This window comes from Corynebacterium bouchesdurhonense, from assembly GCF_900078305.2.
GTDB classification, from domain to species: Bacteria; Actinomycetota; Actinomycetes; order Mycobacteriales; family Mycobacteriaceae; genus Corynebacterium; species Corynebacterium bouchesdurhonense.
Genome location: NZ_LT546028.1, coordinates 1094018 through 1150424, shown reverse-complemented (window position 1 = coordinate 1150424; position 56407 = coordinate 1094018). Strand labels below are relative to the sequence as shown.

The following is a 56407-nucleotide window of genomic DNA, read 5'->3' as shown; positions in this document are numbered from 1 at the left end:
CGATGTCGCGGATCTCGCGACGCTCGTAGAAGCGGGTGCCGCCCACCACCTTGTACGGGATACCGGAGCGGATAAAGATGTCCTCCATCGCGCGCGACGCGTTGTTGGTGCGGTACATGATGGCCATGTCGGAGTAGGGCACGCCCGCGTCCGCCAGCTCGTCGATCTCGGAGGCGATGAAGCGGGCCTCGTCGTGCTCGTTGTCCGCCACATAACCCACGATTTTCTCGCCTGTGCCGTGGTCCGTCCACAGCTTCTTGGGCCGGCGGTCCGCGTTTTGGGCGATCACGGCGTTCGCGGCGCTCAGGATGTTCTGCGTGGAGCGGTAGTTCTGCTCCAGCACGATGGTGGTGGCCGTGGGGTAGTCGCGCTCGAACTCCTCGATGTTGCGGATCGTGGCGCCGCGGAACGCGTAGATGGACTGGTCCGAGTCACCCACCACGGCGAGCTCCGGCGCGTCCGGGCCGTCCCCCACCAGGGTGTGGATCAGCTCGTACTGGGCGTGGTTGGTGTCCTGGTACTCGTCCACCAGCACGTGGCGGAAGCGGCGACGGTAGTAATCCGTCACCTCCGGATGCTCCTTGAAAATGCGCACCACTTCCCCGATCAGGTCGTCGAAATCGAGGGAGTTGGCCTGCCGCAGGCGCCGCTGGTAGTCGGCGTACACCTTTGCCACGGTGGTCTCGAACGGGTTGTGGGTGCGCTCCGCCTGGGCCAGCGCCTCCTGTGGGCCCACCAGCTCGTTCTTCAGGTTGGAGATCGCGTTGGCCAGGGTACGCGGGGTGAACTTCTTCAGGTCCAGGTTGTGGTCCTTGGCAATCATCCCGAGCAGACGCCGGGAATCGTCCGCGTCATAGATGGTGAAGTTGGTGTTCAGCCCCGGCACCAGCTGCGCCTGCTGGCGCAGGATGCGCACGCACACGGAGTGGAACGTGGCCACCCACATCCGCTCAGCCTGCGGCCCCACCAGCGCCGCCACGCGCTCTCGCATCTCTGCGGCGGCCTTGTTGGTGAAGGTGATGGCGAGGATCTGCCACGGCGCCACCCCGCGGTCCTGCAGCAGGTGGGCGATGCGGCGGGTGAGCACCGCGGTCTTGCCGGAGCCGGCGCCCGCCACGATCAGCAGCGGGCTACCCTCGTGCACCACGGCCGCCTGCTGCTGCGGATTCAAACCCAGGGTCAGATCAGTCATGGCCGTAACTGTACTAACGCTTCCCACACGCTCCCGCGCGAGTGTTCGAACTGGCATAATCTTCTGCCATGAGCGAGCTCGAAATCCGCATCCCCTCCGGCACCGACGACCCGCTTTCCGACGCGGAGATTCAGGCCTACCGCAAGGAGATCGACCGGCTCGACCGCACCATCTTGGACGCGGTGAAGCGGCGCACCGAAATTTCCCGGGCTATCGGCAAGACACGCATGGGCTCCGGCGGCACCAAGCTGGTCCACACGCGCGAGGTGGCCATTATCAACCAGTTCCGCGACGAACTGGGCGAGGAAGGCCCGGCCTTGGCGCAGATCCTGCTCCGCCTCGGCCGCGGCAAGCTGGGGTAGCCCCGCCCTGCTCCACCCAGCCCCGCCTAGCCCCAGCACGCGCTGTGGCCGACGCGCCAGGCGCGATTTGGCTACCGTTGTTTGAGATGACACTGACGCCGCCCGGGAGGCAGATATGACCGACATCACGTCCACGGAGAGCTGGGGCAACCTCGAGAAACTCCACGCGGAGAAGTCCCGCACAACGCTGCGCGACCTGTTCCACGCGGACCCGGAGCGCGCCCAGCGCTACGCCTTCGACGCCGCGGGGTTGCACGTGGACTTGTCCAAGAATTTGGTGGACGGGGACGTCGTCAAGCAATTGCTCCTCCTCGCGCGGGACGCGCAGCTGCGCGAGCGCATCGACGCGATGTTCGACGGCGAGCACATCAACAACACCGAGGACCGGGCGGTGCTGCACACCGCCCTGCGGATCCCCGCCGAGGAGGACCTCGAAGCGGACGGCCAGGATGTGGCCGCGGACGTCCACGACGTGCTCGGCCGCATGCGCGACTTCGCCACCGCGCTGCGATCCGGCGAGTGGCTCGGCCACACCGGGCACACCATCAAGAAGGTGGTCAACATCGGCATCGGCGGCTCGGATTTGGGTCCAGCGATGGCCACTCGCGCGCTTCGCAGCTTTGCGACGGCAGGTATCAGCGCCGAATTCGTCTCCAACATCGACCCGGCCGACATCGCGGCCGTGCTCGAGCGCTCAAACGCGGAGGAGACGCTGTTCATCGTGGCCTCCAAGACCTTTACGACGCAGGAGACGCTGACCAACGCCCACACGGCGAAGCGCTGGCTGCTGGAGCAGTTCGGCGGTGACGAGGCCGCGGTGGCGAAGCACTTCGTGGCGGTGTCCACCAACGAGGAGAAGGTGGCCGAGTTCGGCATCGACACCAAGAACATGTTCGAGTTCTGGGACTGGGTCGGCGGACGCTACTCCATGGACTCCGCCATCGGGTTGTCCCTGATGGCCGTGATCGGCCCGCAGGACTTCATGCGCCTGCTCGAGGGGTTCCACGCGATGGACGAGCACTTCCGCACAGCCCCCTTCGAGGAGAACGTGCCCGTGCTCATGGGGTTGCTCAACGTTTGGTACCGCAACTTCCACGGGGCGCAGACGCACGCGGTGCTGCCGTACTCGCAGGACCTCGCCCGGTTCCCCGCGTACTTGCAGCAGCTGACCATGGAATCCAACGGCAAGTCCGTGCGCCGTGGCGGCGAACGGGTGATCTACGACACGGGCGAGGTCTTCTGGGGCGAGCCGGGCACCAACGGCCAGCACGCCTTCTTCCAGCTCATCCACCAAGGCACCACCCTGGTGCCAGCAGACTTCATCGGCTTCGCCTCCCCGGCGGAGGATTTCCCGGGAGCCGACGGTACGGGCTCTATGCACGACCTGCTCATGGGCAACTTCTTCGCGCAGACGAAGGTGCTGGCCTTTGGCAAGACCCAACAGGAGATTGAGGCGGAGGGGGTTTCGCACGAGCTAGCCCCCCACAAGGTCATGCCGGGCAACCGCCCCACCACCACGATCCTGGCCGAGCGGCTCGACCCGCGCACGCTCGGCGCACTGATCGCGCTCTACGAGCACATCGTGTTCACCGAGGGGGCGATTTGGGACATCAACTCCTTCGACCAGTGGGGCGTTGAGCTGGGTAAGCAGCAAGCCAACGACCTCGCCGCCGCCGTGCAGGGCGAGGAGGAGCCGGACACCGGCGACGCATCCACCGACGCCCTGATTGCTTGGTACCGGGAGCACCGCTAATGGGAGACGCAGTATCGGCCGATTCGTACACCCCGCGCCAGCGCACCACCTATCGGCGTCGCCTCGAGGACGAGCTGGAGCGCTTCGACCGCCACCTGCAGGAAGCGGAGTTCATCGACCACGGGACGATCGGGCTCGAGCTCGAGCTGAACCTGGTGGACGACAACATGCAGCCGCACCCCAACAACCAGGCGGTGCTGGAGCGACTCGGGGACGAGTATCAGGCGGAGATCGGCTCGTACAACGTGGAGCTCAACCACCCACCGCTCGGCATCGAGGGCGACGGCCTGCACCGGCTCGCCCAGGGCGTGGAAGAACGGCTGCGTACTGTCCAAGAGGCGGCGGAGGCGGCCGGTTCCACGGTGGCGATGGTGGGGACGCTGCCTACCATGAACTCCCCGTTCCTCGACGGTCCGGACTGGATGACGCAGGAGAACCGCTACGCGGGCCTGAACAACTCCATCCTGGAATCGCGCGGCGAGCTGGTCAAGATCGACCTGCGGCGCGAGGAGAAGTATGTCCACTACTTTGAGACGATCGCCCCAGAGTCCACCTGCACCTCGATGCAGCTACACCTCCAGGTGGCCCCCAACCGGTTCGCGGACGCGTGGAACGCCTCGCAGGCCATCGCCGGCGTGCAGGTGGCGCTCTCCGCCAACTCGCCGCTGTTCATGGGCACGAAGGTGTGGCACGAATCGCGCATCCCGGTGTTCAAGCAGTCAATCGACACCCGCACCCAGGAGCTGATCCACCAAGGCGTGCGGCCCCGCGTGTGGTTCGGCGAGCGCTGGATCACCAATGTCTTCGACCTGTTCGAGGAGAACGTGCGGTACTTCTCCCCCATCCTGCCGGAGGGCCGCGCCGCCGCGGGCCAGCCGTTCATGAACGGGGAGAACCCGGGCCTGCACTACCTCAACCTGCATAACGGGACGATCTGGCGCTGGAACCGCCCGATCTACGATCCGAACGGGCAGCTGAGCCACATCCGGGTGGAGAACCGGCTGCTGCCCGCCGGGCCGACCGTGGCAGACATCGTGGCCGACGCGGCGTTCTACTACGGCTTGGTCAAGGCGCTCAGCGAGCAGACCCGCCCTGTGTGGTCGCGCATGCCGTTTGAGACCGCGCTGAACAACTTCCACGCGGCAGCCAAGCACGGCATCACCGCGCGCCTGGAGTGGCCGACCCTCGGATCGATCGCGGCAACGGACCTGGTGGAGAACCACCTGCTGGACCTGGCGCACAGCGGTCTGCGCATGCTCGAGGTGGACCCGGCCTGCGCCGACGAGTACCTCGGCATCATCGAAGGGCGCGTGCGCGCGAAGCAGAACGGCGCGACGTGGCAGCTCGCCGCGCTCGACCAGGTCGCGCCCAACTCCAAGCCGGCAACCAGCGAGCGGGCCGAGGCACTCACCCGTGTGCTCCGGCAGTACCTGGCAAACCAGGCCACCGGCACGCCGGTGCATGCTTGGCCGCTCGAGGTCCAGTAGGGCAATATTGGCCTAATGCAAGGCATCATCGACTGGATCGTCAACCTGATGGAGACGCTCGGCGCCCCCGGCGTCGGCATCGCCATCCTGCTGGAGAACTTGTTCCCACCGATCCCCTCCGAGGTGGTGCTCCCGCTGGCCGGGTTCACCGTGGCGCAGGGCAGCCTGAACATGGTCTCGGTGTTCATCTGGTCAGTGCTCGGCTCCGTGGTGGGCGCGTATGTGCTCTACGGCATCGGCGCGTGGCTGGGGCTTGAGCGGTTGCGCAGGATCGCGGACTGGATGTGGCTGGTGAAGGCTTCGGATGTGGACGCCGCCATGAACTTCTTCAACAAGTACGGCCGCCCCTCCATCTTCTTCGGCCGCCTCATCCCCGGCGTGCGCTCGCTGATCTCCATCCCCGCCGGCCTGGACCGGATGAACCTCCTGGTCTTCGGTTTGTGGACGACCCTCGGCTCCGGCATCTGGAACGCCATCCTGATCTACCTGGGCTACGTGCTCGGCGCGAATTGGGAGAAGGCCACAGGCTACGTGGATGCCTACTCCAAGGTGATTTACGTGGTGCTGCTCCTAGTCATCCTCGGGTTCCTCGCGTTCTTCATCCGCCGCGCGGTGCGGGAGAGGAACGAGGCGAAGTAGATCGGCTGGGGGCTGGCGTTCGGAAGCTCGCGGGGTGTATTACAAAGTGGTACATTCAGGTTTATGGCCAGAAACACTTCAGTGACGTTGGGCGACCACTACCACCAGTTCGTTTCCGATCAGATAGCAAGCGGCAGGTTTGAAACAGCCAGCGAAGTCATGCGAGCAGGTCTCCGCTTGCTCGAGGAACGCGACCAGAAAATGGCAGCGCTCAACGCAGCCTTGAAGGCCGGAGAGGAAAGCGGCTTTAGGGAATTCGACGTCCACGAGTTCCTCAACCGGGCGAAAGGCAACCGTGACCGTCTGGATCAGTGAGCTCGCGGAGCGCGACCTCCTCGAGATCTGGCAATACACGGCCGCGGAATGGAGCGAGCAACAAGCTGACGTGTACGTCGAAGCGTTTGCAGCTCAATTTTCGCTTCTCGCCGCCCAGCCGGGTGCGGGACACTCGATAGATGAGGTCCGCCCTGACTACCGGCGGTCGAGGCAAGGCAGCCACCTCATCTTCTACCGCCCAAAACGCGATGGCATCGAAGTCATTCGCATCCTCCACGAAAAGATGGATCCCACCCTTCACCTCTAATCCATCAAGGCGCGGGCTGGCATTTCGGGCACCACCAGATCACCCGCTCCAGGTCCCCCTCCCCGCCCAGGAATCCCTTCTTGATCAGCGTCCCGCAGCGCCGGCACGGTTTGTTGTTGCGGCCGAACACGTAGCTCGTCTCCCCCGCCCGTTTCACCCCGGTGGTCACCCGCACCGGCTCGTCCTTGTTGGCCCACATCAGGCGGCGCGCAAGGAGCACATGCTTATCGACGTCCACCTCACCCACCCTCTCCCGCGGATGCGTACCGGCCAAAAAGTTGATCTCCGCACGGTACTCGTTGCCGATGCCCGCCAGGTTGCGCTGGTCTAACAGCGCGCGGCCGATCTCCAGATCGGGGTGGGCCTTGATCCGCCGCACCGCCTCGTTCGCATCAAAATCCGGGTCTAGGAGATCCGGGCCGAGGTATCCCATTTCCACCTCGTACTCCCTGGCCGGAAAAACGCGGACGACGCCCAGCCAGAAGCCGACGAGCTCGATGGGATCACGCGGTGCGTCGTCAAGCAAAAGCACCACACGTGCAGCATGTCCGGGCTTCTTCCACCTCGTGCCCGCGCGGTGCATGGACCACGTGCCCTCCATTTTGAGGTGGGTGTGCAGGATTTGCGGTTCGTGGCCGGGCGCGGCGAACTCCATGAAAAGGTGCTTGCCGTAGGGCCAGACGCGCTCGCAGGTCATGCCGGTGAAGTCCACTGTGGCGTAGCGCGGCACCTGGATGGATGTGCGAAGGACTTCCCGGCCGGCCATCCACTGCAGGCGTTTGGAGAGCTGGTAAACGGAATCACCTTCGGGCATGTGTTCGAGGGTACTCACCCGGACTCCCTTGAACCACCCAGCCGTGAGACAGCCGTTGTAATTGCGAAATCGCTGTCGAACGAACAGACCGGGGCGCCGGGCGCATTACGCTCGGTTTAGTGATATCATCACTGCTATCAAACGGTGAGACGTAGGGAGTGCCTAGTGACTGCCATTACTATCCGCGGACTCGATGCAGCTGTGAAACAGAGACTCGCTGCCCAGGCCAAACGAAATGGCCGGTCGATGGAGGCCGAGGCTCGTCACCTTATCGACGAAGGGACAAAGCCATCAAACCTAGGCTTAGCCCTATACGAGGGTTCCCGTGAATTTGGCGGAGCAGACCTTGAAATTCCCGCTCGAGATGGTCATGCCCGGGTGGCGGAGCTCGCGTGATCATCCTCGACACCAACGTCATCTCGGAGCTGGTGAAACCGCAGCCCAACGAGGATGTAGTCAAATGGGTGGGCAGTTTGAACGAAGTGGTGGGTACCACCGCCGTGAATGCAGCTGAATTGCGTGCTGGTCTACGACTCATGCCCATGGGACGGCGACGCGCGCAGCTCGAACGCCTAATTTTCGGTCATTTGGAGTCTTTCGATCAAACGGGTTCTATTCTGGCCTTCGATCAGCTTGCAGCGACTGACTATGCCGAGGTTATCTTCGCCCGCATGACAGCGGGATACCCAATTTCGGCGCAAGACGCCATGATTGCTGCAATTTGTCGGGCGAGGGGATGCACTCTCGCCACACGAAACGTCAAGAACTTCGAAGGCACCGGCGTAATCGTTGTGAACCCGTGGGTTGCCTAGCCGTCACAGCCCGAGGAGGGCGACGGGGATGACGGCGACGCCGTCGGAGCGTCGATAAGCATGCTGCCCTGAGGAGAGGACCGCGAGGTCTGTCACCTTTCCCTTCATCTGATCCTTAAACCAGTGGAGGTGGCGTACATCGCGGTCGTCGATCGCGCCGGAAAGCTTGACCTCGATACCCACGAGTGCACCGCGCTGGCCCTCTACCACCAGGTCGACCTCGTGGTCGCCGTTCTGGGTGCGGAGGTGGAACACGCGGGCCTCGCATGCCTGAGCCAAGGTTCGCACCCCCAGCGTGGCCAGCGACTCGAAAAGCCAGAGCTGGGAAAGGTGGTCCCGGTAGCGGATCGTGCTTTACCATTCGCAGAGTTTCTGTTTCCCACTTCAAACCGCGCGAACCCCGGCCAGCCGCCAGAATCAACGCCCTAGGAACTGAATGCACCTCGCCATGCGCAGGGCAACTGGCCACGGTGCCAGCCTTACCAACACCCCCGGCCCCTTCACCGCCAGTTTTCAACTATCAGCTGCGGAATCTGGGAGAATTCATCCACATTTGCCGTGACCAGAATCAGGTCGTGTTGCACAGCTTGCGCCGCAATCCAGAGATCGTTTGGTCCAATCATTTCACCGCGACGTCGCAAATCATCACGGATCGTGGCGTACGTCTCCACCGTGGCCTCGTCCATTCCCAACCTAGGCCACCCCAACAGCAGCGTTTCCACAGACTTCAGCGCTCGCGCTGGATCCGATGAGTATCTCGCACCGGTGAGCAACTCGCCGAGAACCACCACTGAAACACAGACCTGGCTTCGAGTGCAATCCGCCGCCCGTTGGAGAAGATCCGCATTCGCGCCCCGCTCAAGGTCGATCCACACATTGGTGTCGAAGAGGTACTTCACTGCGGTAACTCGCTGTTATTGGCGATTACATCTATCGGGTCAAGGTCGAGCTCCTCAACATCCCTGATGAGACCCCCTTCGATCCCCTCAGAGGCCTGGAATGCGCGCAGCCTTTCCACTGCGTCGCCGATTGTCTCCTCCACAGGGCGCAGGAGCAACCCTTCGGGAACCGACTCGATGGTGACATTGTCTACCTGCAGCCGCATCGACACGGGGATGCGAACAGCCTGGCTGTTCCCAGATTTGAAGATGGTCGTTTTCAACCGCTTAGGCATCGAATCCTCCTTCGCTGACACGCCCGCTAGTGCGGAGTGGTTTCGAATATATCCCGAGAGATATACAGTAAAAAAGGTTCAGTCGTCGAAGCTCAGGCCCTCCGGCGACTCCGGCTCTAATTCCCCCAACGCCTCGGCCACGCTGCAACCCCTCCGCTTCGGCGGCGCCGACGCCTTTCCACAGACTGCTAAGCCAGTTACACTGCCGTCATGACCACAGCTCATATCCCGCAGTCGCTCCTTGCCCGGAGCTCACGCGCTTTGCGGCGAGCAGTCGCGAACGCCGATGCTGCTGAGACTGCGGTTTCACTCGATCGCGAGGATGCACAGGCGGTGTTGGAGCTGCTCGACTCACTGCAGACGGACGCTCAGCGCAAGTGGGAGATTGCTTGCGAGATGTCTGCGCTGTGTGACGAGATGGGTCAAGACAACTAGTGGCTGCGGTCGTGTTTATCGATGCCAACATCCTCTTTTCCCGCATTTTGCGGGATTTTTTCGTTTACGCAGATCACACAACCGCAATTGAAGTTCGTTGGAGTCCAGGGGTCATCGATGAGATGTCTCAGGCTTTGCAACGTGAGTTGGGCTGGTGCTGCCGGTAAAAGGGCAGCTGCTGCATTGCGCGAGTTGCTTGAAGTCCAGCCTTAGTCGTCGAAGCTCAAGCCCTCGGGCGGCTCCGGTTCCGGCTCCAGCTCCCCCAGCGCCTCGGCCACGCTCCTGCCCCTCCGCTTCGGGGGTGCCGAGGCCTTCCCGCCGATGCGCACACCCTTGTGGCTCACGGTCGCGCCGTACTCCTTCAGCCCGAACGCGGGAGCACCATTGAGCTTCTCGACGCCCAAGGGTTGCATCCGCCCCTCCCTCACCGCCTGCGTCAGGGCATCAATGACCAGCGGCATCGGGTCGCCCACCCCCTCGGGGAAGGTGTCGAAGAACGTGGTCATGGTCTTGCCTCCGCGGGTGATGTGGGCGGCAAGGAGGCCGTCGATAAGCACGACCATTGCCCCCGCGGAGCGGGTCGGGCCTTGCTCCGGCCATGGCAGCGCCGCGCCGTATGGGTTCGCGGGATCGGTGGCGGCGAGCACGTATACGTTCGGGTTCTTCGCGCCCGAGGGCCAGCCGACCAGGTCGTCCGAATCCTGGTGGCCGCGCAGGCGGTCGATCGTCGCGGGCGTGGAAAACTGCGACGCACCGAGTCCCTCCACCAGGTATCCGCGCATTGCCTTGCCGGATTCCTCGAACCCGGACAGCGTCTTATACGCCAGCGCGAACCCGCCCAGGATGTCTTCCGCCACCACGGAGCCGCGGGTGACCACACCGTAGCGGTCGAGCAGCGACTCCCCCAACGCCACCGAACGCCGCGTCGCATCGCTGTCCGGGGTCGGCGTGAGCGACCAGCGGCCGATCATGTCGGGTGGGGTGAGCGTGGCAAAGCTTGTGCGGCCCGAGCGCACTCTGCTTCTCGACGGCCTCCGCTTCGCCCGATGTGCCGTCTTCCCGCCAGCCAACCGTGCTCGAATCGGGGCGAAAGAATCGGGTGAGAGGAACCCGGCCTCGACCAGGTCCCACATCGCCTCGCGCAGTTCGTCGGTAGTTGTCGTGGGTTCAAGCAGGTCCTGGAACAGGAATCCACCGCCGCGGCGCACTTTCTCCATCACCTGCGCTTGCGTCAGCGAAAGCAGCGGCTCGTCCACCTGCGGCATGAGCTGGGCGGCGTAGTCGGCGGGCAGCAGCATGATCCACGGGTCGCGCGCACCCGCCTTGCCAGCGCCGACGATGACGATCTCGCCGGATGCCGTGAGCTCGTCCAGCATCGCCGGCGAGTAGTCCCCCACCCTCGCGGGCAGGATGTGGGACTCCCAGGCAGAAGCAGGCAGCCGCACCCCGGCCAGCTGCTCCAGCACCGAGTACACGCCGTCGGCCCCGCGCAGCGCGGGCACCACACCCACCGGGGCGACGTTGGACCACGCCGGCAGGAACCGCCCGTACGCCGACTGCGACACCGGCCGGGTCTGCGCCCGCGCCGCAGCCAGGGAGCGGGTTCGGATGATGCGCAGCACCTCGGCGGCGACGTACTCCTCCTCCTCCTCCACGCCCTGGCGGTAGCGCCCGGGGATCACTTTGTCCTTATCTATTAAGGGCTGCAGCGCAGAATGCGCGGCGCCCACCGCCAACCCGAACGCATCGGCCAAGTCGCGCAACGTGAACGGCCCGCGGGTGCGCACCCACCTGCCCACGAGCTGGGCCAGGGCGTCTTGGATGGTGTCCACCTGGGCAGCTACTCCGGGTGGGACGGGGACCCCGAGGCCGTCGCGAAGCAACGGCGCGTCGAGGGTCTGGGCGATGTGCTCGCGCCCGCCGATGCGCACCCGCATGACGCGCCCATGCAGGGACTGCTCGAGCGAGTTCAGGGGGACGGTGGTGTAGAGCGCGAGCTCGTCGACAGGCACTGGCCCCACGATGCGCAAGGTATCCGCGAACTGCTCTGAAGTCTCGGCACGGCCGACGCGGCGAAGCGACGCGTCGACCTCCGCGATAATGTCCGCGTCCAGCAGTTCGCGCAGCTCAACGGTGCCGAGCAGCTTGGCCAGCAGCGACGGGTCCAAAGACAGCGCGGCGGCGCGCTTCTCCGCGAGCGGCGTGTCACCTTCGTACATGAACGCGCCGGTGTAGTTGAACAGCAGCGAGGACGCGAAGGGGCTCGGCTGCTCCGTGGTCACCTCGGCGATGCGCACCCGGCGCGTGTTCACATCGCGCATGACCTCCTGCAGCGCGGGCAGGTCGTAGACGTCCTGGAGGCACTCGCGGACCGTCTCCAAGATGATGGGGAATGACGGGTAGTTCCGGGCGACGTCCAACAGCTGCTCCGCGCGTTGGCGCTGCTGCCACAGCGGCGCGCGCTTGCCGGGGTTACGGCGCGGCAGCAGCAGCGCGCGGGCGGCGCACTCGCGGAAGCGGGAGGCAAACAGCGCCGAGTTGCCCACCTGCTCTGTCACAATGTCCGCGATCTCGTCCGCGTCGAACTGGAACAGGCTGCCGTCGGGCTCCTTCTCCCCCTGCGGCAGGCGCAGCACGATGCCGTCGTCGCCCGCCACCGCCTGCGCGTCCATACCGGTCTCCTGCGCCACGCGCCAGCCCGTCGCCAACGCCCACGCGGCGTTGACACCCTTGCCAAACGGCGTGTGCAGCACCACCCGCCAATCCCCTATTTCGTCGGTGAAACGCTCGAGCACCAGCGTCGTCTCGTCCGGCAGGATGCCGGTCGCCTCCTCCTGCTCCTCGAGGTAGCGCAGTAGGTTGTTGCGCGCCCGCTCATCCAGGCTCGGGTCGATGGAGCTTTTTGCTTCTCGACGGAACCTTCCCAACGCCTTCCCCAACTCATACGGCCGCCCCAGTGCGTCGCCGGTCCAGAATGGCAGCCTGCCGGTGTGCCCCGGCGCGGGAGACACTTGAACCTGGTCGCGCGTGATGTTCTCAATGCGCCAACTCGAGGCGCCGAGCGTGAACACGTCGCCGACGCGGGACTCGTAGACCATCTCCTCGTCCAGCTCACCGACGCGCCTGGGCACGCCGCCCTCCGCGTCGGAGCCCACCAGGAACACACCGAACATGCCGCGGTCCGGGATCGTGCCGGCGTTGGTCACCGCCACGCGCTGGGCGCCGGGGCGAGCCTTCAAGGTGGTGCCCTCGAGGATCGCGCGGGGGCGCAGCTCGGCGAAGTCAGTGGACGGGTACACGCCCACCACCAGGTCGATCACCGAGTCGAAGACCTCCCGGGCCAGATCGCGGTAGGGCCAGGCGCGCCGCACCGTGTCGTACCACTCGTCCACGTCGAGGTCCTCGAAGGCGATGGCCGCCACCGTCTGTTGAGCCAGCACGTCGAGCGGGCTGCGCGGCGGGTGTACCTCCTCGATCAATCCCTCGCGCATGCGCGGCACAGTCACCGCCGTCTGCACCAAGTCGGAGCGGTGCTTGGGGTAGAAGGTGCCCTCGGACACCGCGCCCACCGAGTGCCCGGCGCGGCCCACACGCTGCAGGCCGGAAGCAACGGACGGCGGGGATTCCACCTGAATCACCAGGTCCACCGCGCCCATGTCAATGCCCAGCTCGAGGGAGCTGGTGGCGATCACGGCGCGGAGCGATCCCTCTTTGAGCATCGTCTCGGTCTGGAGGCGCTCCTCCTTGGACACCGAGCCGTGGTGGGCGCGCGCGATCACGGGCGCGGCGTGGCCCGCGGTGTCCACGGACTTCATCAGCTGCGCGGGCGGGCGCCGGGTGGGCGGGCTGAGCGCCTCCGGGTCGTGCTCGGCCGCCCACAGCTCGTTGAGCTGGCTGGTCAAGCGCTCGGCGGTGCGCCGGGAGTTGACAAAGACGATGGTGGAGCGGTGCTGCATCACCTCGCGGTAGACGGCCTGCTCAATGTGGGGCCAGATGGAGTTCTTGGCCCCTGGTGGGAGTGGGGTTTCGGGGGTGTTGGGGCGGGCGTCGTCAAGCAAAAGCCCATCGTCGAGCACTGCCTCCCCGATGGTGGAGGCGTCCTCGGGCACGGGGAGGTCGCTCATGTCATCCACCGGCACGCTGACGGTGAGCTCCCAGCGCTTCTCTGCGGGAGGGTTGATGATGGTGGTGCGGGGCCCGAGGAAATTGGCCACCGTCTCGAGCGGGCGGACCGTGGCGGAAAGGCCGATACGTTGGAAGGTGCCCGCAAACCGTTGCAGCCGCTCCAGCGAGAGCGCTAGGTGAACGCCGCGCTTGGTGCCAGCGAGGGCGTGGATCTCATCCACAATCACTGTGTCCACTGTCTTGAGCACCGCCGCAGCCTTGGACGTGAGCATGAGGTAGAGCGACTCGGGCGTGGTGATCAGGATGTCCGGGGGCTTGCGCAGCTGTCGGTTGCGCTCCGCCTGGGGTGTGTCGCCGGAGCGCACGCCGACCGAGATGTCCGGCATGTCCCGGCCCATGCGCTGCGCTACGCGGGCGATCCCGTTGAGCGGCGCGCGGAGGTTGTTCTCCACGTCCACGCCGAGGGCCTTCAGCGGGGATATGTAGAGCACGCGCACACCGCCGTGCGTGGACCGCTTCGCACCGTCGATAGGCAGCGCCTGCTGGCCGGCGCGCTCAACCAGGGAGTTCAGCGACCAGAGGAAAGCTGCGAGCGTCTTGCCAGAGCCGGTTGGCGCCACCACCAGCGTGCTCTCGCCCGCGGAGATGGAGCGCCACGCCTGGTCCTGCACCGCCGTGGGGGCGGAAAAGACTTCCTCGAACCACGTCGCCACCTGCGGGTGGAAGCGGTCGAGGACGTTGTCAGACATGGCGAAGATCCTACCGTGGCGGGGTTGAGTCGAAGCCTCGAGGAAGCTTGCCACTCAACATGCCACTTAACATGCCATATGTGGGAAGTTAAGTGGCATGCTGCCGTTTTGGGTGGCTCCGGGCAGGCATACCCCGCCAACGTAAAGCCCAGCCACGAAGTTCCGCATACCGGCTAAACTCGGAGCCTATGAGCGCTCAGTATTCAGACTCCAGGCTGACCAACCTCATCGCGCAGGGCACAGGGGAAATTCTGAAGGGAATCCGCGGGGTGGGCCTGCTGCGCGGGCGCGAGCTGGGCGAGGCGGGCGATGATCTGGCGCAGAACTGGATCGCGCGCGTGCTGGAGCAGCATCGCCCAGGTGACGGGTTCCTTTCCGAGGAGGCGGCGGACGACCTGGCCCGGTTGGACAATGACCGCGTATGGATCGTGGATCCGCTCGACGGCACCAAGGAGTTCGCCACCGGCCGCCAGGACTGGGCGGTGCACGTGGCGCTGGTGGAGAACGGGGTGCCCACCCACGCCGCGGTGGGGCTGCCGGACTTGGGCGTGGTGTTCAAGTCTTCCGACGTGCGCCACGTGGCGGGCCCCATGTCCGGCAAGGTGGCCATGAGCCGTAACCGCCCGCCCGTTGTGGCCGGGTACGTGGCCGGTGAGCTCGGGCTCGAGACGGTCCAGGTCGGCTCCGCTGGCGCCAAGGCGATGCACGTGCTGCTGGGGGATTATGACGCGTACATCCACGCCGGCGGCCAGTACGAGTGGGACCAGGCGGCACCGGTGGGTGTGTCCCTGGCGGCGGGCCTGCACTGTTCGCGGCTGGACGGCTCTCAGCTGCGCTACAACAACCCGGACACCTATGTCCCTGACCTGCTGATCTGCCGCCCCGAGCTGGCTGACGATATCCTTGCTGCCTGCGCGAAATTCGCGGAAGCAAACGGCGGCTTTGAAGGAGTGGCGAGCGAGTGACCCAACCGGTGGCAGTACCAACCCCGTACGAGGACCTGCTCAGGGACGTTCTCGAGCACGGCGCCGACAAAGGCGACCGCACCGGCACCGGCACGCGCAGCGTGTTCGGCCGCCAGCTACGCTACAACCTGGCGGATTCCTTCCCCCTCCTCACCACCAAGAACGTGTACTTCAAGGCAGTGGTGGGAGAGCTGCTCTGGTTCCTGCGCGGCAAGTCCAACGTGCGCTGGCTGCAGGAGAACGGCATCCGTATCTGGAACGAGTGGGCGGACGCCGACGGCGAACTCGGCCCGGTCTACGGCGTGCAGTGGCGCTCGTGGCCCACGCCGGACGGGCAGCACATTGACCAGATCGCGCGAGCCCTGGAGGAGCTGCAGGCCAACCCGGATTCGCGCCGCAACCTCGTCTCAGCGTGGAACGTGGCGGAGCTGGACAAGATGGCGCTCATGCCGTGCCACCTGCTCTTCCAGCTCTACGTGGCGGACGGGAAGCTGTCCATGCAGGTATACCAGCGCTCGGCGGACATGTTCCTCGGCGTGCCGTTCAACATCGCCTCCTACGCGCTGCTCACGCACATGTTTGCCCAGCAGGCGGGCCTGGAGGTGGGCGAGCTGATCTGGACGGGCGGTGACTGCCACATCTACAACAACCACGTGGACCAGGTCCGCGAGCAGCTCTCCCGTGCGCCTCGCCCCTACCCGCAGCTTAAGCTGCGCAAGGCCGACTCGATCTTCAGCTACACCTTCGACGACATCGCGGTGACGGGGTATGACCCGCACCCCACCATTAAGGCACAGGTGTCGGTGTAATGGCGAGGCTCGGCGCCATCTGGGCGCAGTCGCTCGACGGCGTGATCGGGGACGGCGAGTCCATGCCGTGGCACCTGCCGGAGGACCTCCGCCACTTCAAGGAAGTCACCATGGGCCACCCCATCATCATGGGCCGCAACACCTGGCAGTCCCTGCCCAAGCGCCCACTGCCGGGCCGCGCCAACCACGTCCTGTCCTCCCGCGAGCCCGGCGAGTGGTCCGACGGCGCGTACGTCTCCCCCGACCTGCCCGACTTGGAGGCGGACGCGTGGATCATCGGCGGTGGCCAGCTCTACGAGTCCACCATCGACGAGGGTGTCTCTTTTACACATCTGGCGCCGCCGACCGATCTACGCGGGTGGGAGGGGGGGGGGGGGGGGGCGGGGGATAGAAAAAGAGCGAAAGAGGCAGGGGAACGTAGAACGATGCTACGTCGCGGGTAGTGTCACAAACTTTATTTTGTCCTATGGGTGTCGAAACGGTCCAGGATTGGGCCTCGTAAGATCTTCGGAATCGTCAGATTGGTACAGGGGCCCGCCCCCGCCATCGGCGCGGACTTCGAGCTGGTCGCGGACGGTGACTGGCTGGCGTCGACAAGCGGGCTGCGCTACAAGTTCCAACGATTCGAAAGGCTTTGAAAGGCTCTGCCATGACCACCCCCGAGACCTCCTCGCACGTGACCATCTTCGCCGCCGACTGGTGCCCGTTCTGCCGCAAGCTGCGCGAGCGCCTCGACCGCACCGAAACCCCGTACGACCTCGTGGACGTTGAGGCCGACGGCATGGAAGATGTCAACGCCTGGATCGAGTCCGTCAACGGCGGCAACCGCATCGTGCCCACCGTGCTTTACTCCGACGGCACCCACGAGACCAACCCCGAAGCTTCCGCCGTCCGCGCGAAGCTCCGCGAGCTCACCGGGGGCGAGTAGGATTTCGGCGCCCGTATCGCCCTGCGGTACCCTAGCGCCATTGCCCTAGTAGCTCAGTGGATAGAGCACGGCTCTCCTAAAGCCGGTGTCGGAGGTTCGATTCCTCTCTGGGGCACCATTGTCTGCGGGAATTTCGGTTAACTTTTCCGTTCAATTCAGGAAACTCCTTCCAGGTTAAACCCGGTTTTCAAAATTGGGTAACTTTTGGAGAGTGAAGCGTCCTGGTTTTCGTTCCGCTTATTGAACGCCCAACGGCTGGGCGTGTGATTGTCGATAGTAGGCGTCTTCCATCTCTTGTGGGGTGATGTATCCCAATGACTCGTGCAGGCGGTGGTTGTTCCACCAGTACACCCAGCGAAGGGTCGCGATTTCGACTTCCCCAACCGACGTCCACGGCCGGTGGGGATAGATCAGCTCGGTCTTGTAGAGACCGTTGACCGTTTCCGCCAACGCGTTGTCGTAGGAATCGCCGACGGTGCCAACGGACGGATCGATCCCAGCTTGAGCGAGTGCCTCACCGTAGCGGATGGACACGTACTGCGAGCCGCGATCGCTGTGGTGTACTAGTCCTTCAGCGCGAAGATCACCTGCGTGATACAGAGCGTGCTCAAAAGCCTCAAGAGGCAGCTCATCGGTGCGCATGCTCGCCCTGGTGGCAACCCCGACAATCTTGCGGGAGTACACATCGGTGATGAACGCGGTGTACGCAAACCCCGACAGGGTACGCACGTAGGTGATGTCAGCGACCCACAGCCGGTACGGCGCTGACGCGGTGAAGTCACGATTGACCAGATCAGGACGACGATCCGGGACATCAGCCCGAAGCGTTGTGATCGGAGTGCGGCCCCTTCTGCGGCCTTGGATGCCGGCGAGTTTCATCAACTGTGCCGTCTGATCACGACCGATGTCCCAGCCAGCGCGCTGCATGGCCTTCCACATCTTGCGTACCCCGTACACGCTGAAGTTGTCCTCGAAGACTCTCACCAATTCGGGGATAAGCAGCGCGTCTGACAAGCTCCTGGCCGACGGGGCTCGTGTGTGAGCGCTCTTCGAAATGTAGCCCACTGGCGCTCTTTGAAAAGTAGCCCAGTGTGGTCTTGGGTTATTGTGCCTGATGTGGTTGCGGGGCGGGGGTTGTTGCGGGGATTTCCCTGCCTTTGATGCGGTGGCTGGTGCCGCGGTGTTGGAAGATTTTGGCGTGGTGGACAATACGGTCAACCATCGCGGTGGCGACAGTGACGTCGCCGAAGCATTGCGCCCATTGGGAAAATGCCAGGTTGGACGTGACAATGATGGAGCCGTGTTCGTACCGGCGGGACACGAGTTGGAAGAACAGGTTCGCGGCGTCGGCCTCAACTGGGATGTAGCCGAGTTCGTCGATGATGAGCAGGTGGTAGCCGCTTAAGCGTTTCAAGGTTGGTTCCAACCTGCCCATCGCGTGTGCTTCGGTCAGCGTGTTGACCCACCCGGCGGCGGTGTCGAACAAGACCCGGTAGCCTTGCTGGGCTGCGGTGACGCCGAGTGCTGTGGCGAGGTGTGTTTTACCGGTGCCGGGCGGGCCGAGGAGGACGACGTTTTCGGCGGTGGCGACCCACGCGCCCGTTTCAAGACGGGCGATCTCTGCCCGGTCGATTGCGGGTTGGGCGGTGAAGTCGAAGTCGGCGATGGTTTTTATCGAGGGGAAGCCGGCGCGTTTGACGCGTTGGGTGGCGCCGGATTCTGCTCTGGCGGTGGCTTCGACAGACAGCACTGCGGCGAGGTATTCCTCGTGTGTCCAGGATTCGGCGCGGGCTTGTTCCGCGATGGTTGCGTGGATGCTGGCGATGCGGGGTGCTTTGAGCTGCCTGGCGTAGCGGTTAATTGTTGCGGTGGTGTCGTGTGCTGGGGTGCGGGTCATGCCGTGGTCCTTTTCGCAGGGCTTGAGGTGATGCGGTCATAGACGGTGAGGTCGGCGGCGGCGATGTCGAAGCTGGGTTTCGGTGCAGGCGTGGTTGCGCGCTGCTGGCGCATTGCTTTGGCCGCGGCCTGGTGGGCGGGGTCGGTGATTGTGCGGCCTTTCGCCCAGATTCTTTGGTGGGAGGCGATTGTTTCCCCGCCCGGGCCGGTCACGATGACCTGGTGCAAGGTGGTGTGCACCGTGACGAGTCGGTCGACGTAGGCGGGGTCGACGCTGTAGTGGTTGGTGTCGACGGTGACGTAGTAGTTACGCGGCAGCCGCACTGCGGGGCGGGTGCCGAAGGTCGGTGTGTATGGCGGTAGCGGCCGCATCCCGGCCCGATCTGTGGCGAAGGCTTCAGCTGGTGAAGTCTTCAACACCGCGTGTGTTCTCACGTTGGCAACGGTGGTGGACCAGTCGTCGAGCTGGGCTTGCACATCCTTCGGACTGGTGAAGCGCCGTGCCGGGAAGAACGAGGTTTTCATGTACCCGTTGGTGCGCTCAACGATGCCTTTGGATTCCGGGTCCCTGGGTGGGGTTTGCACGATCTTGCAGCCCAACGCGCCGGCGAACGCGATCACCGGTTCGCACAGTCTGGCTCTGCCGATGCCGGATTCGCGGTCCCACACCAGTCGGGTGGGAACCCCTGTGAAGGTGTGCTCGAGGAGATCCCACATCCCGGCCAGAAGGTCGTCGGTGGTGCGCGACGGCAAGATCCGCGCCCCGGCGAAACGGGAATGGGAAGCAACCATCACCAACACCGGCAGCTTGCGAAACGCTCCGGTGTCATCGGGCAGCCCGCCCGGAGCGAACGTCAGGTCGCACTGGATCTCATGTCCCGGCAGGTGGTCCAGCGTGTCGACCGGATCTGGTGGAAGGTATTCCGGGCGTATTTTGGCTACGTTTTTGCGGAACCATGATTCTGACCCTTCCCAACCGACGCGCTGAGCGATGACTTTCGCGTTCAACCGGGGCGACTCGGCCAACAGGGCGCGCACCGCCGGCTCATAAGCGTCGAAACTCGTTGACCTGGCCGGGCGTGGAGAGTACTTCGGGGGAGAGTCAGACGTCAGAGCGCGTTCAACGGTTTTCTTCGCGCAGCCGACTTCCTCAGCGATCTTCCTGATTGATAGTCCCTGCCCACGCAGGAACCGAATTTGAGCCCATTGATCCAAAGAAATCACCCATCCAATCTTTTTCGGATGGGCTACATTTCGAGGAGCGTTTTGGGCTACTTTTCAACGAGCGCTGACATCGTGTTTTCGCTGCTCGGTAGCCGCGAGAGGTGATAAACCCACATTCTGTCTGCCTTAACGTGCGACAGATGGCCTCGACCCCGAAGCGATCGCGATACGTGTCGATGTATTCGATCATCTTCTGGTGGGACGGTCGAGTTCCGCTGCGAAAAAAGCTGACGCGGTCTTTAAGATCTCGTTCGCCCTGCGCAACTCTTTGTTCTCCTGCCGCAGACGCTTCAGTTCGTCGTCAACCGACTCGCCAGTGCTCCGCTGAACATCGGGGGACGCTTTGACAGGTTTCAACCAGTTGTTGAGCGTGTGCGCCGAGACGCCGAGCTTCTCGCCGATCTCCTCCGCCGCCGCCCACTTCGAACACCCCTCAAGCTCAACGAGCTCCTCGGCTAACCTCACCGCCTTGTCCTTGAACTCGTCACTGAACTTCCTAGGCATGATCCAATCCTCCTCTAGAAACGATCGGAACTAAACCCAGGACGCCTCAATCCGTGACGGCCACCGCGTGGTCAACAAAGCCTGCTATATGGCGGTTGGTGTCGACATGGACGGCATCAAGCACATCCTGGGATTGTGGATCGCCGACAATGAAGGCGCTGCATTCTGGGCATCGGTGTGCGCGGATCTGGCCAACCGCGGTGTCCAGGACGTGTTCATTGTGTGCTGCGACGGGCTCAAAGGCTTGCCGGAAGCCGTGGAGGCAACCTGGCCGAATTCCATGGTGCAGACCTGCATTGTGCACCTGATTCGGGCTGCGAACCGGTGGGTGTCGTATCAGGACCGCAAAGGTGTCTCCCGGGCGCTGCGTGAGGTCTACACGGCCGCAAACGAGGACACCGCCCGTGCCGCCTTGGATGCGTTCGAAGCCAGTGAACTGGGCCGGAAATACCCGCAGTCGGTCAAAGTCTGGCGCGACGCTTGGGAGCGGTTCGTGCCGTTTCTGCAGTTTCCGCCGGCGGCACGCCGGGTGCTCTACACCACCAATTCAATCGAGTCGCTGAATGCTGAACTGCGTAAAGCTACCCGCAACAGGGGCCAATTCCCGAACGATACCGCGGCGCAGAAAACGCTGTGGCTGATGATCTGCAACATCGAACAAGCGTGCCGCCCAGCGGGCGAAGAAAGCAAAGCGCGACATTGAATGCAACGGCTATATTGAAGGAGCGAAAGCCACCGGGTGGAAACAAGCCATCAACCAACTAGTCGTGGCTTACCCCGACCGATTCGCGGACTACTTGTAAACCACCCCCCGCACACAAACAATCGGACACCCTCTGCCCGGTATGCGCCTGCTCGCGCGCGCAAGCCGCACACTTGGCGAATACCTAGGCCGCGCCGGATGGCCGCCCTCGGACCGCGACGCTGCGGGTGGCGAGGGAGCGGACCAGGGTCAGACCGAGGAGAGCGCCCTTGCCTTGATCTGGTCGAACTCCTGCTGGGTAATCGCTCCCGAGTCGAGAAGGGCCTTCGCCGAGGCGATCTCATCGGTCGGGCTCGATCCGGCGGAGCCGCCGGCGACGGACTTGATGTACTCATCCTGCCGCTGCTGGAGCTCCTGGCGCGCCTCGACCGCGCGGTCGGTCATCCCCCGACCTCGAACAAGCAGGTACGCGAGCATTCCGATGAACGGCAGCGCGACGATGAACACCACCCACAGCGCCTTCGCGAAGCCGCCGAGGTCCTTGCTGCGGAAGAGATCTCCGAAGATCCACCACAGGGACATGAACCATGCGAAGAAGATGAAGAACTCGAACATGGCGAGTAGGAATGAGCCGTTGTCGTCGAACATCTGCTGACTGCCTCCTGACTGGATGGACGCTGGCCGAGCGGTCCACGCGGACCCCAGCGCACGACGGTTAGGAACAAGGACGTGCCCGGGCCGTCACCGAACCACGTTAGCAGCTCTTCCTCACCAAGCGTGGTAGCCGGGTTGCGACGCGCTGACCGGGTTGGGCTGGTGAAGACGGGCCTGGGACTCCACGATTCGTAGCGACCAAGCAACGGATCGGGAGGAGTCCCAGGTGAGTGTTGAGGCTACCGTCCTGCCCGCTGCGATGCTCGGCATCTCGGGGTTGGTGGTGCTTGCCGTCGGTGAGTACGGCGGTGAGCTGGAGCTGTTGGTGGAGACCTCCGAGTCGGTGACCGGGTGCCCGCGGTGCGGGGTGGTCGCGGTGGCCCACGGCCGGCGTGAGCATCTGGTGCGTGACATCCCCTCGGCGGGGCGGCCGGTGCTGCTGGTGTGGCGCAAGCGGCTGTGGCGGTGCGCCGAACCGGCGTGCCCGCAACGTACCCGGTCAGTACACCTAATAAAGCGACGTCAGTACGTTCGCTAATGCTCGAGCTGATCTTTCATCGCTCGTACCTCTTGGCTGCCAGCGTGGTCACTTATTCGCAACCGCCCACCGCGCGTTCTCTACACCCCTCACCGTTGCACTCATGTGAGACATTTGAACGCGCTGTGGCCTTATCCGTCCCCGCGGATTGCTCCTCGCCTGTCATTCCTGAAGGGTGTCAGGAAGTTTGTGTGTGAGGCTCTGATCTAGAAGGAGTTTCACCGATAATGACTACGGTGTCACCGAAGAAAAACCATGACCCGGCGAGGGTCAACGAGATCAGCGAGAAGTTGATGGAAAATCCTGAGCTCGCCAGCCTGATCAGCGAGCTGTCGACCACTGCTGATGATGCCAGCGAGCTGGTCAAAGGCTTGTTGCAGGCATCGATCAACGCTGGTCTTAAGGCAGAGATGGATGCGCATTTGGGCTATAGCCATTCCGACCGCAAGGCCAAAGCCCAGGTGGAAACCGCGCAGGAGAGCAATCACCGCAACGGGTCGTACACCAAGACCGTCAATTCTGGCTACGGCGCGGTGGAAGTGACCGTGCCCAGGGATCGTGCCGGCACGTTTACTCCCCGGATGGTGCCCAAGGGCGCACGCCGGCTCACAGAACTCGACGACATGATCGTCTCGCTCTACGCCGGCGGGATGACAGTGCGCGATATCCAGCATCACCTCGCGACCACCCTTGGGGTGGATATGAGCCCGGATACGATCAGCACCATTACCGATGCGGTGTTAGACGAGGTGAGGCGGGGTGTGCGTCAAGACGAAGCCCCCGCAACGGTTTTCCGCTACGAGGGGCGGGGCGGTGAGAGGGGCGGTGTCCGGGGCGAGCGGAAGAAGCGAGGCGTACGTCAAGACGAAGCCCCCGCAACGGTTTTCCGCTACGAGGGGCGAGGCGGGTGGAGAAGCGGGTGGCGAGGCGGTGAGAGAGGCGGGGTATGTAAGGAGACAGTGGAAAACGTGTAAGCCGCCGTGTAAGCGGCGGCGGAGCTAAAGGTTGGGGAGTTTGCTGAATGTCCCTCTGCCAGCTCCGCGACCTATTTCCGGTGATTTTTCAAGATTTTTCACCCTCCAGGCGTTTTGGTGCCCCTGTCCGCCGATTTTCAAAAATCTTTGGACCGCCGGGCTGCCGGGCACGCCGCCCGGCAGCGGTGGCACCCTCACACAAGCTACGCTTGAGTAAGTTACTGCCGAACTTCCGAGCGGGGCAATTATGAGCAATCGCGCACAGGGCCAGGTCCAGCACACTCGCGTCGTCGCCGACCGGGGCGAGCGCCCGGTGATCCGAGGCTGGTTCCACCTCGGCGCCACTGTGCTGTCGGCGCTCTCGTCGGCGGTACTGATCACGTTCGTGTGGATGACGCTGCCCTGGATCCCCGCGCTCGGGGTGACCATCTACGGCGTGGGCGTCCTACTCCTGTTCGGCGTGTCGGCGATGTACCACCGCTGGCCGTGGCACTCGCAGTCCACGGTGCAGTGGTGGCGGCGGGCCGACCACGCCACCATCTCCATCTTCATCGCCGCCACGTACACCCCGCTCTGCCTCCTGGTGTTCGAGCCGCGCACCGCCGCGGTCATGCTGGCTATCGCGTGGGCGGGCGGGATCGGCGGGGCCATCCTGAACCTGGTGTGGATCAACCACCCGCGCTGGCTGGACTTGGTGGTCTACATCGGCCTCGGCTGGATCATTGTTCCGCTGTTGCCCACGCTGTGGCGCTCCGCGGGGCCGGCCGTGGTGTGGCTGCTGCTCGCGGGCGGCATCGCCTACACCGCGGGCGCGCTCGTGTACGGATTTAAGTGGCCGGGCCGCAACGCCCGCTACTACGGCTACCACGAGCATTTCCACACCGCGACCATCGTCGCGGCCGTCTGCCACCTCGTGGCGATCTGGATGGTGGTGGTGCAGGCTGGATAGCATGCAGGTGTGAAACGCCGCGACGCCCTGAAACTCGCCGCCTTGGCCCCCCTCGCTCCCCTCGCCGCGTGCGGGACTAGCCGGAGCGAGACCGCCACGACCGCGACGACCGTGTCGGTGACGGCCACGGAGACCCGTACTGCTACGGCGGTGGGTGGGGGGGAGGGGGCGGCGATAAGCATGCTCAACCCGAGTGCCTATACGCAGGAACCCACCCAGTTCGGGCTGCACATGCCGGGGATCGTGGACACGGTGCCCACCGTGCCCGGCGCGCGGACCATCGCGCTGACCTTCGACGCGTGCAACGGCGATGTGGACGAGGCGCTGCTGGACACCCTGCGGGAGCACCACATCCCCGCCACGCTCTTCCTGGCACAGCCGTGGGTGGAGGCGCATCCGGATGTGGCGCGGCGGCTGATTGGGAACCCGCTGTTCATGATCGGCAACCACGGCACCCGCCACCTGCCGCTCGCGGTGCGCGGCCAGGCTGCGTACGGGATTCACGGGACAGCCAGCCCCGCCGAGGCCATTGCAGAGGTGGCGGGCAACGACCACCTGCTGCGGGAGTTGGGCGCGGACCCTGTGTGGTTCCGGGCGGGCACGGCGCACTACGACGACGTGGCGGTGCGCATTGCCAACGACGGCGGCGTGAAGATCGGCGGCTTTAACGTCAACGGCGATTTCGGCGCAACCGCGGGCGCCGCCGAGGTGGCGCATCAGATCCTCGGCGCCCCGGACGGCTCGATCGTGCTCGCGCACATGAACCACCCCGGCTCCGGCACCGCGGCGGGAGTTGCGCAGGCGGTAGCGTCGCTCGGCGGCGGCGCGCGGTTTGCGTTCATCGACGGGACGGTGCCGGCACCGGCCTAGGCAAGAAAGTTCACGGACGGGGTACCGAGCAGTGAACTTTCTTACGCGCGGTTTGGCGCCACCTGGGGAAACAGCGTGGCGGGTAGCGGGTTTCGTAAGAAATTTCACGGCAGCAACCCCAGCCAGTGAACTTTCTTACATCGGCCCAACCCCCTCCGCCACGGCAACAAGCTACCCGATACGCCTGTGACTAATGTTGCGCGTGTGACTACCTTCTCCCGCCGCGCCCTCCTCAAATCCGCCGGCCTCGCCACCGCCGCCACCGCAGCCGCAGCCATCTCCCCCGCCGCGGCCAACGCGCAGCAGCGCCGAATCCTCGGCACTGTCATCGACTACTCCGCCGGTGTGCCCAGCGCCCGCGCGGTCAAGGCCGCCGGCCACCTCGGCGCCGTCCGCTACGTCTCCGAGCGCCGCCCCGGCGCGGAATGGATGAAGGGCAAGCCGGTCACCCTCGCCGAGACTCGCGATTTTGCGGGGCAAGGCTTGGCGACGGCATCCGTCTACCAGTTCGGCAAAGGGCCAACGGCCGACTGGCTCGGCGGGGCGCCCGCCGCCGCCATCCACGCGCCGAAGGCCATCGCGCTGCACAGGGCCGCGGGCGGCCCCGCCGGCAGGCCCATCTACGTGGCCATCGATGACAACCCCACGCTTGGCCAGTTCAATTCCCTGATCAACCCGTACCTGACCGCCTTCGGCGCGGCACTCGGCGCCGCGGGGTACAAGCTGGGCATCTACGGCAACTACTGGACTATCGCGTGGTGCCTGGAGGACGGCCTGGGCACCTACTTCTGGCAGCACGATTGGGGCTCGAACGGCAAGCTGCACGTGCGCGCGAACATCCACCAGAAGGCCGGGTACACGGGCGTCGTCGACGGCGTTCCCGTGGACATCAACAACGTGTACACCGCCGACTGGGGCCAGTGGACCCCGGGGCGGGCGGCCGCGCCGCTGACCGGGACAGGAACGCAAGCGGTGGCGACTCCGAACGGAGCCGCCACCGCGGGTGCCCAGGACAGGGCCGAGGCGCTCAACCAGCTGATCCAGGGAAGCAGCGAGCTGTCTTCCAAGGTGGACTGGTCGAGCCTTTTGAAGCGTTAGCTAGTGGTCCACCGGCGCCTCGACGCCAACGCCGGTCAGGGAGCGGACCTCCATCTCGGACTGCAGCTCGTCGAAGTTGTCCGGCTTACCCAGGTAGGTGCCGATGATGCCGGCGAGGAAGCCGAGCGGGATGGACACAATGCCCGGGCTGGTCAGCGGGAAGATCGCCCAGTCCGCGTCCGGGAACATCGCTGTCGGCGAGCCGGAGACTGCCGGGGAGAAGATGATCAGCAGCAGGGCCGAGATCAGGCCGGTGTAGATCGACGCCACCGCGCCCGTGGTGTTGAAGCGCTTCCAGTACAGGGAGTACAGGATGGTGGGCAGGTTGGCGGACGCCGCGATGGCAAACGCGAGGGACACCAGGAACGCCACGTTCTGGTTCATCGCCAGAATACCCAGGATGATGGACACGATGCCGAGCACGACAACGGTAATGCGGGAGACGCGCACCTGCTCCTCGGGGGTGGACTTACCGTCGCGGAGCACGGCGTCGTAGACGTCGTGGGCGATGGAGGCGGACGCGGTGATGGCCAGGCCGGCGACCACCGCGAGCACCGTAGCGAACGCAACCGCCGAGATCAGGGCCATGAAGAGGGATCCGCCGAGCTCGAACGCCAGCAGCGGCGCCGCGGAGTTCGCCCCACCCGGAGCGGCCAGGATGCGGTCTGGGCCGACCAAGGCGGCAGCCGCGTACCCGAGCACCAGGGTGAGCAGGTAGAACGAGCCGATGAGCACGATGGCCCAGGTTACGGACTTGCGAGCTTCCTTCGCCGTGGGCACGGTGTAGAAGCGCATCAGCACGTGCGGCAGGCCCGCGGTGCCGAGCACCAGCGACAGGCCCAGAGAGACGAAGTCCAGCTTCTTGGTGGTGGTGCCGCCGTACTTCAGGCCCGGCTGCATGATCGCGTTCGGGTCGTAGCCCTTCTCTGCCACGTGGGCGGAGGCGCCGTGAGTGGCGATGGCGGTGTCGAACAGCGTGCCCATGCCGCCGCGGATCTTCACAAAAACCAGCACTGCCATGATGGCCACACCGGCGATCAGCAGGACGGCCTTGATCATCTGTACGTAGGTGGTGCCCTTCATGCCGCCGACGAGGACGTAGATGATCATGATGACGCCCACCACAGCCACACAGATGGCCTGCGAGGAGTAGGAGTGCAAGTTCAGCAGGACGGACACCAGGGAACCGGCGCCGGCCATCTGGGCGATGAGGTAGAACAGCGACACGAACAGGGTGCCGAAGGCCGCGGCGACGCGCACGGGCTTCTGCTTCAGGCGGAAGGAGAGCACGTCCGCCATGGTGAAGCGGCCGACGTTGCGCAGCGGCTCGGCCACCAGCAGCAGGGCGACGAGCCACGCCACGAAGAAGCCGATGGAGTACAGGAAGCCGTCGTAGCCGAAGAGGGCGATCGAACCGACGATGCCCAAGAACGAGGCCGCGGAGAGGTAGTCGCCGGCGATGGCGAGGCCGTTTTGCGTTCCGCTGAAGGACGCGCCGCCGGTGTAGAAGTCGGCGGATTCCTTGGTGGTCTTACCCGCCCGGGTGACCACGTAGAGGGTGAAAACAATGAAGACGCCGAAGACCGCGATGTTGAGAATCGGGTTGCCGGCTGCGGCGCCCTCCGCCGCGGCTGCAAGGGTGTGAGTCTGCATGCTTTACCCCTCCATTTCCTGGCGGATGTGAGCCGCGCGCGGCTCAATGTTCTTGTTCGCCCACTTCACGTAGATGTAGGTAATGGCGAAGGTGGTGATGAACTGGGCGAGGCCGAGCCACAGCCCGACGTTGAGGCCGAGGAAGTCCCTCCCCATCACGCCCGGTGCGAACGTGGCAAAGACCACGTAGAAGACGTACCAGAGAAAAGCGCCGATCATGACGGGGAACGTGAACCCGCGGAAGGTGCTGCGCAGCTCCTGGAACTCGGGGCTTTGCTGCATGGCCACGAACTCCTCCGGGGTGGGTTCGTGGCGAGCCGAAACGGCAGAAGAACCGGCCACGGCATCCATCCTTTCTTACAAGTATTGCGATTTGCGCCGCCCGGTCCTTGCAAGCACTCGGCAAGCACCCGACAAGCACTCGCAGTGATAAACCGGTTACGCGACACAGCGAATGTAACCTAGAGCACCCCTGTCCCGCGAGAGTTTGATTCGTCTCCCCCCGCCGCACCGCCAGCCAGCGAGTTTGTGACATACGCCACTACCCCCGCGGAGGGAAGGGTGCGTCGAAAAGCAAAAAGCGCGCCGGCGACAACCGGCGCGCTTGTGCAAACAGACTTAGTTGGGGAACGTCCGCGGGTTCCCGGACATGCGCTCGCCTTGGACCGCGTCGAGGGCGGCGATGTCTTCGGCGTCGAGCTCGACCTCCACCGCGCCCAGGTTCTCCACCAGACGCTGCGGGTTGGCGGTCTTTGGCACCACTGAGCAACCCATATGCAGCAGGTAGGCCAAGGCCACCTGCGCGGGTGTCTTGCCGTGCTTGTCCGCCACGGCGACGATCTCGGGCGCGCCAAGGTTCTCGCCGCGCGCCAGTGGAGCCCACGCCTCGGTGACAATGCCCTTCTCCGCGTGGTACGCGCGCAGCTCCGGCTGAGTGAAGCCGGCGTGCAGCTCAACCTGGTTCAGCACCGGGGTCACGCCCGTTGCGGCGATGATCTCGTCCAGCACTTCCTCGTAAAAATTGGCCACGCCAACCGACTGCAGCTGGCCAAGGCCTTGGAGCTGGGTGATCTGCTCAAAGGCGGACACGTACGTGCCCTGCTGCGGCACCGGCCAGTGCACGAGGTAGAGGTCAATGAACTCGAGGTTCAGGCGCTTCAGGGATTCCTGGTAGGCCTCGCCCGCGCGCTGCTGGTCGTCGTTCCACAGCTTGGTGGTGACGAAGAGCTCCTCGCGGGTCACGTCGCCGGCGGCGATGGCCGCGTTAATGGCGTTACCCACCTCCACCTCGTTGCCGTAGACCGAGGCGGTGTCGATGTGGCGGTACCCCAGCTCGATAGCGGTGCGGACCACCTTCTCCACGTCCTCGCCCTGCAGCTTGTAGGTGCCCAGGCCGAGCAGCGGGAAATCGTAGCCATCATTCAGTGTGGTGACTGGAACGCGCACTGCACCCACCCCTAGCTGGCGTCAAGCAGGTCGATGACGAACACCAGCGTGCGCCCCGCCAGCGGGTGACCGCCGCCGGCCGGGCCGTAGGCCTGCTCCGGCGGTATGGTCAGCTGGCGGCGACCGCCGACGCGCATGCCCGGGATACCCTCCTGCCAGCCGGCGATCAGGCCGTCGAGCGGGAACTCCGCCGCCTCGCCGCGGTCCCACGAGGAGTCGAACTCGTTCCCCGTGTCGTACGCCACGCCCAGGTAGTGAACCTTGACGTAACCGCCCGCGACAGCCTCGGCGCCGTCGCCGACAACCAGGTCCTCGATCACCAGGTCGGTCGGTGCCGGCTCCTGGGGAACCTCGATGGTGGGCTTCTCCATGGTCACATTCTCCTTGTTCGTTGGTCTGGCCGCCTGCGCGCCAGATACGGGCTCAAACCCCGATAAAGCCTCAACAGGGCTTCAAAAAACGCGCAAAACCGCCGGAACGGACTCCCAAAATTATAAGGGAAAGACCATTTCCGGCGGTGGCAGCTCGCTGTTAGCGCTGATCCTTCGGCACGAAGTCGCGCTGGGTGTAGCCCGTGTAAATCTGGCGCGGGCGGTTGATCTTGGTGTTCATCTCAAGCTGCTCGCGGTACTGGGCAATCCAGCCCGGGAGGCGGCCGATGGCGAACAGCACGGTGAAGAAGTCCGTGGGGAAGCCCATCGCGCGGTAGATCAGGCCGGTGTAGAAGTCCACGTTCGGGTACAGCTTGCGCTGGATGAAGTACTCGTCGTTCAGCGCGATCTCCTCGAGCTTCATGGCGAGGTCCAGCAGCTCGTCGCCGCCGAGGTGGTTGAGCACCTCGTGTGCGGTGTCCTTCACAATGGCGGCGCGCGGGTCGTAGTTCTTGTACACGCGGTGGCCGAAGCCCATCAGGCGGACGCCCTTTTCCTTGTTCTTCACGCGGTTCATGAAGTCGGTGGCGTCGCCGTCGTGGTTGTTCTTGATGTCCTCGAGCATCTCCAGCACGGCCTGGTTCGCACCGCCGTGCAGCGGGCCAGCCAGGGCGTTGATGCCACCTGCAATGGCCACAAACATGTTGGCCTGCGCGGAGGCGATCATGCGCACGGTGGAGGTGGAGCAGTTCTGCTCGTGGTCCGCGTGCAGGATGAGGAGCTTGTCCAGCGCGTCGGTGAGGATCGGGTCGATCTCGTACGGCTCGGTGGGGTACCCGAACATCATGCGCATGAAGTTCTCGCGCGGGTTCAGGGAGTTGTCCGGGTACATGTACGGCTTGCCGCGGGAGGCGCGGTATGCGTACGCGGCCAGCATCGGCACCTTGGCCATCAGGCGCACGGTTGCCTTGTCCAGCTGCTCCTCGTCCAGCGGGTCGAGCTGGTCCTGGTAGTAGGCGGAGAGGATGTTCACGGAGGAGGCGAGCACCGCCATCGGGTGCGCGTTGCGCGGGAAGACGTTGAACGCGGCCTTGAAGTCCTCGTCGAGGAGGGTGTGGTGGCGGATCTCGTCGTTGAAGGACTCGAGCTCCTCCACGGTCGGCAGCTCGCCGTTGATCAGGAGGTAGGACACCTCGTTGAAGGTGGCGTTGTTGGCCAGGTCAGCGATGTCGTATCCGCGGTAGCGCAGAATGCCTTCGTCGCCGTCGATGTAGGTGATCTTGGACTCGGTCGAGCCGGTGGAGACGTAGCCCGGGTCGAAGGTGACCAGGCCGGTCTCGCCGAGGAACTTGCCCAGCACAACACCGTCGTTGCCCTCGGTGGCGCGCATGATGTCCATCTCATACTCGCCGCCGGGGTAGTGCAGTACTGCCTTGTTTTCGTTGTCAGAAGCCACAATGTGCCTTTCCACAGAGAAATTTTCCATCGTCATACTAGCAAAGCCTGTGACGCGAACAACACGGTTGGAGAAGATGGTCACCTACCACACTTGAGCTTTTGCTTTTCGACGCCCCAAAGCCGCAAACGCCCCCAGTGAATTCGGTTACATTAGGCCAATGACCTCCTACCCCACTCTCCCCGAATCCCTCCTCCCCGCCGACCGCCGGTTCGGCTGCGGCCCCTCCAAGGCCCGCCCCGCCCAGCTCGAGGCGATCTCCCGTGGCGCCGAGATCATCGGCCCCTCGCACCGCCAGCCGGCCGTGAAGAACCTGGTGGGCGACGTCCGCTCCGGGCTCGCAGACCTCTTCTCGCTGCCCGAGGGCTACGAGATCATCCTCTCCCTCGGCGGCGCCACCGCGTTCTGGGACGCAGCCACCTTCGGCCTCATCGAGCGCCGCTCCGCGCACCTGAGCTTTGGCGAGTTCTCAGGCAAGTTTGCCAAGGCCTCCGCCAAGGCCCCGTGGCTGGACGCCCCGCAGGTGGTGGAGGCCGAGCCGGGCACCGCGCCCAGCCCGTCCGAGCTCGACGGCGCGGACGCGGATGTGGTGGCGTGGGCCCACAACGAGACGTCCACCGGCGCGATGGTCCCGGTGGTGCGGCCGAACACCGACGCGCTTGTGGTCATCGACGCAACCTCCGGCGCCGGCGGCCTGCCCGTGGACATGGCGCAGGCGGACGCATACTACTTCTCCCCCCAGAAGTGCTTCGCGTCCGACGGCGGCCTGTGGCTCGCCGCGGTGAGCCCGGCGGCGCTGGAGCGCATTGCCAAGATCAAGGATTCCGGCCGCTTCATCCCTGCGTTCTTGGACTTGCAGACGGCCGTGGACAACTCGCTGAAGAACCAGACGTACAACACCCCGGCCGTGGCCCCGCTTCTGATGCTGGCGGACCAGGTGCAGTGGATGAATAGCAACGGCGGCCTGGACGGCATGGTGGAGCGCACCAGCGCCAACGCCGCCACGCTGTACGGCTGGGCTGAGGGGCACGAGGTCGCGCGGCCGTTCGTCGAAAAGCACGAGGCCCGATCGCTCGTGGTGGGCACGATCGATTTCGACGAGTCGGTTGACGCCGCCGAGCTGGCCAAGGCGCTGCGCGCCAACGGCGTCCTGGACACCGAGCCGTACCGCAAGCTGGGCCGCAACCAGCTGCGCATCGGTATGTTCCCGGCGATCGACCAGGCGGACATCGAAGCGCTCACCGGCGCCATCGATTACCTGCTCGAGCAGGGCGTGGGTGCGAAGTAAACGCGCGGGGCTCGGTTAAGCTGGCCGTCACAATGTCCGCATCCATGTACGGTCCATGTACAAGGTACTGGGGAGATCCTAGGGAGAGCTATGCGCGAGCTGCACCTCAGCGAAGAGGAATCGACGGAAAAGTTTTTCGTCCTGGTTGACAGTGACGGAGTCCGCTACCAGCTCTCCCGCGAGCAGTTCGAAAAGCTCGAGCCGCAGGCGGAACCCGCGGCAGAACCGGAAGAGACGCCGGAGGCCGAAACGGGCCCGGCGGCGGAGCCCGAGCCGACACCCGTGCCCGCCCCCGAGCCCGAGCCACTGCCGGCGCCGGATCCGCTCTACGCCACTCCGCTGTCGATGCGCCCGAACGAGATCCAGTCCCGGATTCGCGCTGGCGCCTCCACCGCGGAGCTGGCGGAGGAGATGGGTGTGGCGGAGAGCCGCGTCGAGCCGTACGCGCACCCCGTGCTTCTCGAGCGCGCGCAGGTGGCGGAGGCCGCCAAGATGTCGCACCCCCTGCGCGAGGACGGGCCGGCGAAGCTCACCCTTTTTGAAATCCTCGCGTCCGCCTTCGCGGCCCGGGGCCACTCGCTCCACGACGCCACGTGGGACGCCACCCGCGAAGCCGGGGATGCGTGGGTGGTGCACCTGCGCTGGAGCGCGGGCCTGAGCGAGAACGAGGCGCTGTGGTCATTCAAGCGCCAGATGGGCTCCGCCCCCACCACTGAGGCGCGCAACGCCGTGGCCGCAGACCTGACCGACCCGGACTTTGTGCAGCCGGTTCGCTCGCTGACCGCGGTGGAGGACCCGCGCAGCGGCACCAGCGGCGCCAGCAGCACCAGCGGCACCAGCAGCACCAGCGATGCCGGTGACGCTGCGGATCTGGGCGACACGGCTGAGATCGCCGGGCTCGCCGCGGCGGCCGAGGTCACCGAGGGCGACTTCCTGCGCCACCCGGACGAGGAGGACGCCCCGGCCAAGCGCCGTCGCAAAGCGGTCACCCCGCACTGGGAGGACGTGCTGTTGGGCGTGCGGACCAACCCGAAGAAGCCCCGGAACTGACGGGAGGCAGGGCGATGGAAACGACGAGCTACCCGGCGGTGGTCACCTTCTGGTTTGTCACGGCCGCCGACCCTGCTGAGGTGCTGCGCGCGGAGCCGAAGGCGGACCGCGGGTTCGGCCGCAAGCTGCTGAGCCAGCTCAACCCGGCGTGGCCCATCACCCCGATCGGCCAGTTTCCCCTCAACCGCTCCTCCAAGCCGGGCCGCGACGAGTTCTACATCGCCGGCTACCCCGGCGTGGCGGTGGTGCAGACCTTCGTTGAGGACGCCGCGAAGCTCTCCGAAACCGCCTCGTACCTGCGCGGCGCGCTCGCTGCTGCGGACACCTACCTTTTCGCCGAGGGCACCGATTCCGGCTACGCCGGGATGGCGCACTTCGTGGGCGACGAGCTGCGCCGCTCCCTGACCGCCACCCGCGAAAAGGTGCTCGAGGACGCCGGCCTGCCGGAGCCCTTCGAGGCACCCTTCTGGGCGGGCGAGACCGCCGAGCAGCTGGGCGGCATCACACTCCCCTTTGAACCGAAGGAGCTCGTGCGCGAGGCGCAGCGCCAGTGGTTGGGCATCGAGCTTGCCGACGGCCCCGATGTCCACGTTGTCGGCTACGCCGTCGACGGCCGCCCGGAGCCCAAGATCGCCGCGCCCGAGAAACCGCGGGCGAAGAGCGTGGGCGAGGTGGCGGCCAAGTTCGCCGAGAAGGACGCCGCCTACGACGACTACGAGCTTGCGGAGGCGGACGAGGCCGGAGACGAGTTCGCCGAGCTGGCCGACGCCTCCGTGGCGGCCGCCCGCCGCGTGCGCCGCAGCCTGCGCCGCAAGGTCTCGCTGATCCGCGCCGCGATCCGCGAGCGCATCCGCCACGCGGACCGCTAGCCGGGGCCGCTAGCAGCCGCCCTTAGCGCATCCGCTCGTAGAAGGCGATCGCCGCCGAGGTGGCCACGTTGAGCGAATCGGTGCCGGGGGCCATCGGGATCTGGGCGCGCACGTCGGCGGCGCGCATGGCGTGCTTGGTGAGGCCGGGCCCCTCCGCCCCAACCAGGAAAGCCACCTTGTCGTGGCCCGCCACCGCGTCTTTCAGCTCCACGGCGTCGTGCGCCGGGGTGAGCGCAACCACGTGGAAGCCGGCGTCGCGCAGCTCGCCCAGGCTGCGCTGCCACGTGGTGGGCGTGCCCTCGAGGTGGGCGAACGGGGTGCGCAGCACGTGACCCATGGACACGCGCACGCTGCGCCGGTAGAGCGGGTCCGCGGTGGAGGCGCCGAAGAGCACGCCGTCCACGCCCATGCCGGCGGCGTTGCGGAAGATGGCGCCGATATTCTCGTGGTCCCCCACCCCCTCCAGCACCACCAGGGTGCGGGCACCGGCGATCATCTCGGCCACGCTCAGCGGGGCAGGTTTGTCCGCGGAGGCGAGCAGGCCGCGGTGCATGTCGTAGCCGACCACCTCGCCCATGATCTCGCGGGTGATCTCGTAGACCGGTATCCCGCGGCGCTCGAGCTCGGCACCGTGCTCCGCCAGGAAGGTTGCCAGCCGCCCGCCGAAGCCGAAGACGGCGCGCACGGGGAAGCGCGAGGCGAGCATCCGCCCGCACACCAGGGGACCTTCGGCGAAAACGAGGCCCTTCACGGCGTCCGAGTGCTTCAGATCCCGGATGTCGTCGAGGCGTGGGTCCAGGGGGTCGTCGATAAGCATTAGCTCAATGCCGCCAGCAGCGGCCCCTGCGCGAAGTACACCACGAACAGCGCGGAGATCAGCCACATGATCCAGTGGATGTCCTTGGCCTTGCCGGCGAACAGGGCCATGACGGTGAAGGCGATGAAGCCGACGCCGATGCCGTTCGCGATGGAGTAGGTGAACGGCATGACCACGATGGTGAGGAACGCCGGCAGCGCCACCTCGAAGCGGGTCCAGTCGATGGCACCGACCTGCATCATCATGAGCGCGCCGACCACAACCAGCACGGGCGCGGCGGCCTCGATCGGCACGATCTCGTACAGCGGCGTGAAGAACATGGCCAGCAGGAACAGCAGGCCGGTGACAACGTTGGCGAGTCCAGTGCGGGCACCGTCGGCGATGCCGGCGGAAGAATCCACGTACACGGTGTTCGAGGAGGAGGACGCGGCGCCGCCGAGCACCGCACCGAAGCCCTCGACCACCAGCGCCCGCTTGAGGTCCGGCAGGTTGCCGTGCTCGTCGGTGAGCTCACCCTGGCGGCCCAGGGCCGTCATGGTGCCCATCGCGTCGAAGAAGTTGGCCAGCACCAGGGTGAACACCATCAGCGAGGCGGCGAGGGCACCCGCGTTGGCAAAGGCGCCGACCAGGTCCACGTTGCCCACCAGGGAGAGGTCCGGCACGCCGCCGAGGGACTCCGGCAGGACCGGCACGGCCAGGCTCCAACCGTGCGGGTTATCCGCCGAGGACCCGGCGCCCGCGAAGTGCTCCACAATGAGCGAGATCACGGTGGTGGCCACGATGCCGATGAACAGCCCGCCCGGCACGCTGCGCGCCACCATGAAGCCGCAGATGAGCAGGCCGAGCACGAACACCAGGGTGGGCCAGGAGGCGATCGAACCTTCGAAGCCGAGCTGCACCGGCACCGTGGTCATGGCGGCGTCCGGCACGCGGCGGACAAAGCCGGCATCCACCAGGCCGATCAGGGCGATGAACATGCCGATGCCCACGCTCATGGCGGTCTTCATCGAGTCCGGGATGGCGTTAAACACCGCGGTGCGGAAGCCAGAGACGGCGAGCAGGACGATGACCAGGCCGTCGATGACCACTAGGCCCATCGCCTCCGGCCAGGTCAGGCCCTGCTGCCCCACCAGGGTCACGGCCACCAGGGTGTTCAGTCCCAGGCCGGTGGCGATGCCGAAGGGGTAGCGCGCGATCACGCCGAAGAGGATGCACATCACGCCCGCGGTGAGCGCGGTGACGGCCGCCACCTGCGGGATGCCCAGCACGGTGCCCTCGCGGTCCGGGCTGGTGCCCAGGATGAGGGGGTTGAGCAGGACGATGTACGCCATGGCGAAGAAGGTGACAACGCCGCCGCGCACCTCGCGGCCTACGGTGGAGCCGCGCTCTGAGATGTGGAAGAAGCGGTCAAGGCCGCCGGTGGGCGTCTGCGGCGTCTCGGGCTCGCCCCGGCCCGGCGCGTGTGTGGTGGTCACGATGGTGCCCCTTGGGTTCCTTGGGTTACGGAAGCGTGAAGCTTCACTGGCAAATGCTGGCAAATGACTGTCATAGAGTGTCACTGCGGGGGCGAATCGCCAAAATTAGTCGGCCACGGTGGTGTCCGAGTGCGCGCCGCACCCGTAGGAGGCGGCCACCACCCGGCCGTCGGCGGAGAACTCGTTGGTGCACACGCCGAAGTTGTCCCCGATGGGCTCGCCCAGCGGCACATAGAAGGCGCAGCTGCGGCAGTGCAGGGCAGCCTTCTCCGCGAATTCGCTGTTGGGCCCGAAGGCGCCGGTGCGCCAGCGCCGCTCCGCGTCGCTCAAGCCTTTCTCGGTGAGGTAGCGCTTGGTCTCGCGGCCGGGGAAGGTGATTGCGTGGCGGGACATGGAGTCCTCGGTCACGCGCTCGTCGCCCGGCGCGAGCTCGATGATGTCGCCGGGGCCGAGGTCGCCGGGGCGCACGCGCTCCGCGTACGGCACCCAGTCCGGCGCCTCGAGCGCGCCCGCGGCGGGCACGAGCGCGACCTCGTTGATGGTCACCCAGTCCGAGCCCGTGGCGCAGGCCGCCACCACGTTCCACTCCCAGCCGGAGTAGCCCGGCACGTTAGCGGCGAAGCGGTGGGTGGCCACGTTGGCTCCTAAGCCGGTGACGCCGACGTGCTCGCCCACCTCGCCGTCTCCGGCCACCTCGGCGAGCGCCTCCCGGGCGGTTGCCACCGCGGCGGGGGACAGCAGCGGAGACTGGGTGGCGCCACGCTTGCGGGATCGTTTCTTGGTGTCCGTCACTCCCCCATTATGCAATCCGCAGCAAAGCCCTCGTGAAAGTCCTCGTGTAAGCCCTCGTGCAAGATGGTGGCATGCGCCAGCACCTCGAGCGCGCCCTCGCCGCCGCGCTGCTCCTCTCCCCGCCCCTCGCCCTCGCGTCCTGCGCGTCCCCCGCCGAGCCGGAGCGGCTCACCGCGGTGGTGCGCGAGCGCCTCGATTTCGACCCGTCGAGCTTCACCCAGGGCCTCGAGGTCGCCCCCGGCGGCGGCCTGTACGTGGGCACCGGCATGTGGGGCGAGTCCCGCGTCTATGTCAGGGGGGAGGACGGGACGGAGGGGGCGTCGGCAAGCATCAGCCCCGAGCTGTTTGGCGAGGGCATCACGCTTGTCGACGATCACTTGTGGCAGCTGACCTGGCAAGACGGCACCGCCTTCAAGCGCGACCCGCGCACCCTCGATGAGATCGGCCGGGCCCACTACCGAGGCGAGGGCTGGGGCATCTGCTACCGCGAGGACGCGGGCGAGGTGCTGCTTTCCGACGGCACCTCCCGGCTGCGGCGCATGGACCCGGACACGCTGGAGGAGCTCGATGACCGCGGCGCCGTGGAGGTGACGGAGGACGGCGAGCCGGTGGCTGGCCTCAACGAGCTGGAGTGCGTGGGCGGGGACGTTTACGCCAACATCTTCACCACCACCGACATCGTGCGCATCGACGCGGACACCGGGAAGGTCACCGCGCGCATCGACGCCTCCGGGCTGGCGAACCGTGCGGGCGCGGACCCGGACAACGTACTCAACGGCATCGCGCACATCCCGGGCAGCGACGAGTTCTACCTCACCGGCAAGCGATGGCCCGACCTCTACCGCGTGAGCTTCGAGCCCGCTGACTAAGCTGCGCGCCATGGCGAGAAGTGGCTCCGGGCAGGGTTGGAAGCAGATTGCGGCGATCGCGGCGGCGGTAGCCGTGCTGGTGGCGGGCATCTACGCGTTCATGGAGTGGCAGCGAAACCAGCCGGGCACCCCGGTGCGCGAGTTGAAGGTGGGCGTGACCTCGGCCGGTCAGACCCGGGAGATCGAGCCGTACACTGTCTGCGAGCTCGACGCTGAGTGCGCCGGCGGCGAACCGCCGCGCATGGCTCTGGACGAGCGCACCGTGACCTTCGAGGTGCCCGAGGACGTCACTGCGGCGGGCTGGCGTCTGCTGCTGATCTACGACGACCCGGCAGCGAACAGCGAGCGCGTGTTCACCTCCAACGAGTCCTCCTCCCAGGAGGCGGAGGCGGTGACCGAGTCAGGCGCGCGCCTGGTGGTGGGGGAAGTGTCCGCCCTAGAAATAGATAAGGACGACGCCGGTGAGGAAACACCGGTCATCGCCACCTGGTCTATCGGCTTCGAGTGACGCGGCTTTTACGCGTCGAGCTCCTTGGCCACCGCCCGCAGGATCTCCGCCACCTGGCGCGACTCCTTGCGGTCCGGGTAGTGGCCCGCGGTCAGCGCGGGCTGGATCTGCGTCTCAATGAGCGTCATCACGTCCGCGAGCATGCTGCCTAGCTCCTCCGGCTTGTGGCGGTGAACGGGTCGGCGGCGGGGCGTGTCCAGCACGGCCAGGCGCAGCGCCTGGGGGCCGCGGCGGCCGGCGGCGAAGTCGAACTCGACGCGCTGGCCGGGCACAAGCTCCTCGACGCCCTCGGGCAGGACGTTCTTGCTAATGAACACGTCCTCCTCCCCCGGGTTTGAGGCGAAGCCAAACCCCTTCTCCGCGTCGTACCACTTCACCTTTCCCACTGGCATGACTCTCTCCTCCTTGCGCACTCGCGGCGCACTCTTGCGTCCGGCTAAACCTCTATTAAAGAACGGTTCGGAGGAAAGTCCTATTCCTCCGCGAAGCCAAGGCGCGTAATCCCGCTGTGATGCAGATCACTTTACTGCTGGGGGTCGAGCTCACCTGCACGTTTCGCACCGGTGGGACGTATGTGAATGCCCGTTCGTGCCCGTTGCGTGACTAAATCGTTACAAACCGATACGCTGACCCCCATTGCGGACGCGGAGTTACGCCGAATTCTGTCCAGCCCCGCCGCCGCCCACCATCGAGAACTTCCATCCCGACCACAACTTCAGAGGACAGAAGCGGAGGAACCACTTCCCGGGCGCGCCACGCTCGTAGCGCGCCCTTGGGGTGAAGCCGGAAGCAACCGGCCGGGCGCCTCAGCCCGAACCCGACAGCTCACTTCGCAGGCGGTGAACACGAGAGGACACTTTCATGGGACGCCACACCAAGCAGACCGCAACCGCCACCACCAAGCTCGCCGCCGGCGTCGCAGCCGCCGCACTGACCGCCCTGGCCGCCCCGCAGGCGTCCGCCGCCCCCGACTCCGACTGGGACAAGCTCGCCCAGTGCGAGTCCGGCGGCAACTGGGCCATCAACACGGGCAACGGCTACTACGGCGGCCTGCAGTTCTCCCACGGCACCTGGCTGGCCTACGGCGGCGGCCAGTACGCTCCCACCGCCAACCTGGCCACCCGCGAGCAGCAGATCGCCGTGGCGGAGCGCACCCTCGCCTCCCAGGGCTGGGGCGCATGGCCGGCCTGCTCGGCCCGCTACGGCCTGAACTCCGCCCCGACCAACCGCGACGTGCCGGCGGCGGTGCCTGCCCCGGCACCGGCTCCCGCAGCCTCGGCCGCACCTGCCGCCCAGGTTGCCCAGACCAGCTCCGAGCTGGCCGTCGATGCCCTCTACAACGAGCTGGTGAACCGCATCAACGCCGCCGGCTTCGCCGTCCCGGCCGCCGTGCACGACACCTACGCCGCGAAGCGCAACGACTACAACGGCTTCTACCTGGCCAACCGCCAGCTGATCGACGCCGCGCTGGCCGGGGATGTCCCCGCCGCGCTGGCTGCGCTGGGCCGCTAAGAGGCCGGTTATAGGCCGCTCAGGGAGCGTCAACAAGCACAAAGCGCCGGAACCCCGCGACGGGGCCGGCGCTTTTGTGTTGCCCAGAACTACTGGTGGTTCACCCGCGTGGTGGTGTGCACGTAGCCGGTCTGCTCCGGGGGGAGCGGGAGGAGCAGCTCGTTGCCGAACGGGCTGTTCGCACCGGCGAGCTTGTTGGAGATTTCAGTGACCGGGTGACCGTTGCCGGGCACGTTCGTGGGCCACGCCGGGTTCGCGCGACCGATCTTCGCTGCATCTTTAGCCATAGGGCCCATTGTTTCACGTTCGCGCGCCAAACGCACGTAGGATGAGGCGGAAATGTCCACGTTCTCCGACGCGCTCGCCGCGCTTACCCCCGACGAGCTCCGCGGGCTCGTGCGGACACGGCCGGACGCCTTCTTCCCCACCCCGCCTTCCCCGGGCGCGTTGGCCACCCGCCTCGCGCTGCCTGGGTCTGTTGCGCTGGGCCTGCGTACGCTCACCGCCGCAGATCTGCTCGCCTTGGAACGGCTTGCCGCAGCCGGCGCCGAGCTAAGTCCAGTCGACGCCGGCGCCATTGCCGCGGCGGGCCGCGGTTCGGGTGAGGCACTGACGCGGCTTCGCGAGCGCGCCTTCATCTACGGGCCAAACGCCGCGGTGCGCATCGCCCCTGGCACGTTGTCCGGCCTGCCCGCGGGATGGCGCATCTCGGACCAGTCGCCGGCAGACCTCGCGGAGCGCATGGCGCAGATCGACGCCCGGCAGCGCCGCGTCCTGGAAACACTCGCCGCGGCCGGCGGCACCGGCACCACCCGCGCCGCCGCCCCCGACGCGGACCCGGAAACACCCGTGGCCAAGCTCATTGCCGCGGGGCTACTGGTGCGCGTGGACGCAGCCACGGTGCGCTTGCCGCGCCCGGTTCGCGAGGCGCTCGCCGGGCACGCGCCGCGCGTGTACCCCGCGGACGAGCCGCCCGCGCACGACGTGGACCAGGCCGCGGTGGACCAAGAAGCAGCGGGCCAAGGCCTGGAGTTCGTTCGCCAGACCCGCCAGCTCGTCACCGAGCTCTTGCGATCCCCGGTGCCGCTGAACAAGGACGGCTCAGTGGGCGTACGCGCCCTTGCGGCCTTAGAGAAGACGCTCGGTTTCGACCCTTCGCTGGCGATCACGGTCGGCGAGTCAGCCGGGTTGGTGGGACGCGGCAATGTGGATGACGCGGACGTGCTCGCCGCCACCCGCGACGGCCTGGGCTGGCTCGACGCTCCCCTGCACGAACAGTGGGCCGCGGTACTTACGGGGTGGGTGGCGTCGCCGTGGCGCACCGACTCGGGGCACCGGCTGCTGGCCGCGGAGATGCACGCGCCCGACGTGCGCCACGCCCGCCGCACCATCCTTCAGGCCGAGGGTGACACGCAGCGCCTGCTCTTCCAAGCCCCGATCGCGGCCTCCGGCATGCGCGACGCCCTGATTGCCGCGGTGGTGTCGGAAGCCCTCGCCACCGGCGCCCTGGCCGGCGGCTCGCCGGGCGCATCCGCCCAAGGCCTGTCTTCTCCCCTGCTCGCACTGCTTGCCGGCGGCGACGTCGCGGCCGCGGCACGGGGTCTTGTCCCGGCCGAGGTGGACCAGGTGATCGCTCAGGCGGACATGACCATCCTCGCGCCCGGGCCGCTCGTACCGGAGTCGGCCCGCTTCCTCGAGCGCTTCGCCGAGCTCGACTCGCCCGGCCTGGCCAGCGTATGGCGCGTCACTGATGCCTCGGTGCGCTCCGCGCTTGTCGGCGGCGTAGCCAGCGCCGAGATCCACGAATGGCTGCGCGCCCACGCTATCGGGGAGGTGCCGCAGGGCATGGCGTTCCTTATTGACGACGTCGCGAGAACCCACGGCTCCATCCGCGCCGGCAGCGCGCTGAGCTATATCCGCAGCGAGGACCCGACGCTCATCGCGGCCGCCGCCGAGCGCACCGGCGTCCGCGTGCTTGCGCCCACCGTCGCGGTATCGGATCTGCCGCTTACGCGGCTTATTGCATTGCTTCGCGACGCACACCTCCAGCCCACCGCCGAAGACGAGCGCGGCGTGGAGCTCTCGGTCGCGCCCGAACCCGACCTGGTTCCGGCCACCCCGTCCACGCTGCCGCAGCCGAAGACGGTGCCCCCAGCCCAAGTCGAGCGCATCGTCGAGGCGATGCGCACCAGCGCCGCCGCACCCGGCGTTGAGCGCGGTGTCGGGGATGCCACCGAGGGCGCGGGCAGCGCGGGTAGCGCACCGGGGGAATCCGCGCTGGAAACCTTACGCGCCGCCGCCCGCGGCCGCCGCCACGTGAGGCTGGGATACGTGGACAAGAACGGCCGCGGCGCCACCCTGACCGCGCTCCCGCTGTCCGTGAACGCGGGCCAAGTCGATGTGCTGGACGAGGCCACCGACCGCGTGGTGCGCATCGCGCTGCCACGCATCACCCGCGTGGTGCTGGCGTAAGCACTACCGCGTTGCCGCCTCCAGCACCTCCAGCACGTGGTGGTAGTCCTCGCCGGTCGCGCGGGTCAGCCCGAGCTCGCAGGTGCGGTTGCATGAAGCGTGCACCTCGTCGCCGAGGTGGTGCACCTCCTTTGCCTCCTGCGTGGTAGCGGAATCGGTGAGCTCCGGGTGCAGCATGCCGCGGTCTCCCGCATACCCGCAGCAGCCCCAGTTCGCGGGCACGTGCACCTGCTCGGCCGCTGCGTCCGCCACCTTCTCCAGGTCGCCCTGGATGCCCAGGTGGGTGGTGGAACAGGTCGGGTGGAGGGTGATCGAGCCGACCTTGTTCGCCTCCGGCAGGCGGTCCAACATGTTCTCGGCCACATACGTTACGGCGTCGATGACCTCGATGCCGATGCTTTCTGCGATGTCGATCATGCCGTGGGTGCAGCTCGCGGCGTCCATCACCACCGGCAGCGCGCCGCCGCGGGTGGCCTCCATCAACGAGCGCTGCACGCGCGCCTCCAGCACCGCGTGGCCGGAGCGCATGCCTTTCGACGTCCACGGCGTACCGCAACAAAGCGAGTCCACGTCATCCGGGACGATCAGCGCCACCCCGGCGCGCTCCGCGAGCCGGACGAAGGCCTCCGTGGCCCCCACGCCGTCGCCCTGCGGGCCGAACATGGAGTTCACGCAGGCCGGCACGAACACCGCGGTGGGCTCAGCGGAGGCGTCGCCAATCACCGGCCCAAGTTTAGAGCGGGTGCGCCCGCCCTTGCTCAGCTCGGGCTGGTACTGCGGGACGGTGTCGGTGCCCGCCAGGGCGCGCGCTACGTCGGTGACCTTCTGCACCAGCTTGGTGGGCAGGAAGTACGCGCCGGTCAGGGCGGCGGACGCGGCCATGTTCGCCGGCCCCCACATCTTGGCCGCGGCGGTCCAGCCCGCGGACTCGGCAGCGCCCGCACCCTCCGCGCGCAGTTTCTTGATGAACTTGCCGGTGTCGATACCCACCGGACAGGCGGTCACGCACATCGAGTCCACCGCGCACGTTTCAATGCCCTGGTACTCGTACGCGCGGTCGATTTCGCGGACGGTCTCCATGTTTCCGTCGGCAAGCGCCTGCGCCCTCGCACGCCGCACCACGATGCGCTGACGCGGAGTCATGGTCAGGTCGCGGGAGGGGCAGACCGGCTCGCAGTAGCCACACTCCACGCACGAGTCAATCTCGGCCTCTACCTGGGCTTCCACCTTGAAGTTCTTCATGTGTTCGCGCTCGTCGTCGGTGATGATCACGCCCGGGTTCATCACGTTGTTCGGGTCGGCGGCGCGCTTGATTTCCACCATGACGCTGTAGAGCTCGTCGCCGTACTGGCGGCGCACGTACGGCGCCATGATGCGGCCGGTGCCGTGTTCGGCTTTGAGGTTCCCGCCCGCGCCGAGCACCAGGTCCACCATGTCCTCGTTGAAGCCGTCGTAGCGCTTTAAGTTGTCGTCGCCCTCGAAGCGGTCGGTGATGAGGAAGTGGATGTTGCCGTCCTTGGCGTGGCCGAAGATGACCGCCTCGTCGTAGGAGTAGCGGTCAAAGAGCTCCTGTAGGCCGCCGCAGGTGTCAGCGAGGTCCTCCACCGGCACCGCGATGTCCTCCAGCAGCGCGGTGGTGCCGGAGGGGCGTGCCTCGGCCACCTGCGCGTAGAGCCCCTTGCGGAACGCCCACGCCTCGCGGCCTCGCTTGGGTCGGTGGTGAAGCGCGCCTGGGTCTCCAGGTCGAATTCGGTGAGCAGCTTGGTGCCCGCGGCCTCGTACTCGCGCAGCTGCTCCTCCTCGTTTGCGTGGTACTCGATCAGCAGTGCCGCCTGGCCACCCAGCTCGAAGCCGTTGATCTGCTCCGGCACCGAATCAAAGGTGCGGCCGACCTTGATGGAGCGAGAGTCCATCAGCTCGAGGGTGGCGGCGTGGGAGTCGAACAAAGCCGGAAGCGACCGGGTGGCAGCGTCCAAGGACGGGTAGACGGCAATGGCGGTGGTCTTGAGCTTGGGTACCTCCACGGTGCGCAGCACCGCCTCGGCGATAAAAGCCAGCGTGCCTTCCGACGCCACGAGCAGGTGCTCGAAGATCTCAAGCGGCGCCTCGAAATCAAGGAACGCATTGACGTTGTAGCCCATCGTGTTCTTCAGCGCGAAGTGCCGCTTGATGGTCTCCACCGATTCCCGGTTGCCGCGCACTCGGCGCTTTAGGCGCTCGAGGGTGGCCACGAGCTCGGGCTCGGCGCCAGCGAACTGGGCCTCCGCGTCCGCGTCCGCGGTGTTGATCACGGTGCCCGACGGCAGCACGAACGTCATCGACTCGATGGTGTTGTACGTGTTGAACTCGGTGCCGCAGCTCATGCCTGAGGAATTGTTGGCAATCACGCCGCCCATCGTGGCGGCCCCCTCGGAGGCCGGGTCGGGGCCGAGTTTGCGGCCGTACGGCGCGAGGTGGGCGTTTACCTGGCGCACCGTGGAGCCCGGCTGAACACGCACGCGCTTGCCGCCGTCGAGCACCTCTACCCCGCGGAAGTGCTTACGCACGTCCAGCATGATTCCGTCACCGCCGCCCTGTCCGCACAGGGAGGTGCCTCCGGAGCGCAGCACCAGCGGGGTGCCCGAGGCGCTCGATGCCCGGAACGCCGCCGCCACGTCCTTCGCGTTGCGCGCCTCCGCCACCACCTGCGGGGTGTAGAGGAAGTGGGAGGCGTCGGCCGCGTACTTAATGCGGTCGATGAGCTCGGTGGATACGTGGCCGCCGGCGCCGAATTCGCGGGCCAGGTGCTTTGCGGGGGAAGAGACGGTTGCTGTCATGGCTCTACCCTATATCTGGCGGTGGGGCCGCGGTACAGGAACTCACAACACAACATTTCCTTCACAGTATTGACATATTGTTGGGTTTATACAACACTTCGTTCTGTGTCACCGAGAAAACAGCCGAAGGATCCGTTATATAACCGGATCCGCGTCCTGCGCGCGGAACGGGACATGTCGCGCGCCCAGCTCGCCGAGCTCATCGGCGTGAACCCGCAAACCGTCGGCGCGCTCGAGCGCGGCGACCACTCCCCCAGCCTCGACCTCGCGTTCCGTATCTGCGAAGTCTTCGGCCTGCCCGTCGAGGCCGTGTTCTCCCGCGAGGAGTTCGCGCCAATGTCAAAGGAGCTCTACACCCGATGAACCGCATGCACGCTCTCCGCGAGAAATACCCGCTCGAGGCTTCCCGCTTCCGCAGCCCCGGCGCCACCCGCGCCCTGATCATCATCTTCTTCGCCGGCGTCGTAGTGGCGGCCACGGCTGTGGCCGTCGGTCTCGCATCAGACATGCGCTGGCCCAACGTCGCCGTCATGGCCGCCGGCCTGATTCCCAGCATGTACTGCTGGACGATGCTGCGCGCGGCAAACCACGCCAAGGACACCGCACCTGATGCGGCGGTGGACGAGTACGAGCGCAGGGTCCTAGACGTGTGGAGGGGCCGCGCGCTAAAGGCCTATTCCGCTGCCACCGGGGTTGGCGGCATGGCATTTGTCATGGTCGGGGCGCTGCGGGACGCGCCGGATTCCACCGCACTCATGGCCGCAGGCTACTTCATGACCTTTACCTTCCTACTCATCTACCCGCTGCCCATGATCGGCTTCGCCATGACCTTCAACCGCAAGGAGACGGAAGTGTGACCACTGTCAAGGAGGCGCTGAGGCTGTAGCGGCTGCCGCGGAACACGGCGCTGCGACACCTCATCTCCCCGGGCACCGGGCGCCGCGGCACTGGGCAGGCTACTGCGCCGGGGTGGCGTCCGTGGCCGGCTTTGCGCTCGAGCCGCTGCCCGCCTCTCCGATCGCGCCGGCCAGCGACATGTCGCCGCAGGTGCCGGGGACGAAGAGGAGCAGCGCGGCAGCCAGGGCGCCGATGGTTGTACCGATCGCAGGACCGTTGTCGGCCACGAAGCGCGCGAGATCCTCGTTGTAGATGCCGGCCTGGCGCTGGATTTGCTCCATCTGCTCGCCGATGCCCGGCAGCTTCACCTGGGACAGACCTGCGCCAAGCAGACCCAGCACGGGGAGCAGCGCGAGGATGACACCGCCGGTGCCGGACATGCAGCGCTCGAGGCCCTTCTTGGAGGCGGCGGGGATGGTGATTACATCTCCATTGTTCAACGTCAGCGTGATGGAGTTGTCGCCGTTGCGCACGCCCTTAACCAGGTAAACGTCTTTCCTGCCCTCCAGAGTCTTCACACGGTCCTCGACCTTGCTGAGCCCTTCTCTCACCCTGCCCAACTCATCCTGCGACACCACTATGATCGAATTGCCAAGCGGATCAGTGATAGTGAACGTGCCATCCGGATTCTTCACCGCATTAGTGGACTGATCCACCTTGAAGTTGAACTTGGTGGGCTGGCCCTTCGAACCGAGTGTCAAGGCGAACGGGAGCTCAGTTGCATTGGCGTCCACCTCGAGGTCTACTTCAATCTGTTGCTCTGCGCCTGGGGTGAAGTTGTCTACGGGAACTTCCTTAGTCTCCCCGTTGGGAAGAGCAACGTTGATCGTCTTGATGGTGACGTTCCCGGTGTTCTTCACATCGAACACAAAGGTCCTCGTCTTCCCAGCAATCCGGGCAGGGTCGCTCACACCCTCGGGCTCCGCAGTGACAGGTTTGCCTTGAATTGCCTCGTCCTTGATGGTGCCCAGGGTCGCTTCAAAAGCCGGGTTCTTCGCTTCACCAGCGCCCGCCTTATCAGCCAATGTTGGCAAGGTAAGGAATCGGTTCTCTTTGTCGTAGCTCAGAACAATCGGATTGTCATTTGCGTCAATCTCAGTGATGTTGGCGTTGACGTAGAACTCACCGCCGTTGGAGTAATCCGCGGTTCCAAAATCCTCGTTGATAAGACGCACGACTGGCTTGTAAATCGTCCCAGCGATGCCGTGAATGGTGACGACCAAATTGCCGTTCTGGTCGTAGTCATAGTCGAACGTTACGCCGGCAGCTTCGACGTCCTCTGGCTTCTCGATCGTGCGGGAGATCTTGCTGTCTTGTTGATCGCCGTCCGGGAATTCCCAGAGAATTACTTGCGGAGTTGCGGCACCGTTAAAGGCCCAGTCGACCTTATCCCCATCCGTTTTCGGGGAAAGCACCACCTTGACGTCCTTCGAGAACGGCAGCCGCTGGTCTAAGCGGCGCAAGCGGACGGTATCACCCTCGATGGGTGATTCAGACAGGGAGCTGTAGACGTCCAAGCGAGGAAGGTACGGGCTCTCAACAATGCGGATCGTTTCGATCTTGCGCTCACCCAGACGAGCAACCTTGTCACCCGAGCCTGTCGTCTTCACAACCGCAGCCCATTCAGCTGGGAAGCGGGTGTAGTCCGCGCTGTTACCGACGCCTGCGTCTCCAGCGTAGTAGGCGAATATGCCTGCCGGGAGCGTGACAGTCAATTCGCCACTGACCAGATCCTCGACCGCTTCATCGAACTTGATGGTGGCCGAACCCGACGAGCGGCTGCTTAGTTGCGCGACCTGGGAACCACCGATCTCCAGCGGCACGTTATTTTGTGTCGTGGTCAGGTAGATACCGATTCCTGTACTCGTGTGGATCTTGTCGCCTGTATCGGGCAATGTGTAGGACGTCTGCGGGGTGATGGTCACAACGTCGCCGGCTTTGGCGTTAGCCACGTTGATCTTGAACTCGAGCTTTGCATCGGCAGCAAGCTCGCGGTAACCCGACTCAGCGGTTACTGCACCAGCGCGACGCACATTACCGGTAATGTCACCATTAGCATCGTAGAAACGGGACAGTGTCACATCCGCATTCGTGATGTGCGTTTCGTCAGCAGCCACCGCCGCCGGCAGGGCCACCGGGTTCACCGCAGCCGGAGCCACCGCCTGTACACCGCCGAGGGCCACGCCCGCGGCGACTGCAATCGCCAGGGTGCGCTTGGAAAATGCTCGGGACATCAACATTGTTCTCCTATCCAGTCCTGATCCAGGGGTTTCCCGGGTATGCTATAAGTTTAAACCCTTTTGGTTGCATTTTCCCAGGGTGGCTGATCATTCAGTGTGACGGTGGGCGTCGATAAGCAAAATCTTTCCCCTTTGAACGGTTTACTTTCCCCTTTGAACGGTTTACGCCGCCGCCTAACTGCTCGGCAAAGCAGAACACCACCGCGCCTGCGGAGGTGTAACCGCCGCGGGGCATACTGTCCGCATGACGCTAGGCAGCGGACCCCTCATCGTCCAATCCGACAAAACCGTCCTCTTAGAGGTCGCGCACCCGCAGGCTAATGAAGCGCGTGCCGCGCTCGCCCCGTTCGCCGAGTTGGAGCGCGCTCCCGAGCACATCCACACCTACCGCATCACCCCGCTCGCGCTGTGGAACGCGCGCGCCGCGGGGTTCGACGCCGAGCAGGCCGTCGACGTGCTCGAGCGCTACTCGCGCTTCCCCGTGCCACAGGCATTGCTTATCGACGTCGCCGAGACGATGGCCCGCTACGGCCGGCTCAAGCTGGTCAAGCACCCTGCGCACGGGCTGATTCTGGAGGCCGAGGACCCGGCCATCCTCACCGAGGTCACCCGCAGCAAGAAGATCAAGCCGCTCACCGGCCAGCCGATCGACGAGACCACGGTGCCCGTGCACCCCTCGGAGCGCGGCCGTATCAAGCAGGAGCTGACCAAGCTCGGCTGGCCGGTGGAGGACCTCGCCGGCTACGTGGACGGCGAGTCCCACCCCATCGAGCTCACCCACGACGGCTGGCAGCTGCGCGACTACCAGGCGCAGGCCACCGAATCCTTCTGGGAGGGCGGCTCCGGCGTGGTCGTGCTGCCCTGCGGCGCAGGCAAAACCATCGTCGGCGCGGCGAGCATGGCGCACGCGAAGACCACCACGCTCATCCTCGTCACCAACACCGTCGCCGGGCGCCAATGGCGCGACGAGCTGCTGCGCCGCACCACGCTCACGCCGGACGAGATCGGCGAATACTCGGGCGAGCGCAAGGAGATCCGCCCGGTCACCATCGCCACCTACCAGGTGGTCACACGAAAGACGAAGGGCGAGTACAAGGCCCTCGAGCTGTTCGACTCCCGCGATTGGGGCCTCATCATCTACGACGAAGTGCACCTCCTGCCCGCCCCCGTCTTCCGCATGGCCGCGGACCTCCAGTCCCGCCGCCGCCTCGGTCTGACCGCCACCCTCGTGCGGGAGGACGGGCGCGAAGACGACGTCTTCTCGCTCATTGGGCCGAAGCGCTACGACGCCCCCTGGAAGGAGCTGGAACTCGCCGGCTACATTGCTACTGCGGAATGCGTTGAGGTGCGAACGTCGCTAAGCGAAAGCGAACGGCTGACGTACGCCACCGCCGAAACCCGCGAGCGGTACCGCATCGCCGCGTGCAGCGCGTCCAAACTCCCCGCCCTCGAGCGGCTGCTTGCGATCCACGCCGGCAAACAGACGCTCGTCATTGGCGCATACGTGGAGCAGCTCGAGGACATCGCGGCGCGGATTGGGGCTCCGCTTATCGACGGCTCCTCCACAACCGCCAACCGCGAGCGCACGTTCGACGCCTTCCGGTGCGGCGAGATTTCCACCCTCGTCGTATCGAAGGTAGCCAACTTCTCCATCGACCTGCCAGAGGCCGCCGTGGGGATCCAGGTGTCCGGCACCTTCGGCTCACGCCAGGAGGAGGCGCAGCGCCTCGGCCGGCTGCTGCGCCCGAAGGCGGACGGCGCGGAGGCGCTGTTCTACACCATCGTGGCGCGCGACACCCTCGACGCGGAGTACGCGCAGCGACGCCAGCGCTTCCTGGCGGAGCAGGGGTACGCCTACCGGCTAGTGGACGCCGCGGACTTGTAACCTGCCTTTGCGCTCCTGCCTCTACACTTACGCCTTATGAACGAGATGAAGGTGTTCACATTCGACGTCGACGAGGCGTACGCCAAGCAGCACAACGAGCTGCAGCGCAATACCCGCAGCCTGGTGATCTCCGGTGTCGCACTCTTTGTGATCAGCCTGGTGGCGGCCGCGCTGATCTGGTTCTTCGTGGACCCTTCCTCCCACTGGCACGTGCTCGGCTCCGCCGGCCTCGCGCTCTTCGGCGTGATGATGCTGCTGGTCACCATCGCGATCCCGCGCGCCCTCGGCTCCGCACAGGACCTCTACAGCGCCCACCCGCTGGCCCCCGCTATCATCACCGAGGACCAGGGCACCACCGTGACCCTGACCGCGCTCGTGAACACCAACGTGGACCCCGAGGACCGGCCCCGCTGGGCGCTGACCTCCCTGGTGACCAAGCCGCTGCCCAACACCGCCGACACAGTGGGCACAAAGGTGCCCGTCGCCGCCGTTGGCGCTCAGCGCACCGCCCAGGAGCAGAAACGCTGGAAGACAATCACCCCGATGCCGATCGCGTGGGGCACCCCCGACCCCCAGGTGATCGCGTCCGCGCGGGGTGCGGTGCCGCAGGAGCAGTGGCGCAAACTCGAGCGCGCCTGCAAGCGAGAGGAGCTAGTGCAAGCCTCGAAGAAGGGGCTCACTCAGCTTTAAGCGCAGGACGCAGCGTCGCGCGCATCCCCGGCTGCGCCCACTGCAACCCGAGTGCTGCCATCAGCAGCACGGCCGGGAGCGCGAACCCGGCCCACGCGGAGCGCAGGTACACCGGCAACAACACAAGGGGCGTGAGCGCGAGCCCGAAGAACCGGAACGCCAGAATGGATGAGTTCAGCGCCGCCCCGCCCGGCGTGCGCAGCACCGAGTATGTCACCGTGGTTTGGATCCCCTGCGCGCAGGAAACCGCCACTGCCCAGAAGACAGCGATGGCCACCGGCCACGGCAGGTGCGGAATTGCGGCGATCGTCCCTGCCCCCGCCACCGCGCAGACGGTCATGATGGTGAGCGCACCAAATTTGTCCACTGAGGACCCGATCCTCGGGGACACGAAGAACGCCACGAGCCCGCCCACCATGATCACCAACCCGCGCTGCGATGCTGGCATGCCGAAGGCTGAATCAAGGTGGATGATGAGCACCGTGCCCATTCCGATGATGCCCGCCCCCAGCGCGAGAATAGTGAAGATGTGCACGATCATCGGCGACCAGGCAACCGGCTCGTCGACCCTCTCGCGGCGGATGGGCGCCACTGGCGGAACCCCCACCAGCACCATGGCCCCCGCCAACGCAATGACGAGCAGATGAATGAGCTGCCAGTTTGCAATGGACACCAACCCCGCCCCGAGCGGGCCCACGCAATTGCCGAGGGACTGCATGGCGAAGTACCGGCCCAACGCCTGCCCGAGCTCCTCCGGGGACACAAGCTGGCGCAGCATCAGCTGCAGAATCGGCAGTGTAAAAGCGTTAGAAAGCGCCATCACCACAATGCCTGCGATAAACCCGTTCCATGACGGCGCAACCCAGCAGAGCGCGGCACCCGCCGCCGTAAAGGCGTACGCGGTGCGCACCACAACGTGCGGGGGCACGTTCCGCACCAGGGCCGAGGAGAACAACATTGTTGACGCCAACGTGATCATGTACGCCGTCACCGCTAATGACGCGTGCTGGACAGGCTTGTCAAACGTGGCGGCGAACTCCGGCACCACTGCTACCAGCGACTGCGACGCGAACGGGCCGATCAACCCGCCGAGGTACACCATCCGCGTCTGCAGCGGCCGTCTATCCCACGCCATCGCCCTAGCCATGCCACGATCCTAGGAAAACGGTTCCTCAAGAGGGCACTCACCCGACGACGTTGCGGGTCAGCCGAAAGTACCGACGACCAAATCCCATGCCGCTCCCTAGATATTCGGCTGTTGGTAACGGGCGGCGCGGGGCCCGGTGGGAAATATGCCTGTATACCGGCCCGCGGCCGTGTGGTGTGGGCTCGGCGGTCTGTGGTGGTCTGCGGTGCCCTGGTTTTCGTAAATAGGCATATTGCAAAGAGGCATATTCTCCTACCATGGATCACCGACCTGGGGTTATGCCTGTTTGTGGGCGCGGGGCCGGTGGGGAATATGCCTGTTTACCGGCCCGCCGCGGCGTTGCCGGGTGGGCTCGGTGGCCTGTGGCGGGGGACCAGACCCCGTCTGGTCCCGGGGGTGCTGAAACTCGAAACCAGCACCTCGTTACCACCATGTTCGTATGGTGGTAACGAGGTGCAGTGTTCGAGTTCTAACGCATGGTGGGCCCGACCAAAAGGGGTGATGCCTGTTTCACCGGTGAGGGGTGAAAGCGCAACGGCCCCGCACGTGTGGTGTGCGGGGCCGTGGGTATTGAGTTGTTTTGGGTTGTTGGGTCGGCGGTAACCTACTCTCCCACACCCTCCCGGGTGCAGTACCATCGGCGCGGGCGGGCTTAGCTTCCGGGTTCGGAATGGGACCGGGCGTTTCCCCGCCGCTATGAACCACCGACACACATGTGGGGCCACACCTGGGTTGGTGTGGTGTGTCAGATACTGGTGAGTGGACGCGAACACACACACGTGTGTGTGGTTTCGTAGTTGTTTGCACGGTGTGTATGAGTACACGTAGGTGGTTGTGCGGGTTAATTGTTGGTGTATTAGTACCAGTCGCCTTGTGGTCATTACTGACTGTCTAGTTCTGGCCTATCAACCCAGTAGTCTCCTGGGAACCTCAAATGAAACCTCATCTTAAAACAGGCTTCCCGCTTAGATGCTTTCAGCGGTTATCCCTTCCGTACGTAGCTAACCAGCGGTGCTCCTGGCGGAACAACTGGCACACTAGAGGTACGTCCGTCCCGGTCCTCTCGTACTAGGGACAGCCTTCTGCAAGTTTCAACGCGCGCGGCGGATAGAGACCGAACTGTCTCACGACGTTCTGAACCCAGCTCGCGTGCCGCTTTAATGGGCGAACAGCCCAACCCTTGGGACCTACTCCAGCCCCAGGATGCGACGAGCCGACATCGAGGTGCCAAACCATCCCGTCGATATGGACTCTTGGGGAAGATCAGCCTGTTATCCCCGGGGTACCTTTTATCCGTTGAGCGACACCACATCCACAAGTAGGTGCCGGATCACTAGTCCCGACTTTCGTCCCTGCTCGACTTGTAAGTCTCGCAGTCAAGCTCCCTTGTGCACTTACACTCTAAACACCTGATTGCCAACCAGGCTGAGGGAACCTTTGGGCGCCTCCGTTACATTTTGGGAGGCAACCGCCCCAGTTAAACTACCCACCAGGCACTGTCCCCAACCCAGATCATGGGCCAAGGTTCAGGTATCCACTACGGTCAGAGTGGTATTTCAACAACGACTCCACAACCACTGGCGTGGCCGCTTCTCAGTCTCCCACCTATCCTACACAAACCGCACCGAACACCAATACCAAGCTGTAGTGAAGGTCCCGGGGTCTTTTCGTCCTGCCGCGCGTAACGAGCATCTTTACTCGTAGTGCAATTTCACCGGGCCTGTGGTTGAGACAGCAGGGGAGTCGTTACGCCATTCGTGCAGGTCGGAACTTACCCGACAAGGAATTTCGCTACCTTAGGATGGTTATAGTTACCACCGCCGTTTACTGGGGCTTAAATTCTCCGCTTCGGTATTCCTACCTAACAGGTCCTCTTAACCTTCCAGCACCGGGCAGGCGTCAGTCCGTATACATCAACTTCACGTCTTCGCACGGACCTGTGTTTTTGATAAACAGTCGCTCCCCTCTCTTCGCTGCGCCCACCCCCAGCTCAAACCAGCACGTGGCCATCACCGGGTGTGGTCCCCCTTCTCCCGAAGTTACGGGGGTAATTTGCCGAGTTCCTTAACCACAGTTCACCCGACCGCCTTAGTATGCTCTACCTGATCACCTGTGTCGGTTTGGGGTACGGGCCGTACATGCACATCGCTAGAGGCTTTTCTCGGCAGCACAGGATCACCAACATCACCCTTTCATGGGCTACGCATCACGCCTCACACACCATAGGGGCCGCATTTCACATGCCCCAGTGCTACACGCTTGCACCGCAATCCAATAAGCGGCTTGGCTACCACTCTGCGTCACCCCATCACTGACCTCCACGACTCAGGCCCCACGCATCAACCACCCACACACATCAAAGATGCGTGTGGGTAGCGTCAGGGTGGTTAGTATCACCGCTTCTGGTATAGGTCGCGCACATACGGGTACGGGAATATCAACCCGTTGACCATCGACTACGCCTGTCGGCCTCGCCTTAGGACCCGACTCACCCTGGGAAGACGAACTTGACCCAGGAACCCTTGATCATTCGGCGGATACGATTCTCACGTATCATTCGTTACTCATGCCTGCATTCTCACTCGCATGCAGTCCACCGCCCCTTACGATACGGCTTCACCCCACACACGACGCTCCCCTACCCAACGCAAAAATACGTTGCCGCGGTTTCGGCGGTGTACTTGAGCCCCACTATATTGTCGGCGCGGAACCACTCGACCAGTGAGCTATTACGCACTCTTTCAAGGATGGCTGCTTCTAAGCCAACCTCCTGGCTGTCTTCGCGATCCCACATCCTTTTCCACTTAGTACACCCTTAGGGGCCTTAACCGGCGATCTGGGCTGTTTCCCTCTCGACTATGAAGCTTATCCCCCACAGTCTCACTGCCATGCAACACTTCAACCGGCATTCGGAGTTTGGCTGACATTGCTAAGATGATAGTCCCGCTCAACCAACCAGTAGCTCTACCTCCGGCAAGCTCACATAACGCTGCACCTAAATGCATTTCGGGGAGAACCAGCTATCACGGAGTTTGATTGGCCTTTCACCCCTACCCACAGCTCATCCCCTCAGTTTTCAACCTAAGTGGGTTCGCGCCTCCACAACCTCTTACAGCTGCTTCACACTGGCCATGGGTAGATCACCCCGCTTCGGGTCCAGGACATGCCACTACAAACACCCATTTCGGATTCGCTTTCGCTACGACTACCCCACAAACGGGTTAACCTCGCGACATGCCGCTGACTCGCAGGCTCATTCTTCAAAAGGCACGCCATCACACCCAAAGTGGTGCTCTGACGGATTGTAAGCGCACGGTTTCAGGAACTCTTTCACTCCCCTCCCGGGGTACTTTTCACCATTCCCTCACGGTACTCAATTCACTATCGGTCACACTGAGTATTTAGGCTTACCGGGTGGTCCCGGCAGATTCACAGCAGATTCCACGAGCCCGCTGCTACTCGGGACATCACACAAATGCGACACACGCCTTCACGTACAGGGGCTCTCACCCTCTCCGGCGGCACATCCCAGCACCTTCCGCTAACACGCATCAACACTTCGCACACATGGCAGTGCATGCACAGTGACATCCCACAACCCCCAACACGCAACCCCTGCCAGGTATCACACGCATCAGGTTTAGCCTCATCCGCTATCGCTCGCCACTACACACGGAATCACAATTGTTTTCTTCTCCTGCGGGTACTGAGATGTTTCACTTCCCCGCGTACACCCCCACACAGGCTATGCATTCACCTGCAGGTCACACCACACAACTGGTGCGGGGTTTCCCCATTCGGACATCCTCGGATCAACGCTTCGTTGGCAACTCCCCGAGGCATAACGCAGCCTCGCACGTCCTTCATCGGCCCAGCATGCCAAGGCATCCACCGTACGCCCTTGATCAACAACACAC

50 protein-coding genes, 1 tRNA gene, 2 rRNA genes, 5 pseudogenes and 1 riboswitch (1 of these 59 only partly in view) are annotated in these 56407 nt (G+C 65.1%); of the genes and pseudogenes, 31 read left to right on the top strand and 27 right to left on the bottom strand.

Annotated elements, in window-relative coordinates; all coding sequences use genetic code 11:
• On the bottom strand, nucleotides 1–1192 hold the 5' portion of the coding sequence (gene pcrA, locus BN4252_RS10230) for a DNA helicase PcrA (protein WP_066530385.1). The gene continues 1121 nt to the left of window position 1, outside the view; only the first 1192 of its 2313 coding nucleotides appear in the window; its start codon is at nucleotides 1190–1192; its stop codon lies beyond the left edge, outside the window.
• Nucleotides 1193–1260: 68 nt separating this feature from the next.
• Between pcrA and BN4252_RS10225 the strand changes: the two genes are divergently transcribed.
• From BN4252_RS10225 to BN4252_RS10200, 6 genes are all read left to right on the top strand, one after another.
• A complete protein-coding gene (locus BN4252_RS10225) occupies nucleotides 1261–1554 on the top strand; it encodes a chorismate mutase (RefSeq protein ID WP_066530377.1) in 294 nt (97 codons plus the stop codon).
• Nucleotides 1555–1669: 115 nt separating this feature from the next.
• The gene (gene pgi / locus BN4252_RS10220; RefSeq protein ID WP_066530375.1) at nucleotides 1670–3307 is read left to right on the top strand and encodes a glucose-6-phosphate isomerase; all 1638 of its coding nucleotides are present in this window, start codon (nucleotides 1670–1672) and stop codon (nucleotides 3305–3307) included.
• Nucleotides 3307–4794: a glutamate-cysteine ligase family protein gene (locus BN4252_RS10215; RefSeq protein ID WP_066530373.1), complete on the top strand. Its 1488-nt coding sequence runs from the start codon at nucleotides 3307–3309 to the stop codon at nucleotides 4792–4794. The genes pgi and BN4252_RS10215 overlap by 1 nt, the downstream gene beginning before the upstream one ends.
• Nucleotides 4795–4809: 15 nt before the next feature.
• The gene (locus BN4252_RS10210; RefSeq protein WP_066530370.1) at nucleotides 4810–5433 is read left to right on the top strand and encodes a DedA family protein; all 624 of its coding nucleotides are present in this window, start codon (nucleotides 4810–4812) and stop codon (nucleotides 5431–5433) included.
• 63 nt (nucleotides 5434–5496) lie between these two features.
• Nucleotides 5497–5748, top strand: coding sequence for a type II toxin-antitoxin system ParD family antitoxin (locus BN4252_RS10205; RefSeq protein WP_066530367.1), 252 nt, complete (start codon nucleotides 5497–5499; stop codon nucleotides 5746–5748).
• Nucleotides 5729–6016, top strand: coding sequence for a type II toxin-antitoxin system RelE/ParE family toxin (locus tag BN4252_RS10200; RefSeq protein ID WP_066530359.1), 288 nt, complete (start codon nucleotides 5729–5731; stop codon nucleotides 6014–6016). Before BN4252_RS10205 ends, BN4252_RS10200 begins: the two co-directional genes overlap by 20 nt.
• Before the next feature lie 4 nt (nucleotides 6017–6020).
• Here the strand turns inward: BN4252_RS10200 and BN4252_RS10195 are convergent, their stop codons facing one another.
• Nucleotides 6021–6830, bottom strand: coding sequence for a DNA-formamidopyrimidine glycosylase family protein (locus tag BN4252_RS10195; RefSeq protein ID WP_066530351.1), 810 nt, complete (start codon nucleotides 6828–6830; stop codon nucleotides 6021–6023).
• Between the two features lie 144 nt (nucleotides 6831–6974).
• Between BN4252_RS10195 and BN4252_RS11655 the strand changes: the two genes are divergently transcribed.
• Nucleotides 6975–7226 carry a FitA-like ribbon-helix-helix domain-containing protein gene (locus BN4252_RS11655; protein WP_392389933.1) on the top strand — a complete coding sequence of 84 codons (252 nt, stop codon included), beginning with the start codon at nucleotides 6975–6977 and terminating at the stop codon, nucleotides 7224–7226.
• Nucleotides 7223–7642, top strand: coding sequence for a type II toxin-antitoxin system VapC family toxin (locus BN4252_RS10185; protein WP_066530349.1), 420 nt, complete (start codon nucleotides 7223–7225; stop codon nucleotides 7640–7642). Before BN4252_RS11655 ends, BN4252_RS10185 begins: the two co-directional genes overlap by 4 nt.
• Nucleotides 7643–7645: 3 nt before the next feature.
• Here the strand turns inward: BN4252_RS10185 and BN4252_RS10180 are convergent, their stop codons facing one another.
• From BN4252_RS10180 to BN4252_RS10170, 3 genes are all read right to left on the bottom strand, one after another.
• Nucleotides 7646–7921: a DUF4143 domain-containing protein gene (locus tag BN4252_RS10180; RefSeq protein ID WP_230208633.1), complete on the bottom strand. Its 276-nt coding sequence runs from the start codon at nucleotides 7919–7921 to the stop codon at nucleotides 7646–7648.
• Nucleotides 7922–8142: 221 nt separating this feature from the next.
• A complete protein-coding gene (locus BN4252_RS10175; protein WP_066530346.1) occupies nucleotides 8143–8541 on the bottom strand; it encodes a type II toxin-antitoxin system VapC family toxin in 399 nt (132 codons plus the stop codon).
• Nucleotides 8538–8816, bottom strand: a complete 279-nt coding sequence (locus BN4252_RS10170) for an antitoxin (RefSeq protein WP_066530345.1) — start codon at nucleotides 8814–8816, stop codon at nucleotides 8538–8540. The genes BN4252_RS10175 and BN4252_RS10170 overlap by 4 nt, the downstream gene beginning before the upstream one ends.
• Before the next feature lie 210 nt (nucleotides 8817–9026).
• On the opposite strand from BN4252_RS10170, the gene BN4252_RS11140 reads away from it, so the two are divergent.
• Nucleotides 9027–9251 (top strand): hypothetical protein, encoded by a 225-nt coding sequence (locus BN4252_RS11140; protein ID WP_143341199.1) that lies wholly within the window; start codon nucleotides 9027–9029, stop codon nucleotides 9249–9251.
• A 209-nt stretch (nucleotides 9252–9460) separates the two neighbouring features.
• Here the strand turns inward: BN4252_RS11140 and BN4252_RS10165 are convergent, their stop codons facing one another.
• Nucleotides 9461–14125: an ATP-dependent helicase gene (locus BN4252_RS10165; RefSeq protein WP_066530344.1), complete on the bottom strand. Its 4665-nt coding sequence runs from the start codon at nucleotides 14123–14125 to the stop codon at nucleotides 9461–9463.
• 188 nt (nucleotides 14126–14313) lie between these two features.
• Between BN4252_RS10165 and BN4252_RS10160 the strand changes: the two genes are divergently transcribed.
• The 5 genes from BN4252_RS10160 to BN4252_RS10140 all read left to right on the top strand — a co-directional run bounded on the left by BN4252_RS10160 (nucleotide 14314) and on the right by BN4252_RS10140 (nucleotide 16945).
• Entirely contained in the window at nucleotides 14314–15090 is a 777-nt protein-coding gene (locus BN4252_RS10160) for a 3'(2'),5'-bisphosphate nucleotidase CysQ (RefSeq protein WP_066530341.1), read from the top strand.
• Nucleotides 15091–15098: 8 nt separating this feature from the next.
• Complete coding sequence (locus tag BN4252_RS10155; protein ID WP_066530954.1) at nucleotides 15099–15899, top strand: thymidylate synthase; 801 nt, start codon at nucleotides 15099–15101, stop codon at nucleotides 15897–15899.
• Nucleotides 15899–16342, top strand: a complete 444-nt coding sequence (locus BN4252_RS10150) for a dihydrofolate reductase (RefSeq protein WP_078056895.1) — start codon at nucleotides 15899–15901, stop codon at nucleotides 16340–16342. Before BN4252_RS10155 ends, BN4252_RS10150 begins: the two co-directional genes overlap by 1 nt.
• 206 nt (nucleotides 16343–16548) lie before the next feature.
• Nucleotides 16549–16827, top strand: a complete 279-nt coding sequence (locus BN4252_RS10145) for a glutaredoxin domain-containing protein (RefSeq protein ID WP_066530337.1) — start codon at nucleotides 16549–16551, stop codon at nucleotides 16825–16827.
• Nucleotides 16828–16869: 42 nt separating this feature from the next.
• Nucleotides 16870–16945, top strand: a tRNA-Arg gene (locus BN4252_RS10140).
• Nucleotides 16946–17064: 119 nt separating this feature from the next.
• Here the strand turns inward: BN4252_RS10140 and BN4252_RS10135 are convergent.
• From BN4252_RS10135 to BN4252_RS10120, 4 genes and pseudogenes are all read right to left on the bottom strand, one after another.
• Nucleotides 17065–17871, bottom strand: a pseudogene (locus BN4252_RS10135) (IS3 family transposase); the annotation flags it as partial.
• A 58-nt stretch (nucleotides 17872–17929) separates the two neighbouring features.
• The gene (istB, locus tag BN4252_RS10130) at nucleotides 17930–18724 is read right to left on the bottom strand and encodes an IS21-like element helper ATPase IstB (protein WP_066526885.1); all 795 of its coding nucleotides are present in this window, start codon (nucleotides 18722–18724) and stop codon (nucleotides 17930–17932) included.
• Nucleotides 18721–19947, bottom strand: coding sequence for an IS21 family transposase (gene istA, locus BN4252_RS10125; RefSeq protein ID WP_143341198.1), 1227 nt, complete (start codon nucleotides 19945–19947; stop codon nucleotides 18721–18723). The genes istB and istA overlap by 4 nt, the downstream gene beginning before the upstream one ends.
• Before the next feature lie 70 nt (nucleotides 19948–20017).
• Nucleotides 20018–20451: pseudogene (locus tag BN4252_RS10120) on the bottom strand (transposase); the annotation flags it as partial.
• Between the two features lie 49 nt (nucleotides 20452–20500).
• Between BN4252_RS10120 and BN4252_RS10115 the strand changes: the two are divergent.
• Nucleotides 20501–21254 (top strand): annotated as a pseudogene (locus BN4252_RS10115) (IS256 family transposase); the annotation flags it as partial.
• Nucleotides 21255–21403: 149 nt separating this feature from the next.
• On the opposite strand, the gene BN4252_RS10110 reads toward BN4252_RS10115, so the two are convergent.
• A complete protein-coding gene (locus BN4252_RS10110) occupies nucleotides 21404–21802 on the bottom strand; it encodes an SHOCT domain-containing protein (RefSeq protein ID WP_042410142.1) in 399 nt (132 codons plus the stop codon).
• A 232-nt stretch (nucleotides 21803–22034) separates the two neighbouring features.
• On the opposite strand from BN4252_RS10110, the gene BN4252_RS10105 reads away from it, so the two are divergent.
• From BN4252_RS10105 to BN4252_RS10085, 5 genes and pseudogenes are all read left to right on the top strand, one after another.
• On the top strand, nucleotides 22035–22346 hold the full coding sequence (locus tag BN4252_RS10105) for a transposase family protein (protein WP_010189373.1): 312 nt from the start codon (nucleotides 22035–22037) through the stop codon (nucleotides 22344–22346).
• Nucleotides 22347–22573: 227 nt separating this feature from the next.
• Nucleotides 22574–23098, top strand: a pseudogene (locus BN4252_RS10100) (transposase); the annotation flags it as partial.
• 469 nt (nucleotides 23099–23567) lie between these two features.
• Nucleotides 23568–24269 (top strand): PAQR family membrane homeostasis protein TrhA, encoded by a 702-nt coding sequence (gene trhA / locus BN4252_RS10095; RefSeq protein ID WP_066530335.1) that lies wholly within the window; start codon nucleotides 23568–23570, stop codon nucleotides 24267–24269.
• Between the two features lie 180 nt (nucleotides 24270–24449).
• Nucleotides 24450–25139 (top strand): polysaccharide deacetylase family protein, encoded by a 690-nt coding sequence (locus BN4252_RS10090; protein WP_078056893.1) that lies wholly within the window; start codon nucleotides 24450–24452, stop codon nucleotides 25137–25139.
• 204 nt (nucleotides 25140–25343) lie between these two features.
• Entirely contained in the window at nucleotides 25344–26237 is an 894-nt protein-coding gene (locus tag BN4252_RS10085) for a DUF1906 domain-containing protein (protein WP_066530328.1), read from the top strand.
• On the opposite strand, the gene BN4252_RS10080 is transcribed toward BN4252_RS10085, so the two are convergent.
• The 5 genes from BN4252_RS10080 to BN4252_RS10060 all read right to left on the bottom strand — a co-directional run bounded on the left by BN4252_RS10080 (nucleotide 26238) and on the right by BN4252_RS10060 (nucleotide 31163).
• Nucleotides 26238–27890 carry a solute symporter family protein gene (locus BN4252_RS10080; RefSeq protein ID WP_066530325.1) on the bottom strand — a complete coding sequence of 551 codons (1653 nt, stop codon included), beginning with the start codon at nucleotides 27888–27890 and terminating at the stop codon, nucleotides 26238–26240.
• 3 nt (nucleotides 27891–27893) lie between these two features.
• The gene (locus BN4252_RS10075; protein WP_066530318.1) at nucleotides 27894–28241 is read right to left on the bottom strand and encodes a DUF485 domain-containing protein; all 348 of its coding nucleotides are present in this window, start codon (nucleotides 28239–28241) and stop codon (nucleotides 27894–27896) included.
• 267 nt (nucleotides 28242–28508) lie between these two features.
• Nucleotides 28509–29336 (bottom strand): aldo/keto reductase, encoded by an 828-nt coding sequence (locus BN4252_RS10070; protein WP_066530317.1) that lies wholly within the window; start codon nucleotides 29334–29336, stop codon nucleotides 28509–28511.
• An 11-nt stretch (nucleotides 29337–29347) separates the two neighbouring features.
• Nucleotides 29348–29707, bottom strand: coding sequence for an FKBP-type peptidyl-prolyl cis-trans isomerase (locus BN4252_RS10065; RefSeq protein WP_066530315.1), 360 nt, complete (start codon nucleotides 29705–29707; stop codon nucleotides 29348–29350).
• A 160-nt stretch (nucleotides 29708–29867) separates the two neighbouring features.
• On the bottom strand, nucleotides 29868–31163 hold the full coding sequence (locus tag BN4252_RS10060; RefSeq protein ID WP_078056929.1) for a citrate synthase: 1296 nt from the start codon (nucleotides 31161–31163) through the stop codon (nucleotides 29868–29870).
• Nucleotides 31164–31323: 160 nt separating this feature from the next.
• Here BN4252_RS10060 and serC point away from each other — a divergent pair, with 160 nt between their 5' ends.
• The 3 genes from serC to BN4252_RS10045 all read left to right on the top strand — a co-directional run bounded on the left by serC (nucleotide 31324) and on the right by BN4252_RS10045 (nucleotide 34370).
• Complete coding sequence (serC, locus tag BN4252_RS10055; RefSeq protein WP_066530311.1) at nucleotides 31324–32451, top strand: phosphoserine transaminase; 1128 nt, start codon at nucleotides 31324–31326, stop codon at nucleotides 32449–32451.
• A 90-nt stretch (nucleotides 32452–32541) separates the two neighbouring features.
• On the top strand, nucleotides 32542–33501 hold the full coding sequence (gene sepH, locus BN4252_RS10050; RefSeq protein ID WP_066530307.1) for a septation protein SepH: 960 nt from the start codon (nucleotides 32542–32544) through the stop codon (nucleotides 33499–33501).
• Nucleotides 33502–33515: 14 nt separating this feature from the next.
• Nucleotides 33516–34370: a DUF6928 family protein gene (locus tag BN4252_RS10045; RefSeq protein WP_066530305.1), complete on the top strand. Its 855-nt coding sequence runs from the start codon at nucleotides 33516–33518 to the stop codon at nucleotides 34368–34370.
• 22 nt (nucleotides 34371–34392) lie between these two features.
• Here the strand turns inward: BN4252_RS10045 and BN4252_RS10040 are convergent, their stop codons facing one another.
• From BN4252_RS10040 to BN4252_RS10030, 3 genes are all read right to left on the bottom strand, one after another.
• Entirely contained in the window at nucleotides 34393–35187 is a 795-nt protein-coding gene (locus BN4252_RS10040; RefSeq protein WP_066530299.1) for a TrmH family RNA methyltransferase, read from the bottom strand.
• Complete coding sequence (locus BN4252_RS10035) at nucleotides 35187–36662, bottom strand: NCS2 family permease (protein ID WP_078056891.1); 1476 nt, start codon at nucleotides 36660–36662, stop codon at nucleotides 35187–35189. The genes BN4252_RS10040 and BN4252_RS10035 overlap by 1 nt, the downstream gene beginning before the upstream one ends.
• 105 nt (nucleotides 36663–36767) lie before the next feature.
• Nucleotides 36768–37454: a DUF3027 domain-containing protein gene (locus BN4252_RS10030; protein ID WP_230208632.1), complete on the bottom strand. Its 687-nt coding sequence runs from the start codon at nucleotides 37452–37454 to the stop codon at nucleotides 36768–36770.
• A 71-nt stretch (nucleotides 37455–37525) separates the two neighbouring features.
• Between BN4252_RS10030 and BN4252_RS10025 the strand changes: the two genes are divergently transcribed.
• Entirely contained in the window at nucleotides 37526–38323 is a 798-nt protein-coding gene (locus tag BN4252_RS10025; RefSeq protein WP_066530297.1) for a glutaminyl-peptide cyclotransferase, read from the top strand.
• Between the two features lie 10 nt (nucleotides 38324–38333).
• Entirely contained in the window at nucleotides 38334–38831 is a 498-nt protein-coding gene (locus BN4252_RS10020; RefSeq protein ID WP_066530295.1) for a DUF2771 domain-containing protein, read from the top strand.
• 8 nt (nucleotides 38832–38839) lie between these two features.
• Here the strand turns inward: BN4252_RS10020 and BN4252_RS10015 are convergent, their stop codons facing one another.
• Nucleotides 38840–39223 (bottom strand): cold-shock protein, encoded by a 384-nt coding sequence (locus tag BN4252_RS10015; protein WP_066530285.1) that lies wholly within the window; start codon nucleotides 39221–39223, stop codon nucleotides 38840–38842.
• A 302-nt stretch (nucleotides 39224–39525) separates the two neighbouring features.
• Nucleotides 39526–39685: riboswitch (cyclic di-AMP (ydaO/yuaA leader) on the top strand.
• A gap of 7 nt (nucleotides 39686–39692) precedes the next feature.
• Between BN4252_RS10015 and BN4252_RS10010 the strand changes: the two genes are divergently transcribed.
• A complete protein-coding gene (locus tag BN4252_RS10010) occupies nucleotides 39693–40343 on the top strand; it encodes a resuscitation-promoting factor Rpf1 domain-containing protein (RefSeq protein WP_066530282.1) in 651 nt (216 codons plus the stop codon).
• A gap of 89 nt (nucleotides 40344–40432) precedes the next feature.
• Here BN4252_RS10010 and BN4252_RS10005 read toward each other — a convergent pair whose 3' ends face one another.
• Nucleotides 40433–40630: a hypothetical protein gene (locus BN4252_RS10005; protein ID WP_066530279.1), complete on the bottom strand. Its 198-nt coding sequence runs from the start codon at nucleotides 40628–40630 to the stop codon at nucleotides 40433–40435.
• A 52-nt stretch (nucleotides 40631–40682) separates the two neighbouring features.
• Here BN4252_RS10005 and BN4252_RS10000 point away from each other — a divergent pair, with 52 nt between their 5' ends.
• On the top strand, nucleotides 40683–42815 hold the full coding sequence (locus BN4252_RS10000) for a helicase-associated domain-containing protein (protein ID WP_066530271.1): 2133 nt from the start codon (nucleotides 40683–40685) through the stop codon (nucleotides 42813–42815).
• 3 nt (nucleotides 42816–42818) lie between these two features.
• Here the strand turns inward: BN4252_RS10000 and BN4252_RS11650 are convergent, their stop codons facing one another.
• Both BN4252_RS11650 and BN4252_RS11600 read right to left on the bottom strand, forming a co-directional pair.
• Nucleotides 42819–44057: a (Fe-S)-binding protein gene (locus tag BN4252_RS11650; RefSeq protein WP_392389939.1), complete on the bottom strand. Its 1239-nt coding sequence runs from the start codon at nucleotides 44055–44057 to the stop codon at nucleotides 42819–42821.
• 87 nt (nucleotides 44058–44144) lie between these two features.
• A pseudogene (locus BN4252_RS11600) lies at nucleotides 44145–45631 on the bottom strand (FAD-binding oxidoreductase); the annotation flags it as partial.
• Between the two features lie 105 nt (nucleotides 45632–45736).
• On the opposite strand from BN4252_RS11600, the gene BN4252_RS09990 reads away from it, so the two are divergent.
• Entirely contained in the window at nucleotides 45737–45994 is a 258-nt protein-coding gene (locus BN4252_RS09990) for a helix-turn-helix transcriptional regulator (protein ID WP_066530269.1), read from the top strand.
• On the top strand, nucleotides 45991–46488 hold the full coding sequence (locus BN4252_RS09985) for a hypothetical protein (protein ID WP_066530266.1): 498 nt from the start codon (nucleotides 45991–45993) through the stop codon (nucleotides 46486–46488). The genes BN4252_RS09990 and BN4252_RS09985 overlap by 4 nt, the downstream gene beginning before the upstream one ends.
• Nucleotides 46489–46587: 99 nt before the next feature.
• Here the strand turns inward: BN4252_RS09985 and BN4252_RS09980 are convergent, their stop codons facing one another.
• On the bottom strand, nucleotides 46588–48762 hold the full coding sequence (locus tag BN4252_RS09980; RefSeq protein ID WP_066530264.1) for a hypothetical protein: 2175 nt from the start codon (nucleotides 48760–48762) through the stop codon (nucleotides 46588–46590).
• 250 nt (nucleotides 48763–49012) lie between these two features.
• Between BN4252_RS09980 and BN4252_RS09975 the strand changes: the two genes are divergently transcribed.
• Complete coding sequence (locus tag BN4252_RS09975; RefSeq protein WP_066530259.1) at nucleotides 49013–50653, top strand: DNA repair helicase XPB; 1641 nt, start codon at nucleotides 49013–49015, stop codon at nucleotides 50651–50653.
• A gap of 36 nt (nucleotides 50654–50689) precedes the next feature.
• Nucleotides 50690–51343 carry a DUF3239 domain-containing protein gene (locus tag BN4252_RS09970; RefSeq protein ID WP_230208631.1) on the top strand — a complete coding sequence of 218 codons (654 nt, stop codon included), beginning with the start codon at nucleotides 50690–50692 and terminating at the stop codon, nucleotides 51341–51343.
• Here the strand turns inward: BN4252_RS09970 and BN4252_RS09965 are convergent.
• The 3 genes from BN4252_RS09965 to BN4252_RS09955 form a co-directional block, all read right to left on the bottom strand.
• Nucleotides 51330–52490, bottom strand: coding sequence for an MFS transporter (locus BN4252_RS09965; RefSeq protein WP_066530254.1), 1161 nt, complete (start codon nucleotides 52488–52490; stop codon nucleotides 51330–51332). The genes BN4252_RS09970 and BN4252_RS09965 overlap by 14 nt on opposite strands.
• A gap of 591 nt (nucleotides 52491–53081) precedes the next feature.
• Nucleotides 53082–53199, bottom strand: a 5S ribosomal RNA gene (gene rrf / locus BN4252_RS09960).
• Between the two features lie 127 nt (nucleotides 53200–53326).
• A 23S ribosomal RNA gene (locus BN4252_RS09955) occupies nucleotides 53327–56405 on the bottom strand.
• Between the last annotated feature and the right edge of the window lie 2 nt (nucleotides 56406–56407).

Excerpts from the sequence above, each read along its gene's own strand:
- BN4252_RS10225 (WP_066530377.1), top strand. The coding sequence starts at position 1,261 with ATGAGCGAGCTCGAAATCCGCATCCCCTCCGGCACCGACGACCCGCTT.
- pgi (WP_066530375.1), top strand. The coding sequence starts at position 1,670 with ATGACCGACATCACGTCCACGGAGAGCTGGGGCAACCTCGAGAAACTC.
- BN4252_RS10215 (WP_066530373.1), top strand. The coding sequence starts at position 3,307 with ATGGGAGACGCAGTATCGGCCGATTCGTACACCCCGCGCCAGCGCACC.
- BN4252_RS10210 (WP_066530370.1), top strand. The coding sequence starts at position 4,810 with ATGCAAGGCATCATCGACTGGATCGTCAACCTGATGGAGACGCTCGGC.
- BN4252_RS10205 (WP_066530367.1), top strand. The coding sequence starts at position 5,497 with ATGGCCAGAAACACTTCAGTGACGTTGGGCGACCACTACCACCAGTTC.
- BN4252_RS10195 (WP_066530351.1), bottom strand. The coding sequence starts at position 6,830 with ATGCCCGAAGGTGATTCCGTTTACCAGCTCTCCAAACGCCTGCAGTGG.
- BN4252_RS10170 (WP_066530345.1), bottom strand. The coding sequence starts at position 8,816 with ATGCCTAAGCGGTTGAAAACGACCATCTTCAAATCTGGGAACAGCCAG.
- BN4252_RS11140 (WP_143341199.1), top strand. The coding sequence starts at position 9,027 with ATGACCACAGCTCATATCCCGCAGTCGCTCCTTGCCCGGAGCTCACGC.
- BN4252_RS10165 (WP_066530344.1), bottom strand. The coding sequence starts at position 14,125 with ATGTCTGACAACGTCCTCGACCGCTTCCACCCGCAGGTGGCGACGTGG.
- BN4252_RS10160 (WP_066530341.1), top strand. The coding sequence starts at position 14,314 with ATGAGCGCTCAGTATTCAGACTCCAGGCTGACCAACCTCATCGCGCAG.
- BN4252_RS10150 (WP_078056895.1), top strand. The coding sequence starts at position 15,899 with ATGGCGAGGCTCGGCGCCATCTGGGCGCAGTCGCTCGACGGCGTGATC.
- BN4252_RS10145 (WP_066530337.1), top strand. The coding sequence starts at position 16,549 with ATGACCACCCCCGAGACCTCCTCGCACGTGACCATCTTCGCCGCCGAC.
- istB (WP_066526885.1), bottom strand. The coding sequence starts at position 18,724 with ATGACCCGCACCCCAGCACACGACACCACCGCAACAATTAACCGCTAC.
- BN4252_RS10110 (WP_042410142.1), bottom strand. The coding sequence starts at position 21,802 with ATGTTCGACGACAACGGCTCATTCCTACTCGCCATGTTCGAGTTCTTC.
- trhA (WP_066530335.1), top strand. The coding sequence starts at position 23,568 with ATGAGCAATCGCGCACAGGGCCAGGTCCAGCACACTCGCGTCGTCGCC.
- BN4252_RS10090 (WP_078056893.1), top strand. The coding sequence starts at position 24,450 with ATGCTCAACCCGAGTGCCTATACGCAGGAACCCACCCAGTTCGGGCTG.
- BN4252_RS10080 (WP_066530325.1), bottom strand. The coding sequence starts at position 27,890 with ATGCAGACTCACACCCTTGCAGCCGCGGCGGAGGGCGCCGCAGCCGGC.
- BN4252_RS10075 (WP_066530318.1), bottom strand. The coding sequence starts at position 28,241 with ATGGATGCCGTGGCCGGTTCTTCTGCCGTTTCGGCTCGCCACGAACCC.
- BN4252_RS10065 (WP_066530315.1), bottom strand. The coding sequence starts at position 29,707 with ATGGAGAAGCCCACCATCGAGGTTCCCCAGGAGCCGGCACCGACCGAC.
- serC (WP_066530311.1), top strand. The coding sequence starts at position 31,324 with ATGACCTCCTACCCCACTCTCCCCGAATCCCTCCTCCCCGCCGACCGC.
- sepH (WP_066530307.1), top strand. The coding sequence starts at position 32,542 with ATGCGCGAGCTGCACCTCAGCGAAGAGGAATCGACGGAAAAGTTTTTC.
- BN4252_RS10045 (WP_066530305.1), top strand. The coding sequence starts at position 33,516 with ATGGAAACGACGAGCTACCCGGCGGTGGTCACCTTCTGGTTTGTCACG.
- BN4252_RS10040 (WP_066530299.1), bottom strand. The coding sequence starts at position 35,187 with ATGCTTATCGACGACCCCCTGGACCCACGCCTCGACGACATCCGGGAT.
- BN4252_RS10025 (WP_066530297.1), top strand. The coding sequence starts at position 37,526 with ATGCGCCAGCACCTCGAGCGCGCCCTCGCCGCCGCGCTGCTCCTCTCC.
- BN4252_RS10020 (WP_066530295.1), top strand. The coding sequence starts at position 38,334 with ATGGCGAGAAGTGGCTCCGGGCAGGGTTGGAAGCAGATTGCGGCGATC.
- BN4252_RS10015 (WP_066530285.1), bottom strand. The coding sequence starts at position 39,223 with ATGCCAGTGGGAAAGGTGAAGTGGTACGACGCGGAGAAGGGGTTTGGC.
- BN4252_RS10010 (WP_066530282.1), top strand. The coding sequence starts at position 39,693 with ATGGGACGCCACACCAAGCAGACCGCAACCGCCACCACCAAGCTCGCC.
- BN4252_RS10005 (WP_066530279.1), bottom strand. The coding sequence starts at position 40,630 with ATGGCTAAAGATGCAGCGAAGATCGGTCGCGCGAACCCGGCGTGGCCC.
- BN4252_RS10000 (WP_066530271.1), top strand. The coding sequence starts at position 40,683 with ATGTCCACGTTCTCCGACGCGCTCGCCGCGCTTACCCCCGACGAGCTC.
- BN4252_RS11650 (WP_392389939.1), bottom strand. The coding sequence starts at position 44,057 with ATGAAGAACTTCAAGGTGGAAGCCCAGGTAGAGGCCGAGATTGACTCG.
- BN4252_RS09985 (WP_066530266.1), top strand. The coding sequence starts at position 45,991 with ATGAACCGCATGCACGCTCTCCGCGAGAAATACCCGCTCGAGGCTTCC.
- BN4252_RS09980 (WP_066530264.1), bottom strand. The coding sequence starts at position 48,762 with ATGTCCCGAGCATTTTCCAAGCGCACCCTGGCGATTGCAGTCGCCGCG.
- BN4252_RS09975 (WP_066530259.1), top strand. The coding sequence starts at position 49,013 with ATGACGCTAGGCAGCGGACCCCTCATCGTCCAATCCGACAAAACCGTC.
- BN4252_RS09970 (WP_230208631.1), top strand. The coding sequence starts at position 50,690 with ATGAACGAGATGAAGGTGTTCACATTCGACGTCGACGAGGCGTACGCC.
- BN4252_RS09965 (WP_066530254.1), bottom strand. The coding sequence starts at position 52,490 with ATGGCTAGGGCGATGGCGTGGGATAGACGGCCGCTGCAGACGCGGATG.